This window comes from Pseudomonas sp. MB-090624 (genome assembly GCF_003205245.1).
Taxonomy (GTDB): Bacteria; Pseudomonadota; Gammaproteobacteria; order Pseudomonadales; family Pseudomonadaceae; genus Aquipseudomonas; species Aquipseudomonas juntendi.
Genome location: NZ_QJRK01000010.1, coordinates 1 through 56,137, shown reverse-complemented (window position 1 = coordinate 56,137; position 56,137 = coordinate 1). Strand labels below are relative to the sequence as shown.

At 59.2% G+C, this 56,137-nt stretch carries 60 protein-coding genes, 5 tRNA genes and 1 rRNA gene (1 of these 66 cut by a window edge); 5 read left to right on the top strand and 61 right to left on the bottom strand.

Annotation, left to right across the window (positions count from 1 at the left end; all coding sequences use genetic code 11):
* Positions 1–376 carry the 3' end of a TSUP family transporter gene (locus DMX12_RS07525; protein ID WP_110676887.1) on the top strand. It extends 401 nt beyond the left edge of the window, so the window shows 376 of its 777 coding nt (coding positions 402–777); its start codon lies beyond the left edge, outside the window; the stop codon is at positions 374–376.
* An 82-nt stretch (positions 377–458) separates the two neighbouring features.
* On the opposite strand, the gene DMX12_RS07520 is transcribed toward DMX12_RS07525, so the two are convergent.
* Positions 459–1,268 carry a helix-turn-helix transcriptional regulator gene (locus DMX12_RS07520; protein ID WP_029885046.1) on the bottom strand — a complete coding sequence of 270 codons (810 nt, stop codon included), beginning with the start codon at positions 1,266–1,268 and terminating at the stop codon, positions 459–461.
* A gap of 178 nt (positions 1,269–1,446) precedes the next feature.
* Here DMX12_RS07520 and DMX12_RS07515 point away from each other — a divergent pair, with 178 nt between their 5' ends.
* Together DMX12_RS07515 and DMX12_RS07510 are read left to right on the top strand one after the other, a co-directional pair.
* Positions 1,447–2,889 (top strand): sodium:alanine symporter family protein, encoded by a 1,443-nt coding sequence (locus DMX12_RS07515; RefSeq protein ID WP_110676885.1) that lies wholly within the window; start codon positions 1,447–1,449, stop codon positions 2,887–2,889.
* 71 nt (positions 2,890–2,960) lie between these two features.
* The gene (locus tag DMX12_RS07510) at positions 2,961–3,947 is read left to right on the top strand and encodes an asparaginase (protein ID WP_054904984.1); all 987 of its coding nucleotides are present in this window, start codon (positions 2,961–2,963) and stop codon (positions 3,945–3,947) included.
* A 36-nt stretch (positions 3,948–3,983) separates the two neighbouring features.
* Here DMX12_RS07510 and DMX12_RS07505 read toward each other — a convergent pair.
* The 7 genes from DMX12_RS07505 to fdnG form a co-directional block, all read right to left on the bottom strand.
* Positions 3,984–4,079: transfer RNA gene (locus DMX12_RS07505), tRNA-Sec, on the bottom strand.
* Between the two features lie 6 nt (positions 4,080–4,085).
* On the bottom strand, positions 4,086–6,008 hold the full coding sequence (gene selB, locus DMX12_RS07500; protein ID WP_110676962.1) for a selenocysteine-specific translation elongation factor: 1,923 nt from the start codon (positions 6,006–6,008) through the stop codon (positions 4,086–4,088).
* Complete coding sequence (selA, locus tag DMX12_RS07495; RefSeq protein ID WP_009685690.1) at positions 6,005–7,432, bottom strand: L-seryl-tRNA(Sec) selenium transferase; 1,428 nt, start codon at positions 7,430–7,432, stop codon at positions 6,005–6,007. The genes selB and selA overlap by 4 nt, the downstream gene beginning before the upstream one ends.
* Before the next feature lie 162 nt (positions 7,433–7,594).
* Complete coding sequence (gene fdhE, locus DMX12_RS07490; RefSeq protein WP_110676883.1) at positions 7,595–8,515, bottom strand: formate dehydrogenase accessory protein FdhE; 921 nt, start codon at positions 8,513–8,515, stop codon at positions 7,595–7,597.
* A 4-nt stretch (positions 8,516–8,519) separates the two neighbouring features.
* Complete coding sequence (locus tag DMX12_RS07485; RefSeq protein WP_009685688.1) at positions 8,520–9,176, bottom strand: formate dehydrogenase subunit gamma; 657 nt, start codon at positions 9,174–9,176, stop codon at positions 8,520–8,522.
* Complete coding sequence (gene fdxH, locus DMX12_RS07480) at positions 9,173–10,123, bottom strand: formate dehydrogenase subunit beta (RefSeq protein WP_009685687.1); 951 nt, start codon at positions 10,121–10,123, stop codon at positions 9,173–9,175. Before fdxH ends, DMX12_RS07485 begins: the two co-directional genes overlap by 4 nt.
* The gene (gene fdnG, locus DMX12_RS07475) at positions 10,123–13,191 is read right to left on the bottom strand and encodes a formate dehydrogenase-N subunit alpha (protein WP_146226816.1); all 3,069 of its coding nucleotides are present in this window, start codon (positions 13,189–13,191) and stop codon (positions 10,123–10,125) included. The genes fdxH and fdnG overlap by 1 nt, the downstream gene beginning before the upstream one ends.
* Positions 13,192–13,435: 244 nt before the next feature.
* On the opposite strand from fdnG, the gene DMX12_RS07465 reads away from it, so the two are divergent.
* Complete coding sequence (locus DMX12_RS07465; RefSeq protein WP_110676879.1) at positions 13,436–13,936, top strand: heme-binding protein; 501 nt, start codon at positions 13,436–13,438, stop codon at positions 13,934–13,936.
* A gap of 86 nt (positions 13,937–14,022) precedes the next feature.
* Here the strand turns inward: DMX12_RS07465 and DMX12_RS07460 are convergent, their stop codons facing one another.
* Complete coding sequence (locus tag DMX12_RS07460; protein WP_009681967.1) at positions 14,023–14,571, bottom strand: single-stranded DNA-binding protein; 549 nt, start codon at positions 14,569–14,571, stop codon at positions 14,023–14,025.
* 9 nt (positions 14,572–14,580) lie between these two features.
* Positions 14,581–15,975 (bottom strand): MFS transporter, encoded by a 1,395-nt coding sequence (locus tag DMX12_RS07455; protein ID WP_009681966.1) that lies wholly within the window; start codon positions 15,973–15,975, stop codon positions 14,581–14,583.
* 129 nt (positions 15,976–16,104) lie between these two features.
* Here DMX12_RS07455 and uvrA point away from each other — a divergent pair, with 129 nt between their 5' ends.
* Positions 16,105–18,939: an excinuclease ABC subunit UvrA gene (gene uvrA, locus DMX12_RS07450; RefSeq protein WP_009681965.1), complete on the top strand. Its 2,835-nt coding sequence runs from the start codon at positions 16,105–16,107 to the stop codon at positions 18,937–18,939.
* Positions 18,940–19,074: 135 nt separating this feature from the next.
* On the opposite strand, the gene bfr is transcribed toward uvrA, so the two are convergent.
* The 51 genes from bfr to rrf all read right to left on the bottom strand — a co-directional run bounded on the left by bfr (position 19,075) and on the right by rrf (position 55,943).
* On the bottom strand, positions 19,075–19,539 hold the full coding sequence (bfr, locus tag DMX12_RS07445; RefSeq protein WP_009681979.1) for a bacterioferritin: 465 nt from the start codon (positions 19,537–19,539) through the stop codon (positions 19,075–19,077).
* 162 nt (positions 19,540–19,701) lie between these two features.
* Positions 19,702–21,141: a catalase gene (locus DMX12_RS07440; protein WP_110676877.1), complete on the bottom strand. Its 1,440-nt coding sequence runs from the start codon at positions 21,139–21,141 to the stop codon at positions 19,702–19,704.
* A 172-nt stretch (positions 21,142–21,313) separates the two neighbouring features.
* Positions 21,314–21,700, bottom strand: a complete 387-nt coding sequence (gene rplQ / locus DMX12_RS07435; RefSeq protein WP_003255451.1) for a 50S ribosomal protein L17 — start codon at positions 21,698–21,700, stop codon at positions 21,314–21,316.
* 42 nt (positions 21,701–21,742) lie between these two features.
* Positions 21,743–22,744, bottom strand: a complete 1,002-nt coding sequence (rpoA, locus tag DMX12_RS07430) for a DNA-directed RNA polymerase subunit alpha (RefSeq protein WP_003255452.1) — start codon at positions 22,742–22,744, stop codon at positions 21,743–21,745.
* Positions 22,745–22,766: 22 nt separating this feature from the next.
* On the bottom strand, positions 22,767–23,387 hold the full coding sequence (rpsD, locus tag DMX12_RS07425; RefSeq protein ID WP_009681977.1) for a 30S ribosomal protein S4: 621 nt from the start codon (positions 23,385–23,387) through the stop codon (positions 22,767–22,769).
* Between the two features lie 15 nt (positions 23,388–23,402).
* A complete protein-coding gene (gene rpsK / locus DMX12_RS07420) occupies positions 23,403–23,792 on the bottom strand; it encodes a 30S ribosomal protein S11 (protein ID WP_003255454.1) in 390 nt (129 codons plus the stop codon).
* 18 nt (positions 23,793–23,810) lie between these two features.
* Positions 23,811–24,167: a 30S ribosomal protein S13 gene (rpsM, locus tag DMX12_RS07415; RefSeq protein ID WP_009681976.1), complete on the bottom strand. Its 357-nt coding sequence runs from the start codon at positions 24,165–24,167 to the stop codon at positions 23,811–23,813.
* A 131-nt stretch (positions 24,168–24,298) separates the two neighbouring features.
* Complete coding sequence (gene rpmJ, locus DMX12_RS07410; RefSeq protein WP_002555468.1) at positions 24,299–24,415, bottom strand: 50S ribosomal protein L36; 117 nt, start codon at positions 24,413–24,415, stop codon at positions 24,299–24,301.
* A 28-nt stretch (positions 24,416–24,443) separates the two neighbouring features.
* The gene (gene secY, locus DMX12_RS07405) at positions 24,444–25,775 is read right to left on the bottom strand and encodes a preprotein translocase subunit SecY (RefSeq protein ID WP_110676875.1); all 1,332 of its coding nucleotides are present in this window, start codon (positions 25,773–25,775) and stop codon (positions 24,444–24,446) included.
* The gene (gene rplO, locus DMX12_RS07400) at positions 25,776–26,210 is read right to left on the bottom strand and encodes a 50S ribosomal protein L15 (RefSeq protein WP_003255461.1); all 435 of its coding nucleotides are present in this window, start codon (positions 26,208–26,210) and stop codon (positions 25,776–25,778) included.
* A 3-nt stretch (positions 26,211–26,213) separates the two neighbouring features.
* Positions 26,214–26,390: a 50S ribosomal protein L30 gene (rpmD, locus tag DMX12_RS07395; protein ID WP_003255463.1), complete on the bottom strand. Its 177-nt coding sequence runs from the start codon at positions 26,388–26,390 to the stop codon at positions 26,214–26,216.
* Between the two features lie 2 nt (positions 26,391–26,392).
* Positions 26,393–26,893: a 30S ribosomal protein S5 gene (gene rpsE / locus DMX12_RS07390; protein WP_003255465.1), complete on the bottom strand. Its 501-nt coding sequence runs from the start codon at positions 26,891–26,893 to the stop codon at positions 26,393–26,395.
* A 3-nt stretch (positions 26,894–26,896) separates the two neighbouring features.
* Positions 26,897–27,247, bottom strand: coding sequence for a 50S ribosomal protein L18 (gene rplR / locus DMX12_RS07385; RefSeq protein WP_009681973.1), 351 nt, complete (start codon positions 27,245–27,247; stop codon positions 26,897–26,899).
* 10 nt (positions 27,248–27,257) lie between these two features.
* The gene (gene rplF, locus DMX12_RS07380) at positions 27,258–27,791 is read right to left on the bottom strand and encodes a 50S ribosomal protein L6 (protein ID WP_009681972.1); all 534 of its coding nucleotides are present in this window, start codon (positions 27,789–27,791) and stop codon (positions 27,258–27,260) included.
* Between the two features lie 12 nt (positions 27,792–27,803).
* A complete protein-coding gene (gene rpsH / locus DMX12_RS07375; protein WP_009681971.1) occupies positions 27,804–28,196 on the bottom strand; it encodes a 30S ribosomal protein S8 in 393 nt (130 codons plus the stop codon).
* 208 nt (positions 28,197–28,404) lie between these two features.
* Positions 28,405–28,710 carry a 30S ribosomal protein S14 gene (rpsN, locus tag DMX12_RS07370; protein ID WP_009681970.1) on the bottom strand — a complete coding sequence of 102 codons (306 nt, stop codon included), beginning with the start codon at positions 28,708–28,710 and terminating at the stop codon, positions 28,405–28,407.
* 13 nt (positions 28,711–28,723) lie between these two features.
* On the bottom strand, positions 28,724–29,263 hold the full coding sequence (gene rplE / locus DMX12_RS07365; RefSeq protein WP_003255474.1) for a 50S ribosomal protein L5: 540 nt from the start codon (positions 29,261–29,263) through the stop codon (positions 28,724–28,726).
* A gap of 20 nt (positions 29,264–29,283) precedes the next feature.
* Complete coding sequence (gene rplX / locus DMX12_RS07360) at positions 29,284–29,598, bottom strand: 50S ribosomal protein L24 (RefSeq protein WP_003255476.1); 315 nt, start codon at positions 29,596–29,598, stop codon at positions 29,284–29,286.
* 11 nt (positions 29,599–29,609) lie between these two features.
* A complete protein-coding gene (gene rplN, locus DMX12_RS07355) occupies positions 29,610–29,978 on the bottom strand; it encodes a 50S ribosomal protein L14 (protein WP_008089810.1) in 369 nt (122 codons plus the stop codon).
* Positions 29,979–30,001: 23 nt separating this feature from the next.
* Positions 30,002–30,268 (bottom strand): 30S ribosomal protein S17, encoded by a 267-nt coding sequence (gene rpsQ / locus DMX12_RS07350; protein ID WP_023534981.1) that lies wholly within the window; start codon positions 30,266–30,268, stop codon positions 30,002–30,004.
* A 2-nt stretch (positions 30,269–30,270) separates the two neighbouring features.
* A complete protein-coding gene (gene rpmC / locus DMX12_RS07345; protein ID WP_002555481.1) occupies positions 30,271–30,462 on the bottom strand; it encodes a 50S ribosomal protein L29 in 192 nt (63 codons plus the stop codon).
* Positions 30,462–30,875, bottom strand: a complete 414-nt coding sequence (gene rplP, locus DMX12_RS07340; protein WP_003255479.1) for a 50S ribosomal protein L16 — start codon at positions 30,873–30,875, stop codon at positions 30,462–30,464. Before rplP ends, rpmC begins: the two co-directional genes overlap by 1 nt.
* 12 nt (positions 30,876–30,887) lie before the next feature.
* Positions 30,888–31,574, bottom strand: coding sequence for a 30S ribosomal protein S3 (gene rpsC, locus DMX12_RS07335; protein ID WP_003255481.1), 687 nt, complete (start codon positions 31,572–31,574; stop codon positions 30,888–30,890).
* Positions 31,575–31,587: 13 nt separating this feature from the next.
* Positions 31,588–31,920: a 50S ribosomal protein L22 gene (gene rplV / locus DMX12_RS07330; RefSeq protein WP_003103908.1), complete on the bottom strand. Its 333-nt coding sequence runs from the start codon at positions 31,918–31,920 to the stop codon at positions 31,588–31,590.
* Positions 31,921–31,931: 11 nt separating this feature from the next.
* Entirely contained in the window at positions 31,932–32,207 is a 276-nt protein-coding gene (rpsS, locus tag DMX12_RS07325) for a 30S ribosomal protein S19 (protein ID WP_003255482.1), read from the bottom strand.
* Positions 32,208–32,223: 16 nt separating this feature from the next.
* Positions 32,224–33,048: a 50S ribosomal protein L2 gene (rplB, locus tag DMX12_RS07320; RefSeq protein WP_003255483.1), complete on the bottom strand. Its 825-nt coding sequence runs from the start codon at positions 33,046–33,048 to the stop codon at positions 32,224–32,226.
* A gap of 14 nt (positions 33,049–33,062) precedes the next feature.
* Positions 33,063–33,362 (bottom strand): 50S ribosomal protein L23, encoded by a 300-nt coding sequence (gene rplW, locus DMX12_RS07315; protein ID WP_003255484.1) that lies wholly within the window; start codon positions 33,360–33,362, stop codon positions 33,063–33,065.
* Entirely contained in the window at positions 33,359–33,961 is a 603-nt protein-coding gene (rplD, locus tag DMX12_RS07310; RefSeq protein ID WP_003255485.1) for a 50S ribosomal protein L4, read from the bottom strand. Before rplD ends, rplW begins: the two co-directional genes overlap by 4 nt.
* A 12-nt stretch (positions 33,962–33,973) precedes the next feature.
* Entirely contained in the window at positions 33,974–34,609 is a 636-nt protein-coding gene (rplC, locus tag DMX12_RS07305; protein ID WP_003255486.1) for a 50S ribosomal protein L3, read from the bottom strand.
* A gap of 80 nt (positions 34,610–34,689) precedes the next feature.
* A complete protein-coding gene (gene rpsJ, locus DMX12_RS07300) occupies positions 34,690–35,001 on the bottom strand; it encodes a 30S ribosomal protein S10 (RefSeq protein ID WP_003186070.1) in 312 nt (103 codons plus the stop codon).
* Positions 35,002–35,142: 141 nt separating this feature from the next.
* A complete protein-coding gene (gene tuf, locus DMX12_RS07295) occupies positions 35,143–36,336 on the bottom strand; it encodes an elongation factor Tu (protein ID WP_010951775.1) in 1,194 nt (397 codons plus the stop codon).
* Positions 36,337–36,363: 27 nt separating this feature from the next.
* Positions 36,364–38,511: an elongation factor G gene (gene fusA, locus DMX12_RS07290; protein WP_054913551.1), complete on the bottom strand. Its 2,148-nt coding sequence runs from the start codon at positions 38,509–38,511 to the stop codon at positions 36,364–36,366.
* A 30-nt stretch (positions 38,512–38,541) separates the two neighbouring features.
* Positions 38,542–39,012, bottom strand: a complete 471-nt coding sequence (gene rpsG / locus DMX12_RS07285; protein WP_003246741.1) for a 30S ribosomal protein S7 — start codon at positions 39,010–39,012, stop codon at positions 38,542–38,544.
* Positions 39,013–39,118: 106 nt separating this feature from the next.
* Complete coding sequence (gene rpsL / locus DMX12_RS07280) at positions 39,119–39,490, bottom strand: 30S ribosomal protein S12 (protein WP_003255492.1); 372 nt, start codon at positions 39,488–39,490, stop codon at positions 39,119–39,121.
* A 211-nt stretch (positions 39,491–39,701) separates the two neighbouring features.
* Positions 39,702–43,901, bottom strand: a complete 4,200-nt coding sequence (gene rpoC, locus DMX12_RS07275) for a DNA-directed RNA polymerase subunit beta' (protein WP_009681247.1) — start codon at positions 43,899–43,901, stop codon at positions 39,702–39,704.
* A 64-nt stretch (positions 43,902–43,965) separates the two neighbouring features.
* On the bottom strand, positions 43,966–48,039 hold the full coding sequence (gene rpoB / locus DMX12_RS07270) for a DNA-directed RNA polymerase subunit beta (RefSeq protein ID WP_009681246.1): 4,074 nt from the start codon (positions 48,037–48,039) through the stop codon (positions 43,966–43,968).
* A 220-nt stretch (positions 48,040–48,259) separates the two neighbouring features.
* Positions 48,260–48,625 (bottom strand): 50S ribosomal protein L7/L12, encoded by a 366-nt coding sequence (gene rplL, locus DMX12_RS07265; protein WP_003255496.1) that lies wholly within the window; start codon positions 48,623–48,625, stop codon positions 48,260–48,262.
* A 77-nt stretch (positions 48,626–48,702) separates the two neighbouring features.
* Positions 48,703–49,203, bottom strand: a complete 501-nt coding sequence (gene rplJ, locus DMX12_RS07260) for a 50S ribosomal protein L10 (RefSeq protein WP_009681245.1) — start codon at positions 49,201–49,203, stop codon at positions 48,703–48,705.
* Positions 49,204–49,400: 197 nt separating this feature from the next.
* A complete protein-coding gene (rplA, locus tag DMX12_RS07255) occupies positions 49,401–50,096 on the bottom strand; it encodes a 50S ribosomal protein L1 (RefSeq protein ID WP_009681244.1) in 696 nt (231 codons plus the stop codon).
* Positions 50,096–50,527 (bottom strand): 50S ribosomal protein L11, encoded by a 432-nt coding sequence (gene rplK, locus DMX12_RS07250; RefSeq protein WP_003255500.1) that lies wholly within the window; start codon positions 50,525–50,527, stop codon positions 50,096–50,098. Before rplK ends, rplA begins: the two co-directional genes overlap by 1 nt.
* A 119-nt stretch (positions 50,528–50,646) precedes the next feature.
* Positions 50,647–51,180, bottom strand: a complete 534-nt coding sequence (nusG, locus tag DMX12_RS07245; RefSeq protein WP_003255501.1) for a transcription termination/antitermination protein NusG — start codon at positions 51,178–51,180, stop codon at positions 50,647–50,649.
* Positions 51,181–51,189: 9 nt separating this feature from the next.
* Complete coding sequence (secE, locus tag DMX12_RS07240; protein ID WP_009681243.1) at positions 51,190–51,558, bottom strand: preprotein translocase subunit SecE; 369 nt, start codon at positions 51,556–51,558, stop codon at positions 51,190–51,192.
* A gap of 44 nt (positions 51,559–51,602) precedes the next feature.
* Positions 51,603–51,678, bottom strand: a tRNA-Trp gene (locus tag DMX12_RS07235).
* Between the two features lie 54 nt (positions 51,679–51,732).
* Entirely contained in the window at positions 51,733–52,926 is a 1,194-nt protein-coding gene (gene tuf, locus DMX12_RS07230; protein WP_010951775.1) for an elongation factor Tu, read from the bottom strand.
* A 76-nt stretch (positions 52,927–53,002) separates the two neighbouring features.
* A tRNA-Thr gene (locus DMX12_RS07225) sits at positions 53,003–53,078 on the bottom strand.
* 29 nt (positions 53,079–53,107) lie between these two features.
* Positions 53,108–53,181: transfer RNA gene (locus tag DMX12_RS07220), tRNA-Gly, on the bottom strand.
* Between the two features lie 24 nt (positions 53,182–53,205).
* Positions 53,206–53,289 (bottom strand) — tRNA-Tyr (locus tag DMX12_RS07215).
* Positions 53,290–53,441: 152 nt separating this feature from the next.
* The gene (locus DMX12_RS07210) at positions 53,442–53,867 is read right to left on the bottom strand and encodes a hypothetical protein (protein WP_054914204.1); all 426 of its coding nucleotides are present in this window, start codon (positions 53,865–53,867) and stop codon (positions 53,442–53,444) included.
* 7 nt (positions 53,868–53,874) lie between these two features.
* The gene (locus DMX12_RS07205; RefSeq protein WP_110676873.1) at positions 53,875–54,624 is read right to left on the bottom strand and encodes a pantothenate kinase; all 750 of its coding nucleotides are present in this window, start codon (positions 54,622–54,624) and stop codon (positions 53,875–53,877) included.
* Positions 54,614–55,573, bottom strand: a complete 960-nt coding sequence (gene birA / locus DMX12_RS07200) for a bifunctional biotin--[acetyl-CoA-carboxylase] ligase/biotin operon repressor BirA (protein WP_110676871.1) — start codon at positions 55,571–55,573, stop codon at positions 54,614–54,616. The genes DMX12_RS07205 and birA overlap by 11 nt, the downstream gene beginning before the upstream one ends.
* Before the next feature lie 254 nt (positions 55,574–55,827).
* Positions 55,828–55,943, bottom strand: a 5S ribosomal RNA gene (gene rrf / locus DMX12_RS07195).
* Positions 55,944–56,137 lie beyond the last annotated feature (194 nt).

Sequence of the window (56,137 nt, the reverse complement as noted above, 5' to 3'; positions counted from 1 at the left end):
CACACTGGCGGTAGTGCCAGCCATCGGCTTCTATGACGGTATTTTCGGGCCAGGTACCGGTTCATTTTTCATGGTCGCATGCACCCTGCTGCTGGGACAGCCGCTCATGCAAGCAATTTGCAGAAGCAAACTCCTGAATGCTTGCTGCAACCTGGGAGCCCTGACCGTGTTTGCATGCAGTGGGGCGATCGTCTGGCCTTTGGCATTGATAATGGCCGTGTCCGCCATCATTGGTGCGCAGCTGGGCGCGCGGTGTGCGCTCCACTTCGGGCCGCGGCTGGTGAAACCGCTGCTGATCGCCGTGTGCTGCCTGATGGCAACCAAGTTGATGCTCAGTACTGGTCATCCGGTGGCGCAATGGTTGCACCGCCTATGAGTACTCAGCGGGCCTGAATTCAATTCCAGTCATCGGTCAAACCGATAGAGCGGCAGTGGCATGCCGAGTACAGCCATCCTGTCTATTCAATCTCAAACAAACTGTTGCGCAACGGCCCCACGCTCAGCCGTTCCCTGACGTCATCATCTATACGCGGATCATCCGGGCGGTACAGTTTGACCTGTCGGTAGGCATTGATGCGATTGATCTCCTCACCCAGGTACTCCCACACCACCCGTGTGCAGGCCGGGTTGCGCCGGTCGCCGCTGGAAACCCCGGCCTTCAGGCCGTTCAGGCGGGTGATCCGGCTTTTGAAGCTGGGAATCAGGATGGTCTGGCTCATTTCGTTGAAGGTCAGCGACTCGTAGTCGATGAGGAATACCCGGTCCTGCAACTGAAACGCCGCGCCCAGATAGCGACAACGGACTTCAGCATGCAGGTCCGTGGCGCTGGAGCGCTCCTGCCGCTCCTGGCGCTCGAACAGAAAACGCCCCCGCTCTTCCCACAGGTGCACCAGCGACACCAGGATCGTGCCAGGCACCGACATGCAGTTCGAATACTCGAAGTAATAACCGCAATAACGCGACAGGTTGCCGGCGTGCTCATGCAGCGGGCGGAACAGTTCACTGATCGGGTCGCTGGGTTGTTCGGCCAGGGTCGAGACGCGGGCACCGATCAGGCGGGCGAACTGCTCGGCAGGCAGGTTCAGCTCGTAATCCTCGACGCCAAAGAAATCACCGATGCGTTTCAGGTTGAAAGCCGTCGGACGGCTCTGCCCGCTGAGGTACTTGTTGAACTGCGCTCGGTTGATCGAGAGCTGGCGGCAAACTTCGGAAATAGAGCGGTAGTGGCTGCAAGCCAGTTTGAGGTTGGTAGCGAAATGCTCACTCATGTACGGAATCCAGGTGACGCGAATGACGCCATTGTAGCATCAAGTCGCATCAAGTCAGAGCAACCCGCGAAATTGTAACGACTCTTGTCATGGCCAACCATGCGCCCCAACGAATAGCGGTGCGCCTGCCGTCCGCTGATCAATCCACACGAAGAATAAGAATCGAGGTCATTTTCCAATGCTCGAAGCACTCAACGATTTCCTCTCGGGGAAACTCCTCATCGTGCTGATCGTCGGTCTCGGCGGTTACTTCACCATCCGTTCGCGGTTCGTACAGTTCCGCCATTTCGGCCACATGTTCGCCGTGTTCAAGGAATCGCTGCGTGGCCAGGCAGGCCAGTTGAGCTCCTTCCAGGCCCTGATGCTGAGCCTGGCTGGCCGCGTGGGCGCCGGTAACATCGCCGGGGTCGGCATTGCCGTGACCCTGGGCGGCCCTGGCGCGGTGTTCTGGATGTGGGTCACTGCCCTGGTCGGCATGGCCAGCAGTTTCTTCGAATGTACCCTGGCCCAGGTGTACAAGCGCGCCGATGGCGACGGCTTGTACCGTGGCGGCCCGGCCTACTACATCCAGCATGGCCTGAAGCTGAAAAGCATGGCCATCGTGTTCTCGATCCTGCTGCTGGTGACCTACGGCTTCGCCTTCATCGGCCTGCAGTCGTACACCGTTACCCATTCGCTGCAAAATGCCTTCGACTTCAAGCCAAGCCACACCGGGCTGGTGCTGGCCGTGCTGTTGGCCATCACCTTCATCGGTGGCATCAAGCGCATCGCGGCGGTCTCGGACCTGCTGGTGCCGGTCAAGACCCTGGCCTACATCGGCGTGACCCTGTACGTGATCGGCACCCAGATCGACCACGTACCCGCCATGCTGGAAACCATCTTCAAGAGCGCTTTCGGCCTTGACCCTGCGTTTGGCGGCCTGCTCGGCAGCGCCATCGTCATGGGCGTGAAGCGGGGCGTGTTCGCCAACGAAGCAGGCTTGGGCAGTGCACCGAACGTTGCGGCCGTGGCGGCAGTGAAACACCCGGGCGCGCAGGGCGTGGTCCAGGCCTTCAGCGTGTTCCTCGACACCTTCGTGATCTGCACCTGCACCGCACTGCTGATCCTGCTGTCGGGCTTCTACACCCCAGGCTTCGAGGGCGACGGCATTGTCCTGACCCAGAACTCGCTGGCCGCGGTGGTGGGTGACTGGGGCCGCGTGTTCGTCAGCGTTGCGCTGTCGCTGTTCGTGTTCACCTGCATTCTCTACAACTACTACCTGGGCGAGAACAGCCTGCAGTTCCTCAGCCGCAACCGCGTGGTACTGATGGTGTTCCGTGGCCTGGTACTGGCGCTGGTGGTGTGGGGTTCGATGCAAGACCTGTCGACCGTGTTCGCCTTCGCCGACATCACCATGACCTGCCTGGCCTTCGTCAACCTGATCGCCCTGGCCCTGTTGTTCAAGATTGGCCTGCGGGTGATGCGCGACTACGACGACCAGCGCAAGGCCGGTATCAAGCAGCCAGTGTTCGATTCGACCAAGTTCGCCGACCTGGACCTGGACCGCAACGCCTGGCCAGCCAACCCTCAGCTGGAAACAGCCGCTGACAAAGCAGCCGTCCAGGCCCAGCCACAGCGCTGATATCCTGCCCTGCCCAAGCCGCCCCGTCCGTGGGCGGCTTTTTTCTCCGCTCACCGCCACGGATGCTTTCCATGCGTGCAGTCAAGAATCTTCTCGTTCTCTATACCGGTGGCACCATTGGCATGCTCGAAACCCCGGAGGGCCTGGCACCGGCCGGCGGTTTCGACGGGCGGATGCGTGAACACTTCGCGCAACTGTCCGATGCCCCCCAGCTGCAGTGGACCCTGCAAGAGCTGAACCCGCTGCTGGACAGCGCCAACATGCAACAGCACAACTGGCTGGCCATGCGTGACGCCATCGTCACGGCGGTGGACGCTGGCCATGATGGGGTGCTGGTGCTGCACGGCACCGATAGCCTGGCCTATAGCGCGGCTGCCTTGTCGTTCCTGCTGCTGGGCTTGCCCGTGCCGGTACTGCTGACCGGTTCGATGCTGCCGGCCGGCGCCCCCGACAGCGACGCCTGGCCCAACCTGTGTGGCGCGCTGCGCCTGTTCGAACAAGGGCTGGAAGACGGCGTGCAGCTGTACTTCCATGGGCAGCTGGTGCACGGTTGCCGGGCTACCAAGTTGCGCAGTGAAGCGTTCGATGCGTTCGTTGCCCTGCCGCGGCATCGCGACAGCCAGCGTGCGGCAGCCATCCCGGCCGAGCTGGATTACCGCCAGCCGCGCCAGCCGGTCAACCTGGCGGTAGTGCCCGTGTTCCCGGGGCTGCAGGCCAGCCATCTGCAGGCCTTGTTGGGCAGCGGCGTGCAGGGCTTGCTGCTGGAGTGCTATGGCAGTGGTACCGGGCCGTCGGATGACCTGGCGTTGCTCGAGGTACTGCGTGCAGCGCGCCAGCGCGGGGTGCTGCTGGCGGCAATCAGCCAATGCCCTGAAGGCTCGGTGGTATTCGATACCTATGCGGCAGGCAACCGACTGCGTAGCGCGGGCCTGGTCAGTGGCGGCGGCATGACCCGCGAGGCAGCGCTGGGCAAGATGGTTGCGCTGCTGGGTGCAGGGTTGGATGTGGAATCAGCAGAACGCTGGTTTGCCCTGGACCTGTGTGGGGAGCGGGCGTAGGCGCTGCCCGCAACTCGCCCGGGCAAGAAAAGAAGATGGCGGAAGGCAGCGGGAGTCGAACCTGCCCGGGAACGGCTGCCGTCCCCAACCGGGTTTGAAGCCCGGCCGCGCCACCGGGCGCGATTGCCTTCCTTGAACTCAGTGCCTGGCGTACTGTTGGGCCAGGGCGCTGTCAGCGCGAATGTGACGCTGCTCGGCCACCCTGCGGGTCAGGCCGATGCGGTCGAAGTATTCCAGAATCTGCACACTGCGCTTGCGACCGATGCCCAACATATCGCGAAATGCAGCAACCTGCACTACTGAAGTGCCAGCCGCCTGCCCCAGCAGCAGCTCTGCCATGCGCTGTAGCGTCGCTGCAGGGTAGAACAGGTCGCGCACCACCTGGTGCACCACGCCCAAACGCGCCAGCTTGCGCAACAACAAACGAACGTCGGCTTCAAGGCAGTTCTCTTCTGCCGCCAATGTCCTGACCCAGGGCGGGTCGAACTGCCCCGCCAGCAACCTGGGCTGCAGGCGCGCCCACAGTGCCTCGTCGGCTTCACTCAACTGGACCTTGTGATCCGGCAAATGCAGCCAGGGCCCACTGGCGGCAATCGCCCCTTCCTCTAGCAGTTCCTCAAGCAGGCTGACAAACGCAGGCCGCTCCAACGGCAGTGCTGTAAAGCGTCGCAGGCGGTCACGGTCGGGGCCCAGCTGATCGGGTTCTTGCTCGTGGAAGCGGGCAAGTTGCGCCAGCACCTGCCGTTTCAGCGCCTGCCACTGGGCGCTGGCGAACAGCAGCTGGCCCTGTCGCGTGGCCACCACCAACACGTTCGCCGGTAGCTGCCAGGTTTCGCGCAGGCGATTGAACTGCCGCTCCAGGCGCTGTGGGTCGATACCACCGGGCGCACTGGCCAGCAGTGCCGGCAGCGCCTGTTCCAGGCCCTGGGCATTCCGCAGCGCCTGCAGCTGGCGTAGACGCTCGGGGCTGCGGCGCTGGCGGCTGGGGGCAAACGGATCGAGTACCCTGCCGCCGCCCAAGGTGCGCTGAGCACGCTGGTCGCGCAGCACCAGGCGGTCGCCATGCACGGCCTGCAACGGCGCATTGAGCAGTAATTGGGCAAACATGCGCTGGCCGGCGGCCAGGGTTTCACCTTCCAGCAACGCAACACGGGCCGTCACGTCCTGGGTGCCGAGGTGCACATGCACGGCACTGAAGTGCTCGAACGCCCGCAGCTCGCCCGGCAGCAGGTTCAACTCGATATCCACCCGAACACTGGGCGCGTGCAGCCACTGCGGCAGCAGCCAGTCGCCACGGTGAACTTGCTCCGCGCTCAGGCGTTCGGCTGCGATATTGAGCGCTACTCGCTGGCCGGCCTGCGCTACCAACGCGGCCTGGTTTTGTGCATGCAGGCCCCGCACCCGCACCGCCTTGCCGGCCTTGCCCAGGACCAGGGTATCGCCGGCAATCACCCGGCCGGCCAGCGCCGTGCCAGTCACCACCACCCCCGCACCGGTAACGGCGAAGGCGCGGTCGATAGCCAGGCGAAAACCGCCTTGCGTACTGCGTTGCCGCACAGCGGTTTGCGCCTGCAGCAAGGCTTGGCGCAACGCGTCGATGCCCTCCCCGCCAAGGCTCGACACCGGGAACTGCCGCGCCCCGGCATAGGGCCCTGGCGCCAGCAGCTCATTGACCTGCGCCTGCACCTGGGCCAGGCGCGCCGGCTCGACGCGGTCGCACTTGCTGATCGCCACCAGTGCCTGGGGGATACCCAACAGCTCGATGATTGCCAGGTGCTCACGTGTCTGCGGCATGACGCCATCGTCTGCCGCCACCACCAGCAGCACCACGTCTATGCCATGGGCCCCCGCCAGCATGTTGTGGATAAACCGCTCGTGGCCCGGCACATCGATGAAGCCCGTCAGCGGCGCACCTTCGGCCAGCGCCGCGTAGCGGTAACCCAGGTCGATGGTCATGCCCCGTTCACGCTCTTCCTGGCGCAGGTCACCGGCCTGGCCGGTCAGTGCCTTCAGCAGTGCGGTCTTGCCATGGTCGATGTGGCCGGCGGTACCAACGATCACTGCACCGGCCCCAACTGCAACGCCGGCAATTGCGCCAGCCATTGGGCTTCGTCGTCCAGCTGGCGCAGGTCCAGCCATAGCGCGTCGTCGTCGATGCGACCAAGCACCGGCACTGGCAGGCCCCGCAGGGCCCGCTCCAGCACATGCAGGCTGCGCCCGCGCAACTTCTTCGACACCTGCGGGCGCAGGCACAGCGCGGCACTGGGCAGGCGCGCAACCGGCTGGCTGCCACTGCCTATCATGCCCAGCGCAGGTTCTACGCTGACGACCCATTGCGCACCAAGGCGGGCCTGGAGGTCTGGCAGCAGGCGTTCGGCCTGGGCCTGGATATCGGCCTGGCCGCGGGTCAACAAGCGCAAACTGGGCAGACGCTCGGCCAACCGGTCCGGGTTGCGGTACAGCGCCAGCACCGCTTCGAGTGCGGCCAGGGTGATCTTGTCGACCCGCAGCGCACGCTTGAGCGGGTTTTTCTTGATCCTGGCGATCAATGCCTTGCGCCCGACGATGATCCCGGCCTGCGGGCCGCCCAGCAGCTTGTCGCCACTGAACGTCACCAGATCGGCGCCATCAGCCAGAGCCTGGCGCACCGTGGGCTCGGCCGGCAGGCCCCAGCGGGTGAGATCGAGCAAACTACCGCTGCCGAGGTCTTCGAGCAGTGGCAGGTCATGCTGGTGGGCGATTCGCGCCAGCTCGGCGGTGGGCACCTGGGTGGTGAAACCTTGAATGCTGTAGTTGCTGCAGTGCACGCGCATCAGTAACCCGGTTCGCGGGCCAATGGCAGCCTCGTAGTCGCGGGCATGGGTGCGGTTGGTAGTGCCGATCTCGTGCAGCTTCACCCCGGCGCGGGCCATGATGTCCGGGATGCGGAAGGCGCCACCGATCTCGATCAGTTCGCCGCGCGAGATAATGCCCTCCTTGCGCGCACCCAGGCTGTTGAGCGCCAGCAGTACCGCCGCGGCATTGTTGTTGACCACGGTAACCGCCTCGGCGCCGGTCAGCTCGCGGATAAGGCCCTCGATCAGGTCGTCGCGGTCACCACGCTTGCCGCTGGCCAGGTCGAACTCCAGGTTGAGCGGGTAGCGGGCGGCGGTCTGCATCGCCTCGATGGCTTCTTCCGGCAGCAGGGCACGGCCGAGGTTGGTATGCAGCACGGTGCCGGTGAGGTTGAACACTCGGCGTACCTGGCTGCGTTGCTGGGCGGCCAGACGTTCGCCGGCGCGGCCCAGAAGGATCTCGAGAGACAGCTCGGCGGCACTGAGCTGGCCGCTGCGCGCGGGCTCCCGCAGGTCGTCCAGCAATTGGCGCAGGGCGCTCAAGACCGCATCGCGGCCGTGGCGGTCGATCAGTGGGAGGCAGGCCGGATGGCGCAGGAGGGTGTCGATGGACGGCAAGCGTGGGGTGTCGCTGGCGAGGCTGTTGGACATGCGGTACTACCTAGGATTGATCCGTCGTCGGTACTGGCCTGTTCGCGGGTGAGCCCGCCCCCACAAAAGCCTGCGCAGGTGTCTGATCCTGTACCAAGTCTTGTGGGAAGGGGTTTACCCGCGAAGCAGGCGACTCGGTTTTTCAGTGTAGACACTCACCCACTAACCGGGCGCAAGCATCAGGTTGGGCGCCAGGCGATGAAAACCTTCCTCGTCCAGGCGCATGTCCAGCGCAAGGCTGGCCAGGTCGTCGGCCAAGGGCTCGGCCGCTGCGTCGTTTTCGAGGTAGTTCTGCTTGAGGTAGCTTTCACACCCCGGGCAGCACTCGGCCCGCAGGGGCGCCTTGCCGGGTAAGTGGCGGTCATTCTCAAGGCTGGTATAGCGCAAGTCCTTGCTCGACTCGCAGTACACGCACTTGACCCGCACCACATGCCATTCACAGGCACACAACGAGCACACCAGATAGCGCAGGCCGTTGTGCTTGCCACGGTTGCGTACCACCCCGGCCATCGCCGGCGAGCCGCAGGCCGGGCACTGGGCCAGGCTGCCAGCGGGTTTGAGTTCAGGCGCCGGCAATGCCAGCAGCCAACTGGACCACGCCGCCTGCAACGCAGCCCCGAGCAATGGCACCAGTGCGGCCGGCACCGCGTCATACTGCCCTGCCAGCAACGCGAACCCCCAGCCTTTGCGCTGGTTGTCATCACTGCCACGCAGCACCTGCAAGGCCTCCGCCAACGGACCCTGGGGTTCGTCGCCAAAGTGACCGAGCAAGGCCTGCAACCAGACCAGCCAAGCGCCGTCACGTACCAGGCTGTCTGCCGCCAGCGGCGGCAAACCATGGCTTATGCACAGGCGCTGGCGCGCCTCAGCCACCGGCAGGGCGCCAGGGGGGTTATCCACAAGCTGCTGCTGCACACGGCACAACCGCGCAACCAGCCTCAGGTAGTCGCCCAGGGCATTGCCCTGGGCCAGCGTGTCCAAACGCGCAGCCCGCACTTCAAACAGGTTGGCCGGCGGCAGGTGCAGAAACGGCGGCATCACCGCCGACGCTTCGATCTGCCCAGGTTCGAGTATCGTGCTCAAGCGCTCATCCTTCTTTTCGTCCGTGATGACTCGGCGGCTTGTCGCCAGTCACTTCGCGGTACCACAGTTCATGGTGCTTGCGTGCCCAGGCGCGGCTTACCCAGCCGTGCAGCATGGCGCCAATCGAGCCTTTGATCCAGATACCGGCGTAGATGTGCACGATAATGCTGAGGATCAGCACGAAGGCCGCCAGTGCATGCAGCAACGCCGACAGGCGAATTACCTCGATGCCGAACCAGTGGCTGAAATACGCTCGCCAGATCACCACACCACTGACCAGCAAGACCAGCATGCACACCAGCAGGGTCCAGAACAGCAGCTTCTGCCCGGCGTTGTACTTGCCGATTGGCGGTACGCCCTCCTCCTGGTTACGCATTACCCGGTCAACCCGCCGCAGCCAGAGGCGATCATTCGCGGTGATGAAGTTGGCCCGCCAGAAGCGCACCACCAGGCCAACGAAGAACACGAACATCGCCACCCCCAGAAACGGGTGCAGGATGCGCGTCCACGGCCCACCGCCAAACAGGTTGCTGAGCCAGAACAGTGCCGGGTGAAACAGCGCCAACCCCGACAGCCCGGCGAGAAAAAACAGGATCGCCACCAGCCAGTGGTTGCTGCGCTCGTTGGCGTTGTAGCGCAAGATGGGTTTGTTGTCGTTCATGGCCGCTGCTCCCCTTGCCCACCGGGCTTGCTCGGATCATAGACATGCACTGCAGGGTCCACTGTCTGCACGCTCGGGTCGGCTGCGGCCGGGTGTTCGTCCTCCTCCACCCGCTGTGGCCCGACCCGCACATAGTGGAAGAACCCAGCCAGCACCGCTGCGCCCATCGCCAACAACGCCAGGGGCTTGGTAAAGCCCTTCCACAACCCTACCAGCGGGCTGATCACCGGCTGGTCCGGCAGGCCGGCATACAGCTTGGGGGTATCGGCATGGTGCAACACGTACATCACGTGGGTACCGCCGACGCCATCCGGGTCATACAACCCGGCGTTGTCGTAGCCACGCGATTTCAGGTCGACGATGCGCTCGGCGGCATGCACCTTCATCTCGTCCTTGGTGCCGAACACAATTGCCCCGGTCGGGCAGGTTTTCACACAGGCCGGCTCCAGGCCCACGGTCACGCGGTCGGAGCACAGGGTGCACTTGTACGCCTTGTGGTCTTTCTGCGAGATCCGCGGAATGTTGAACGGGCAGCCGGTGATGCAATAGCCACAGCCAATACAGTGGTCCTGGTTGAAGTCGACGATACCGTTGGCATGCTTGATGATCGCCCCTGGGCTTGGGCACGCCTTGAGGCAGCCTGGCTCGGCACAATGCATGCAGCCGTCCTTGCGGATCAGCCATTCCAGGTTGCCGTCGTCGCGCTCGTGCTCGGTAAAGCGCATCAGCGTCCAGGTCTCGGCAGTGAGGTCCTGGGGGTTGTCGTAGGTGCCGTGGTTGTGGCCGACCTCGTCACGCAGTTCGTTCCACTCCGAACACGCCACCTGGCAAGCCTTGCAGCCGATGCACTTGGTGGTGTCGATCAGCTTGGCGACTTCCTGCTGCTGGCGTACCGAGGGCGGCACGGTGGTGGTGGCCGAGCGGGCGATGATGTCTTGGCTGGCCATCAGAGTTTCTCCACTTTGACGAGGAACGACTTGGACTCTGGCGTCTGCGTGTTGCCGTCACCCAGGAATGGCACCAGGGTGTTGGTCAGGTAGCCATGCCGGGTTGCGCCGGTGAAGCCCCAGTGCAGCGGAATGCCGATCTGGTGCACGGTCTGGTTGTTGACCTGCAGCGGGCGAATCCGCTTGGTCACGACCGCCACCGCGTCGATATGGCCACGCTTGCTCGACACCCGTACCCGGTCGCCAGCCTTGATGCCTTTTTCATTGGCCAGCACCTCGCCGATCTCGACGAACTGCTCGGGCTGGGCGATGGCGTTGAGCCGGCAATGCTTGCTCCAGAAGTGGAAGTGCTCGGTCAGCCGGTAGGTGGTCGCCGCGTACGGGAATTCATCGTGCTTGCCGAGGGTGTCCCATACCGAGTCGAAGATGCGCCCGGCCGGGTTGCTGATCGCCTTCTTGTTCTGCGGGTGCAGCGGGTTGATGCCAATCGGCGTTTCGAACGGCTCGTAGTGCTCGGGGAACGGGCCTTCGGCCATCTTGTCGATGGCGAAGAACCGCGCCACGCCCTCGGGGTTCATGATGAACGGGTTCATCCCCGCCTCGGGTGGCGAGTCGACCTTGAAGTCGGGCACGTCGGTCCCGGTCCAGGTCTTGCCGTTCCACCACACCAGGCGTTTCTTTTCCGGATCCCAAGGCTGGCCTTGCGGGTCGCTGGAGGCACGGTTGTAGAGGATGCGGCGGTTGGCCGGCCAAGCCCAGGCCCAGTTCTGCACCTGGTGCATGCCGTACGGGTCGCTGTTGTCGCGGCGAGCCATCTGGTTGCCCTGCTCGGTCCAGCAGCCGGCAAAGATCCAGCAACCCGATGCCGTGCTGCCATCGTCCTTGAGTTGACCGAAGCCCGACAATTGCTGGCCAGCCTTGAGGGCTGCACCGGCAGCATCGGTGAGGTCGGTGACCGCCCAGCCGTTCATTTCCTTGGCCAGTTCCTCGGGGGATGGCTCATCAGCAATCTTGTACGGCCAGCTGATGTTCATGATCGCATCAGGGTAGGTACCGCCCTCGGTCTGGTAACGCTGACGCAGGCGCAGGAACAGCTCGCTCATGATCTGCACGTCGGTGCGGGTTTCGCCCGGCCCGTCGGCACCTTTCCAGTGCCACTGCAGCCAGCGGCTGCTGTTGACCAGCGAGCCATCTTCCTCAGCGAAGCAGGTGGTGGGCAGGCGGATCACTTCGGTCTGGATATTGGCCGTGTCCACGTCGTTGAACGGCCCCATGTTGCGCCAGAACTCCGAGGTTTCGGTGGCGAGCGGGTCCATGACCACCAGCCACTTGAGCTTGGCCAAAGCCGCGGTGACGCGGTTCTTGTCCGGCAGCGCGGCGATGGGGTTGAAGCCTTGGCACATGTAGCCGTTGACCTTGCCCTGGCCCATCATCTCGAACATGCGCAGCACATCGTAAGCCGGCACATCGAGCTTGGGCAGCCAGTCATAGCCCCAGTTGTTTTCAGCCGTGGCGTTGGCACCGTACCAGGCCTTCATCAGGCTGACATGGAACTTGCCGTAGTTCTGCCAGTAAGACAGCTGCCCCGGGCGCAGCGGTTTGGAGGCGCGCTTGTCGATATAGGCTGCGTAATCCTGTTCGGCATCGCCGGCCAGCGTCAGGTAGCCCGGCAGCGAATTGGACAGCAGGCCAAGGTCGGTGAGGCCCTGGATGTTGGAGTGGCCGCGCAACGCGTTGACCCCACCACCGGGCATGCCCACGTTACCCAGCAGCAACTGCACCATGGCGGCACTGCGGATGATTTGCGCACCGATCGAGTGTTGCGTCCAACCCAGGGCGTAGAGAATCGTCATGGTCTTGCCCGGTACCGAGCAGCTGGCGATCTCTTCCCAGACTTTCATCATGGCGTCCTGCGGCATGCCACAGGTCATGCTCGCCAACGCCGGGGTATAGCGGCTGTAGTGCTGCTTCATCAGCTGGAACACGCAGCGCGGGTGCTGCAGTGTGGGGTCGACCTTGGCGTAGCCATCCTCACCCAGCTCATAACCCCATCCGGACTTGTCGGCGTACACGCGCTTGGCCTCGTCGTAGCCGCTGAACAGCCCGTCTTCGAAGCCATAGTTCTCTTTGACGATGAACGACACGTCGGTGTAATTGCGCACGTATTCGTGCTGGATCTTGTCGTTGCTCAGCAGGTAGTTGATCAGCCCACCCATGAAGGCGATGTCGGTACCGGTACGGATTGGCGCGTAGTAGTCGGCCACCGAAGCCGTTCGGGTAAATCGCGGGTCGACCACGATAAGCCGCGCCTTGTTGTGCGCTTTGGCCTCGGTCACCCATTTGAAGCCGCACGGATGCGCTTCTGCTGCGTTGCCACCCATCACCAGGACCAGATTCGCGTTGGCGATATCTGACCAGTGGTTGGTCATGGCGCCACGGCCGTACGTCGGGGCAAGACTTGCCACCGTCGGGCCATGTCAGACACGTGCTTGGTTATCGAACCCCAGCATGCCTGTTGCGCGGATGACCTTGTGGGTCAGGTAGCCCGCCTCGCTGGAGGCGGCGGAAGCAGCGAGAAAACCGGTGGTGAGCCAGCGGTTGACGGTTTGCCCCTGGGCGTTCTTCTCGATGAAGTTGGCGTCACGGTCCTGCTTCATCAGGTCGGCAACGCGGTCCAGGGCCTCGTCCCAGCTGACCCGCACCCATTCCTGGCTGCCAGGCTTGCGCACCTCTGGGTACTGCAGGCGGCTCGGGCTGTGGATAAAGTCCAACAGGCCGGCACCTTTCGGACAGAGGGTGCCGCGGTTGACCGGGTGGTCGGCGTCACCTTCGATATGAATGATGTTCTGTTTGACGTTCTTGCCCGCATCGCCCTGGCTGTACAGGATCAGGCCGCAGCCGACCGAACAGTACGGGCAGGTATTTCGGGTCTCTTTGGTGTGCGCCAGCTTGAAGTGGCGCACCTGCTCGGCAAAGGCTGGCGTGGGGGCCATGCCCAACGCCGCCAGGCTCGAGCCTCCAAGGCCGATAGCGGCGACCTTGAAGAATTGCCGACGGTTCAGGTCCATCGTGCACTCCTGATCAGGTTTGGACGCACGAAACATTGCCGGCGCCTCTTGGTAGTCACGGTGGCGGGCCAAATTCTGCTCGCCAATGGATAAGACTAGTCAAGAATCGAGAAGGTGCGATGACATGTGTCAGGTAGAGAGCACTATGCCGGGTTACTGGGCTCATCACTTTCGGAAATGGACTACATAACTCCGCTCAGAAAGTTACTAGATTGAGGAAAATTCCGACAAAGGACCTGTCCCCATGAACACCAAGCCTCTGCTGCTGAGCCTGCTGATCGCCGGTACTGCCATCCTCGCACCCGCTTCTGCAGCCACTTCGGACGAAGCAGCTTCGCCGCTCACCTCGCAACAAGCGCGAAACATGGCGGCAGCCGCCGAACTGGCGGCCATGGCCCAAGGCCATGCGATCGTCATCAGCATCATCGACAACCACGGTAAGCCCAAGTATTTCCACCGTATGGACGGCGCAGACAAAGCCAGTATCAAGCTGGCGCAACTCAAGGCTGAGACTTCTGCCCGCTTCCCCTTGGCCTCGCCCACCTCTGGCGAACACGGCCCTGCACACCCGGCTAAACCCTATGCATCGTTGCCGGGGCTCACCTTGCTGGAAGGAGGCCTGCCAATCATGGATAAGAACGGCATGCACATTGGCGGCATCGGCATCAGCGGCGCAACGCCGGAGCTGGATGCGCAGTTCACCCGGGTGGCGCTTGAAGAACTGGGTGGTGAAAGCACCCTCTGAGGTTTTTTTATGGCCTGCTGCACCCATAAAAAAACCCAGGGCCAAGGCCCTGGGTTTCTGGTTTCGCTAGCCGCCTGATGTTCTGATCAGAACGGAATATCGTCATCGAAACTGTCGAAGTCAGCAGCCGGCTGAGGCGCTGGCTGCTGTGGCGCCGGGCGCTGAGGGGCCTGTTGCGGGCGCTGGGCCTGCTGGCGCGGCGGGGCCTGGTTGTACTGCTGTTGACCACCACCCTGGTTGTAGTTGCCGCCACCCTGGTTGTACGGATCACCGCCTTGCTGCTGGCCCTGCGGGCGCCCGCCGAGCAGCTGCATGGTGCCGTTGATGTCGACGATGATCTCGGTGGTGTAACGCTTGATGCCGTCTTTTTCCCACTCGCGGGTCTGCAGCTTGCCTTCGATGTAGCACTGCGAACCTTTACGCAGGTACTCACCGGCAATTTCGGCAACCTTGCCGAACAGCGACACACGGTGCCACTCGGTACGCTCGACCTTCTGGCCCGACTGCTTGTCAGTCCACTGCTCGCTGGTAGCCAGGCTCAGGTTGGTCACGGCATTACCGTTGGGCAGGTAGCGGACTTCGGGATCCTGGCCACAAGTGCCGACCAGAATGACTTTGTTAACCCCACGGGCCATAACGTTCTCCTAGGCTTCGCACGCCGAAGAGGCTGGATTCACCAGTCGCTCGAGGGTCGCACGGTCCAAAATTTTCGTATCCAGTTTGATATAGATGGCCGCTTCTTCAGCAACCACCACAGCGTCGGTCACACCCGGCACGGCCATCAGTCGCTCGGTCAGGCCGGCTTCCCGGGCTGCCTCTGGCGTCAGCGGCATGCGCAAGCTGGTCACATACGGCGGCTCGTTCATGGACAACGCGACGATCAGCCAGATTGCACACAACACCGCACAGCCGAGGAATACCGTGTCCAACCCACCGTGCTGGAACAGCCAGCCACCCAGAATTCCACCCAGTGCCGCACCAAGGAACTGGCTGGTGGAATAAACCCCCATTGCCGTGCCCTTGCCACCGGCAGGCGACACCTTGCTCACCAGCGAAGGCAGCGAGGCCTCCAGCAGGTTGAATGCGGTAAAGAATACCACGGTGCCAATCACCAGTCCGCGCAAACCGTCAGCCCACTCCCAGAAGTATATCTCTGTCAGCAGCAAGACACTGACTGCACCGGCCAACACACGCTTCATCTTGCGCTTTTTTTCGCCGTAGATGATGAACGGCACCATTGCAAAAAATGAGATGAACAGTGCGGTCAGGTAGACCCACCAGTGCTGCTCTTTTGGCAGCCCGCCACGCTCGACGAAGGCCAGGGGCAGCGCGACGAAGCTGGCCATGAGGACGGCATGCAGCACGAAGATGCTCACGTCCAGGCGCAAAAGGTCCGGATGACGCAGGGTCGGGCCGAGTGCCTTGCGCGCCACACCCGACTCGCGGTGCTGCAGAAGGCTGTGGGTACTGGGCACGACGAAGGCGATCAGCAGGATGCCGACCAGGGCAAGCCCGGCAGTGGCAAGGAACAATCCTGACAAACCAAAGGCACTTGTCAGCAGTGGCCCGACGACCATGGCCACGGCAAACGACAGGCCGATGCTCATGCCGATCATGGCCATGGCCTTGGTCCGGTGTTGTTCACGGGTCAGGTCCGAGAGCAGCGCCATGACGGCAGCCGAAATTGCCCCGGCACCTTGCAGGATGCGCCCCGCGATCACCCCCCAGATAGAGTCGGCCTGGGCCGCCAGGACACTGCCCAGGGCAAAGATCACCAACCCCAGGTAGATGATCGGGCGCCGCCCGATGCGGTCGGAAATCATCCCGAACGGAATCTGCAATACCGCCTGGGTCAGGCCATAGGCCCCGATGGCCAGGCCAATCAGCGCAGGTGTGGCACCGGCCAGGTCCATGCCGTAGGTGGCCAGTACCGGCAAGACCATGAACATGCCCAGCATACGAAAGGCAAAGACCAGGGCCAGGCCACCAGCAGCGCGGGTTTCGCTGCTGCTCATGCGCTCGTTGTGGGTGTCATGCATGGCGTAACCTCGTGTGAACCGGCGGCGATTCTATCAGTCCGACAGCTTGACGGCATCTACGCGACGCTTTGCCGCGTACTGGCAGGGGGCCGTATAATTCTTTGTTTATGCCCGCCAAGCGAGGCCGCAGTGGACAAGATCCTGATTCGTGGGGCACGTACCCACAACCTGAAGAACATCGACCTGACCTTGCCCCGGGACAAGCTGATCGTGATCACCGGCCTGTCCGGTTCCGGCAAGTCTTCGCTGGCATTCGATACCCTGTACGCCGAAGGCCAGCGCCGCTACGTGGAATCGTTGTCGGCCTACGCCCGGCAATTCCTGTCGATGATGGAAAAGCCCGACGTCGACACCATCGAAGGTCTGTCCCCGGCAATCTCCATCGAACAGAAATCGACGTCGCATAACCCGCGCTCGACGGTCGGCACCATCACCGAGATCTACGACTACCTGCGCCTGCTGTACGCTCGCGTCGGTACCCCACGCTGCCCGGACCACGACATTCCGCTGGAGGCGCAAACCGTCAGCCAGATGGTCGACCTGGTGCTGGAGCGCCCCGAAGGCAGCAAGCTGATGCTTCTGGCGCCGGTAGTGCGCGAGCGCAAGGGCGAGCACCTGGCAGTGTTCGATGAAATGCGCGCGCAGGGTTTCGTGCGCGCCCGGGTCAACGGCAAGCTCTATGAGCTTGATGAGTTGCCCAAGCTGGACAAGCAGAAGAAGCACAGCATCGATGTGGTAGTGGACCGCTTCAAGGTGCGCGCCGACCTGCAGCAGCGCCTGGCCGAATCGTTCGAAACTGCGCTGAAACTGGCCGACGGGATTGCCCTGGTGGCACCGATGGACGACGAGCAAGGCGAAGAGACGATCTTCTCCGCCCGTTTCGCCTGCCCGGTGTGCGGCCACGCGATCAGCGAGCTGGAGCCCAAGCTGTTTTCCTTCAACAACCCGGCGGGTGCCTGCCCGACTTGCGACGGCCTGGGTGTGAAGCAGTTCTTCGACACCAAGCGCCTGGTCAATGCCGAGCTTACCTTGGCCGAGGGTGCCATCCGCGGCTGGGACCGCCGCAACGTGTACTACTTCCAGATGCTCGGCTCACTGGCGGCGCACTATGGCTTCAGCCTGGAAGAGCCGTTTGGCGAACTGTCTGCCGAACACCAGAAGGTGATCCTGCAAGGCAGCGGCAAGCACAGTGTCGACTTCAAGTACCTCAACGACCGCGGCGATATCGTCAAGCGCTCGCACCCGTTCGAAGGCATTGTGCCGAACCTGGAGCGCCGCTACCGCGAGACCGAATCGGCCACTGTGCGTGAAGAACTGGCCAAGTTCCTCGGCACCCAGCCCTGCCCGGACTGCCGCGGCACCCGCCTGCGTCGCGAAGCGCGCCACGTGTGGGTTGGCGAGAAAACCCTGCCGGCGGTCACCAACCTGCCCATTGGCGATGCCAGCAGCTATTTTGCCGAACTGACCCTGACCGGCCGCCGCGGCGAAATTGCCTCGAAAATCCTCAAGGAAATCTGCGAACGCCTGCAGTTCCTGGTCAACGTAGGCCTCGACTACCTCACCCTGGACCGCAGTGCCGACACCTTGTCGGGGGGCGAGGCCCAGCGTATCCGCCTGGCCAGCCAGATCGGCGCAGGCCTGGTGGGGGTGATGTACATTCTCGACGAACCGTCGATCGGCCTTCATCAACGCGACAACGACCGCCTGCTGGCGACGCTCAATCACCTGCGCGACCTGGGTAACACGGTCATTGTGGTTGAGCATGATGAAGACGCCATCCGCCTGGCGGACTACGTAGTGGACATCGGCCCAGGTGCGGGCGTACATGGCGGGCAGATCGTTGCCGAGGGGTCGCCGCAGGAGGTCATGGACCATCCTGACTCGCTGACGGGCAAATACCTGTCGGGGCGCAAGAAGATCGTCGTGCCCGCCAAGCGCACGCCGCGCAACAAGAAGCTGCAACTCAAGCTGAAGGGGGCACGCGGCAACAACCTGCAGAATGTTGACCTCGAGGTGCCGATTGGCTTGTTGACGTGCGTGACCGGGGTATCTGGCTCGGGCAAGTCGACGCTGATCAACAACACCCTGTACCCGCTGGCAGCGTCCGCTCTGAATGGCGCGAGCAGCATCGAGGCGGCGCCCCACAGCAGCATGGACGGCCTGCAGCACCTGGACAAGGTCGTGGATATCGACCAGAGCCCGATTGGCCGTACCCCGCGCTCGAACCCGGCTACCTACACCGGCATTTTTACTCCGATCCGTGAGCTGTTCTCCGGCGTGCCCGAGTCGCGCTCCCGCGGTTATGGCCCTGGGCGCTTCTCGTTCAACGTCAAGGGCGGCCGCTGCGAGGCCTGCCAGGGCGATGGCTTGATCAAGGTGGAAATGCACTTCCTGCCGGACATCTACGTACCCTGCGACGTGTGCAAGAGCAAGCGCTACAACCGCGAGACCCTGGAGATCAAGTACAAGGGCAAGAACATCCACGAGGTGCTGGAGATGACCATCGAGGATGCCCGCGAGTTCTTCGATGCGGTGCCGGCGTTGGCGCGCAAGCTGCAAACACTGATGGACGTGGGTTTGTCCTACATCAAGCTGGGGCAGTCGGCGACCACGCTGTCCGGTGGTGAGGCGCAACGGGTCAAGCTGTCCCGCGAGCTGTCCAAGCGTGACACCGGCAAGACCCTGTATATCCTCGATGAGCCGACCACTGGCCTGCACTTTGCCGATATTCAGCAGTTGCTGGACGTGCTGCACCGCCTGCGCGACCACGGCAACACCGTGGTGGTGATCGAGCACAACCTGGATGTGATCAAGACGGCCGACTGGCTGGTGGACCTGGGGCCAGAGGGTGGCTCCAAGGGTGGGCAGATCATTGCCTGCGGTACGCCGGAAGAACTGAGCGAGATGAAACAGTCGTATACCGGGCATTACTTGAAACCGCTGCTGGAGCGGGATCGGGCCTAAGGCATTTGGGGGCGCTTTGCGCCCCATCGCGACACAAGGCCGCCCCTACAGGCGATCGCATGAACCTTTGGGTTGCGCGATCGCCTGTAGGGGCGGCCTTGTGTCGCGATGGGCTGCAAAGCAGCCCCCCGGCTATTACATCTGCGATTGCAGGTAGTTCTCCAGGCCAATGGCCTTGATCAGCCCCTGCTGCTTTTCCAGCCAGTAGGTATGATCTTCTTCAGTGTCGGCCAACTGCGCACGCAGAATGTCGCGGCTGACATAGTCCTTGTGCAATTCGCACAACTCGATGCCTTTGCACAACGCAGCGCGCACTTTGTATTCAAGCTTGAGGTCGGCTTCGATCATTTCCGGCACGGTGCTGCCGACTTCCAGGTCGTCTGCGCGCATGTCAGGCGTACCTTCCAGCATGAGGATACGACGCATCAGCGCATCAGCGTGTTGCGCCTCTTCTTCCATCTCGTGGTTGATACGCTCGTAGAGTTTGGACAGGCCCCAGTCTTCGTACATGCGCGAATGAATGAAGTACTGGTCGCGTGCCGCCAGTTCGCCCTTCAGCAGCGTGACGAGGTAGTTGATTACGTCCGGATGGCCTTGCATCGCCCTGTTTCTCCATGTGGAAGCTTCTATGCCGCATAGTGTGAACCAGCTTTTGCCGAAGGTCACTGAAAAAGGCGCAATCCGGGCAAAAAATCGGCTAAACAGTAGTGATATTCATTGAAAAACCGCCCAAATGAGGGCGGTTCTTCTTATCACTTCGAGTTAAGCGAGATTCACGCCCAACGCCTTGGCGATACCTTCGCCATAGGCCGGGTCAGCCATGAAGAAATACTGCAACTGGCGCTGGATGACATCGTCACTGACCCCTGCCATCGCCCCGGCGATGTTGCTGATCAGCAGCGCCTTCTGCTCGTTGCTCATCAAGCGGAACAGCGCGCCGGCGTGGCTGTAGTAGTCGTTGTCCTCACGGTGATCATGGCGGTCGGCTGCACCAGTGAGCGCCAGTGCAGGTTCAGCGTGATGCGGTGACTGCTTGGGTGCGTCGGCGTAGCTGTTAGGCTCGTAATTCGGCGCCGCACCATAACTGCCGGTCGCCATGGAGCCGTCGCGCTGGTAGCTGTTCACAGCGCAGCGCGGTGCATTCACCGGCAGTTGCTGGTGGTTGGTACCGACACGGTAGCGGTGGGCGTCAGCGTAGGCGAATACGCGGCCCTGCAGCATGCGGTCGGGTGACAGACCAACGCCAGGCACCATGTTGCTAGGCCCAAACGCTGCTTGCTCGACTTCAGCGAAATAGTTGAGCGGGTTCCGGTTAAGCTCCAGCACCCCCACCTCGATCAGCGGGTAGTCCTTCTGCGACCAGGTTTTGGTGACGTCGAACGGGTTTTCCTCACGGCTCGCCGCCTCCGCTTCGCTCATGACCTGCATGCACACGGTCCAACGTGGGTAGTCACCACGTTCGATGGCTTCAAACAAGTCGCGCTGAGCATAGTCCGGATCGGTACCGGCCAGGCGCGCCGCTTCTGCGGGGGCGAGGTTCTTGATGCCTTGGAGGGTCTTGAAGTGCCACTTCACCCAGGTGCGCTCGCCTTTCTGGTTGATCAGGCTGTAGGTGTGGCTGCCAAAGCCGTGCATGTGGCGATAGCCATCCGGGATGCCTCTATCCGAGAACAGAATGGTCACCTGATGCAGCGCTTCAGGCGAATGCGACCAGAAGTCCCACATCATCTGGGCGTTCTTGAGGTTGGTCTGTGGGTGGCGCTTCTGGGTGTGGATAAAGTCCGGGAACTTCAACGGGTCGCGAATGAAGAACACGGGGGTGTTGTTGCCCACAATGTCCCAGTTGCCTTCTTCGGTGTAAAACTTTACAGCGAAGCCGCGCGGGTCACGCTCGGTATCGGCTGAACCACGCTCGCCACCAACGGTGGAAAAACGCAGGAAGGTTTCGGTTTGCTTGCCGATTTCGCCGAAAAGCTTGGCGCTGGTGTAAGCCGTTATATCGCGGGTGACGGTGAAGGTGCCGTACGCACCCGAACCCTTGGCGTGTACGCGGCGCTCCGGAATGTTCTCGCGATTGAAATGGGCGAGCTTCTCGATGAGGTGGAAGTCGTCGAGCAACAATGGGCCACGTGGGCCGGCGGAGCGGGAGTTCTGGTTGTCGGCTACTGGTGCACCGCTGGCGGTGGTAAGAGTCTTGCTCATGGGCTCTCCTTATCGGTCTTCGAACGCCGGCTGATCGGCTATGGGGAGAGTATCGATGAGCCGGACTAGGAGAACAAATTCATTAGATGACTTGTATCAATAGAAATAAACAATAGTTGCACACACAAAAAACCGGGCACTAGGCCCGGTTCTTTGTAGCAGACAGAACGTCTTACTCAGCAGCTTCTACAGCACCGCCGACAGGACGATCAACCAGCTCGACGTACGCCATAGGCGCGTTGTCGCCAGCGCGGAAACCGCACTTCAGGATGCGCAGGTAGCCGCCCTGACGGGTGGCGTAACGCTTGCCCAGGTCGTTGAACAGTTTGCCAACAGCGGACTTCGAACGGGTACGGTCGAAGGCCAGACGACGGTTAGCAACGCTGTCTTCCTTGGCCAGGGTGATCAGCGGCTCGGCAACGCGGCGCAGTTCCTTGGCTTTCGGCAGGGTGGTTTTGATCAGCTCGTGCTCGATCAACGACACTGCCATGTTCTGGAACATAGCCTTGCGGTGAGAGCTGGTACGGCTCAGGTGACGTCCACTTTTACGATGACGCATGATTCATTCCTTACCAAACACTACGTTCGGTGATTACGACGATCAGGCGGTCGCCTTGTCGTCTTTCTTAAGACTTGCAGGCGGCCAGTTGTCGAGGCGCATGCCGAGAGACAGACCACGAGAGGCCAGGACGTCCTTGATTTCAGTCAGGGACTTCTTGCCGAGGTTAGGAGTTTTCAACAGCTCTACTTCGGTACGCTGAATCAGGTCGCCGATGTAGTAGATGTTCTCCGCCTTCAGGCAGTTGGCCGAACGTACAGTCAGTTCCAGGTCGTCAACCGGACGCAGCAGGATCGGATCGATCTCGTCTTCCTGCTCGACTACGACAGGCTCGCTGTCACCTTTGAGGTCGACGAACGCGGCCAGCTGCTGTTGCAGGATGGTCGCAGCGCGGCGGATAGCCTCTTCAGGGTCCAGGGTGCCGTTGGTTTCCAGATCAATGACCAGTTTGTCCAGGTTGGTACGCTGTTCAACACGGGCGTTCTCGACCACATAGGCGATACGACGCACCGGGCTGAACGAAGCGTCCAACTGCAGACGGCCAATGCTACGGCTTTCGTCTTCGTCGGTTTGACGGGAGTCGGCCGGCTCGTAACCACGACCACGAGCTACAGTGAGCTTCATGTTCAGGGCGCCGTTCGACGCCAGGTTCGCGATTACGTGATCGGGGTTGACGATCTCGACATCGTGATCCAGCTGAATATCGGCAGCGGTAACCACCCCCGAACCCTTTTTCGACAAGGTCAGCGTAACTTCGTCACGACCGTGCAGTTTGATAGCCAGGCCTTTCAGGTTCAACAGGATTTCAATGACGTCTTCCTGAACACCTTCGATCGCGGAGTACTCATGGAGTACGCCATCGATCTCGGCCTCGACTACTGCACAGCCAGGCATGGAGGACAACAGGATGCGGCGCAGCGCGTTGCCCAGGGTATGGCCGAAACCACGCTCGAGAGGCTCGAGCGTAATCTTGGCGCGGGTCGGACTGACTACCTGCACATCAATATGGCGGGGAGTCAGGAACTCATTTACCGAAATCTGCATGGATGCACCTATTTTCTAGCCCTTACTTGGAGTAGAGCTCGACAATCAGGTTCTCGTTGATGTCGGCAGACAGGTCGCTGCGAGCAGGAACGTTCTTGAAAACGCCCGACTTTTTGGCAGCATCCACGTCAACCCACTCAACGCGGCCACGCTGGGCGCAGAGTTCAAGGGCTTGAACAATGCGCAGCTGGCTCAGCGACTTCTCGCGAACCGCGACCACGTCACCCGGACGAACTTGGTAGGATGGAATGTTTACAGTTTTACCGTTGACGCTGATCGCTTTGTGCGAAACCAGCTGACGGGACTCGGAACGAGTCGAGCCGAAGCCCATACGGTAAACGACGTTATCCAGACGGCACTCGAGCAGTTGCAGCAGGTTCTCACCGGTTGCGCCTTTTTTCGAGGCAGCAGCTTGGTAGTAACCGCGGAACTGACGCTCCAGAACACCGTAGATACGACGAACTTTTTGTTTCTCACGCAGCTGGGTGCCGTAGTCGGACTGACGGCCACGGCGCTGGCCGTGGATACCTGGGGCTGCTTCGATGTTGCACTTCGATTCCAGAGCGCGAACGCCGCTCTTCAGGAACAGGTCAGTGCCTTCACGACGAGACAGTTTGCATTTTGGACCAATGTAACGTGCCATTCTTCTGTCTCCTGATTACACGCGACGCTTCTTCGGCGGACGGCACCCGTTGTGCGGGATAGGCGTCACGTCGGTGATGCTGGCGATCTTGTAGCCGCAGCTGTTCAATGCACGAACGGCGGACTCACGACCTGGACCTGGACCCTTGACGTTTACGTCGAGGTTTTTCAGACCGTATTCCAGCGCAGCTTGACCAGCACGCTCAGCAGCAATCTGAGCTGCGAACGGGGTGGATTTGCGCGAACCACGGAAACCCGAACCACCGGAGGTCGCCCAGGACAAAGCATTGCCCTGACGGTCGGTGATGGTCACGATGGTGTTGTTGAAAGATGCATGGATGTGGGCGATGCCATCAACCACTGTCTTTTTAACTTTTTTACGAGGACGAGCAGCAGGTTTTGCCATGTCTATATTCCTGGGCGATTACTTGCGGATCGGCTTACGCGGGCCCTTACGGGTGCGTGCGTTGGTCTTGGTGCGCTGACCGCGAACCGGCAGACCTTTACGATGACGCAGGCCGCGGTAGCAACCCAGGTCCATCAAGCGCTTGATCTTCATGTTGACGTCACGACGCAGGTCACCTTCAGTGGTGAACTTCGCGACTTCGCCACGCAGGGTTTCGATTTGCTCGTCGCTCAGATCCTTGATCTTTGCGGCTGGGTTTACACCAGCGTCTACACAGATCTTCTGTGCAGTTGTGCGACCGACACCATAGATGTAGGTCAGCGAGATAACAGTATGCTTGTTATCTGGAATGTTGACGCCTGCAATACGGGCCATTCAGTGGGACTCCAATTGACAGCTACCTACGCCCCGGAAGCCAAGAAATAGGGCGCGAGATAATATCGCTGTAGAAACGAATAATCAACCCAGCAGCACACTAGCTGCTGGGTTTGAAGCGCAGATCACACTCAGCCTTGGCGCTGTTTGTGACGCGGTTCCGCGCTGCAGATCACTCGTACGACGCCTTCGCGACGGATGATCTTGCAGTTACGGCACAGCTTTTTCACCGATGCACGAACTTTCATTACCGACTCCTCGAACCTTAGGGGCGTATCAGCGCAGCAGGCCGCTGCCACCGTAGCCTTTCAGGTTGGCTTTCTTCATCAGGGATTCGTACTGGTGCGAAACGAGGTGCGATTGTACTTGGGACATGAAGTCCATCACAACCACTACCACAATCAGCAACGAGGTCCCGCCAAGGTAGAACGGCACATTTGCTGCCACCACCAGGAACTGGGGCAGAAGGCAGACGGCCATCATGTAAAGAGCACCGAACATGGTCAAACGGGTCAGTACGCCATCAATGTAGCGCGCCGACTGCTCACCAGGACGGATACCCGGAATAAAGGCACCGGACTTCTTCAGGTTTTCCGCTACGTCTTTCGGGTTGAACATCAACGCTGTGTAGAAGAAGCAGAAGAAAATGATCCCTGCACTAAACAGCAGAATGTTCAACGGCTGACCAGGAGCGATCGACTGCGAGATGTCCTGCAGCCAGCCCATACCTTCGGACTGACCGAACCAGGCACCCAGCGAAGCCGGGAACAGCAAAATGCTGCTCGCGAAAATGGCCGGGATAACCCCCGCCATGTTCACCTTCAACGGCAAGTGGCTGGTCTGCGCAGCGAAGACCTTGCGGCCCTGCTGACGCTTGGCGTAGTGAACGGCGATACGACGCTGACCACGCTCAATGAACACCACGAAACCGATAATCGCTACTGCCAGCAAACCGATTGCGACCAGGGCGAAAATGTTGATATCGCCTGTGCGTGCAGACTCGAAAGACTGCCCGATTGCTCTCGGAAGACCGGCAACGATACCCGCGAAGATCAACATCGAGATACCGTTGCCCACACCGCGCTCGGTGATCTGCTCGCCCAGCCACATCATGAACATCGCGCCCGCCACGAAGGTGGAGACGGCGACGACATGGAAGCCCAGGCCTACAGAAAACGCCACGCCCTGGTTGGCCAGGCCAATGGACATGCCAATGGCTTGAACCAGTGCCAGGATAACGGTGCCGTAGCGGGTGTACTGGCTGATCTTGCGACGGCCAGCTTCACCTTCCTTCTTCAACTGCTCCAGTTGCGGGCTGAGCGCAGTCATCAGCTGCATGATGATCGATGCCGAGATGTACGGCATGATCCCCAGTGCAAAGATGCTCATGCGCTCGAGCGCGCCACCGGAAAACATGTTGAACAAGCTAAGAATGGTCCCCTCATTCTGCCGAAACAGATCCGCCAGACGGTCCGGATTGATGCCAGGCACCGGGATATGTGCGCCTATCCGATAGACGATGATCGCCATGAACAGAAAGCGCAGACGAGCCCAGAGTTCCGACATCCCGCCCTTACCGAGCGAAGAGAGAGCACCTTGCTTAGCCATTTATTCCTCGAATTTGCCGCCAGCTGCTTCGATAGCCGCACGCGCACCCTTGGTGGCTGCGATACCCTTGATGGTGACTGCGCGAGTAACTTCGCCAGACAGCATGATTTTCACACGCTGAATGTGCTGGTTGATCACGTTGGCATCCTTCAGGGATTGCACGGAGATCACGTCGCCTTCCACTTTGGCCAGCTCGGACAGACGCACTTCAGCGCGGTCCATGGCTTTCAGGGAAACGAAGCCGAACTTCGGCAGACGACGGTGCAGCGGCTGTTGACCGCCTTCGAAGCCAGGAGCGATCGAACCACCCGAACGGGAAGTCTGACCTTTGTGGCCACGGCCGCCGGTCTTACCCAGACCGCTACCGATACCACGACCTGGACGATGCTTCTCGCGACGGGAACCCGGCGCTGGACTCAGATCATTGAGTTTCATCGATTAGCCCTCGACCTTCAGCATGTAGTAAGCCTTGTTGATCATCCCGCGGTTCTCGGGAGTATCCTGGACTTCTACAGTGTGACCGATGCGACGCAGACCCAGGCCTTTAACACACAGTTTGTGGTTAGGCAGACGGCCCGAGACGCTCTTGATCAGCGTTACTTTTACGGTTGCCATGATCAGAAGATCTCCTCGACGCTCTTGCCGCGCTTGGCAGCAATGGATTCAGGAGATTGCATGGCTTTCAGACCCTTGAAGGTGGCGTAAACCACGTTCACTGGGTTGGTCGAACCGTAGCACTTGGCCAGAACGTTCTGAACACCAGCAACTTCCAGGACAGCACGCATTGCGCCACCGGCGATGATACCGGTACCTTCCGAAGCAGGCTGCATGTAAACCTTCGAGGCGCCGTGGGCAGCCTTGGTGGCGTACTGCAGGGTAGTGCCCTTCAGGTCAACCTGGATCATGTTGCGACGGGCAGCTTCCATGGCTTTCTGGATCGCGGCTGGTACTTCGCGCGATTTGCCACGGCCGAAGCCGACACGACCTTTACCATCACCTACCACGGTCAGCGCGGTGAAGGTGAAGATACGGCCGCCTTTTACGGTTTTGGCAACGCGGTTAACTTGAACCAGCTTCTCGATGTAGCCTTCGTCGCGCTTTTGATCGTTATTTGCCATAACTTAGAACTCCAGCCCGCCTTCACGAGCAGCATCAGCCAGCGCTTTGACGCGGCCATGGTACTTGAAGCCGGAACGGTCAAAGGCAACTTGAGATACACCGGCGGCTTTCGCACGCTCAGCTACCAGCTTGCCAACCTTAGTGGCCGCGTCGATGTTGCCAGTGGCGCCATCACGCAGTTCTTTGTCCAAGGTCGAGGCGCTTGCCAGAACCTTGCTGCCGTCGGCCGAAATGACCTGGGCGTAGATGTGCTGCGAGGAGCGGAACACGCACAGGCGCACGACTTCGAGTTCGTGCATCTTGAGACGTGCTTTGCGAGCGCGACGCAGTCGAATAACTTTTTTGTCGGTCATTTACTAGGCCCTACTTCTTCTTGGCTTCTTTACGACGGACTACTTCGTCCGCGTAACGCACACCTTTACCTTTGTAAGGCTCTGGCGGACGGAAGTCGCGGATTTCAGCGGCCACCTGACCCACCAGCTGCTTGTCGATACCCTTGATCAGGATGTCGGTCTGGCTTGGGGTTTCAGCGGTGATACCGGCTGGCAGTTCGTAGTCCACTGGGTGCGAGAAGCCCAGAGCCAGGTTCAGGACGGTGCCTTTAGCCTGTGCCTTGTAACCAACACCGACCAGCTGGAGCTTGCGCTCGAAGCCTTGGCTTACGCCTTGGACCATGTTGTTCACCAGAGCGCGGGTGGTACCGGCCATGGCGCGAGCTTGCTGGTCACCGTTGCGAGCGACGAAACGCAGCTCGCCAGATTCTTCGGTAACTTCAACAGACGAGTGAACGTTCAGTTCGAGAGTGCCTTTGGCACCCTTCACCGAAAGCTGCTGGCCGGCGAATTTGACTTCGACGCCTGCTGGCAGCTTAACGGGGTTCTTAGCGACGCGAGACATGCCTATCTCCCCTTAGAACACTGTGCACAGAACTTCGCCGCCGACACCGGCAGCGCGCGCAGCGCGATCAGTCATCACACCTTTGTTGGTGGAGACGATAGACACGCCCAGACCGCCACGTACTTTCGGCAGCTCTGCGACGGACTTGTACTGGCGCAGGCCTGGACGGCTGGAGCGCTTCAGTTCTTCGATGACCGGACGGCCTTCGAAATACTTCAGTTCGATCGACAGGGAAGGCTTGGCCTCACCAGTTACCTGGTAGCCAGCGATGTAACCTTCGTCTTTCAGAACTTTGGCAACCGCGACCTTCAGGGTGGAGGAAGGCATGCTTACGACGGACTTTTCAGCCATCTGGGCATTACGGATGCGAGTTAGCATGTCCGCTAACGGGTCCTGCATACTCATGGGCTAGATGCTCCTGATACAAGAATTATTAGCCTTGCGGCTATCACAACCACCCGAACAGGCAGGGGAAAACCCCAGGCTCAGGTGAGCCGGTCATTCTAGACACAAGGTAGAAACGAAACAAGCCCCATGTAGGGGCTTGTTTGATGGCAAGGTCACCGGCGGTCGGAAGATTGCTCCCCTTGCGCCGGGATCTTGCCTGCAGCGATTACCAGGAGGCCTTGACCAGACCTGGTACGTCACCGCGCATTGCAGCTTGACGCAGCATGTTACGGCCCAGGCCGAACTTACGGTATACACCGTGAGGACGACCGGTCAGGCGGCAACGGTTGCGCAGGCGCGAAGCGCTAGCGTCGCGTGGCTGCTTCTGCAGAGCGACTACGGCAGCGAAACGCTCTTCAGGAGAGGCGTTGACGTTGACGATGGTCGCTTTCAGTTCAGCACGCTTCTTAGCGAACTTGGCTACCGTGAGCTGACGCTTCAGCTCGCGGTTTTTCATGCTCTTCTTGGCCATTTTCCTACTCCAATCAGTTGCGGAACGGGAACTTGAAAGCACGCAGCAGAGCGCGGCCTTCGTCGTCCGAACGAGCAGTGGTGGTCAGGGTGATGTCCAAACCGCGCAGAGCATCGATCTTGTCGTAGTCGATTTCCGGGAAGATGATCTGCTCTTTCACGCCCATGCTGTAGTTGCCACGGCCATCGAAGGACTTGGCATTCAGGCCGCGGAAGTCGCGGACCCGAGGCAGGGAGATCGCCAGCAGGCGGTCCAGGAATTCGTACATCTTGTCGCTACGCAGGGTCACCTTGACGCCGATCGGCCAGCCTTCGCGGACTTTGAAGCCAGCGATGGACTTGCGAGCGAAAGTCACAACCGGCTTTTGACCGGTGATCTTTTCCAGGTCGGCAACAGCGTGCTCGATGACTTTCTTGTCGCCGATCGCTTCGCCCAGACCCATGTTCAGGGTGATCTTGGTAACGCGCGGAACTTCCATCACGTTCGACAGCTTAAGTTCTTCCTTAAGCTTAGGAGCGATTTCGTTCCGGTAAATCTCTTTCAGTCGTGCCATGGTCTTCTACCTAGCAGTGTTCAAGCATCAACCGCTTTTTGGGTCGACTTGAAGACACGAATTTTTTTACCGTCTTCTACTTTGAAGCCAACGCGATCAGCCTTGTTGGTTTCACCGTTGAAGATGGCAACGTTGGAAGCGTGCAGAGGCGCTTCTTTCTCGACGATACCGCCCTGTACGCCCGCCATCGGGTTAGGCTTGGTATGACGCTTGACCAGGTTCACGCCACCGATAACCAGACGGTCATCAGCCAGAACCTTCAGCACCTTACCGCGCTTACCTTTGTCTTTGCCGGCGATCACGATGATCTCGTCGTCACGACGAATCTTTTGCATGTCGGATCTCCTTACAGCACTTCAGGGGCGAGCGAGACGATCTTCATGAACTTCTCAGTACGAAGTTCACGGGTCACTGGCCCGAAGATGCGAGTGCCGATCGGCTCTTGCTTGGTGTTCAGCAGAACAGCAGCGTTGCCGTCGAAACGAATGATGGAACCGTCAGCGCGACGTACACCGTGACGGGTACGGACGACAACAGCAGTCATCACCTGGCCTTTTTTGACCTTACCGCGCGGAATTGCTTCCTTGACGGTTACTTTGATGATGTCACCGATGCCGGCGTAACGGCGGTGCGAGCCGCCGAGCACCTTGATGCACATGACGCGACGAGCGCCGCTGTTATCGGCCACATCGAGCATGGATTGAGTCTGAATCATAAAATTTCTCCGACCCCTAGCCCTTAGACTTCAACAGCGCGTTCGAGGACTTCAACCAGTGCCCAGGACTTGGTCTTGGCCAGCGGACGGGTTTCGGTAATGGAAACCTTGTCGCCGATTTTGCACTGGTTGGTTTCGTCGTGCGCGTGCAGCTTAGTCGAACGCTTAACGTATTTACCGTAGATCGGGTGCTTGACGCGACGCTCGATCAGAACGGTGATGGTCTTGTCCATTTTGTCGCTGACGACACGGCCAGTCAGCGTACGGACGGTTTTTTCAGCTTCAGCCATGATCACTTACCTGCCTGCTGGTTGAGCACAGTTTTCACGCGAGCGATGTCACGCTTAACTTGCGAGAGCAGGTGCGACTGCCCCAACTGGCCAGTTGCTTTCTGCATACGCAGATTGAACTGGTCGCGCAGCAAGCCGAGCAGTTGCTCGTTCAGTTGCTGTGCCGATTTTTCACGAAGTTCATTCGCTTTCATCACATCACCGTCCGCTTAACAAAGGAGGTGGCGAGAGGCAGCTTTGCAGCAGCCAGGGCGAAAGCTTCGCGCGCCAGCTCTTCAGAAACACCCTCGATCTCGTACAGGACTTTGCCTGGCTGGATCTGGGCAACCCAGTACTCCACGGAACCCTTACCTTTACCCATACGAACCTCGAGAGGCTTCTTGGAGATCGGCTTGTCCGGGAACACACGGATCCAGATCTTGCCGCCACGCTTAACGTGACGGGTCAGCGCACGACGTGCGGACTCGATCTGGCGAGCGGTGAGGCGACCGCGAGCAACAGCTTTCAGGGCGAATTCGCCGAAGCTGACTTTGCTACCGCGCAGTGCCAGACCACGGTTGTGGCCAGTCATCTGCTTGCGGAATTTTGTACGCTTTGGTTGCAACATTTGGCGTACCCCTTACTTAGCAGCTTTTTTACGAGGCGCTGGTGCTTGTGGTTTCAGTTCTTCTTGGCGACCACCAATAACTTCGCCTTTGAAGATCCAAACCTTCACACCGATCACACCGTAAGTGGTGTGAGCTTCGTAGGTGTTGTAGTCGATATCGGCACGCAGGGTGTGCAGTGGCACACGACCTTCGCGATACCACTCGGTACGAGCAATCTCAGCACCGCCGAGACGACCGCTCACCTGGATCTTGATGCCCTTGGCACCAATACGCATGGCGTTCTGTACGGCGCGCTTCATGGCGCGACGGAACATTACGCGGCGCTCCAGCTGCTGAGCTACGCTCTGCGCAACCAGCATAGCGTCGAGTTCCGGCTTGCGGATCTCTTCGATGTTGATGTGCACAGGCACACCCATCTGCTTGGTCAGGTCCTGACGCAGCTTCTCGACATCTTCACCTTTCTTCCCGATAACGATACCTGGACGAGCGGTGTGGATGGTGATGCGTGCAGTTTGAGCCGGACGATGAATATCGATACGGCTTACGGACGCGCTTTTTAGTTTGTCTTGGAGGTACTCACGCGTTTTCAGATCCTTCAACAGGTAATCTGCGTAAGTAGCACCGTCTGCGTACCAGACGGAGGTGTGCTCCTTGACGATTCCCAGGCGAATGCCAGTGGGATGTACTTTCTGACCCATCTGATCGACTCCGTTACTTGTCCGCAACCTTGACAGTGATATGGCAAGACCGCTTGACGATGCGATCAGCACGGCCTTTGGCACGTGGCATGATGCGCTTCAGCGAACGCCCTTCGTTGACGAAGACGGTGGAGACCTTCAGGTCATCAACGTCTGCGCCTTCGTTGTGTTCGGCGTTGGCTACGGCCGACTCGAGGACTTTCTTCATGATTTCAGCAGCTTTTTTGCTGCTGAAGGCCAACAGGTTGAGCGCTTCGCCCACCTTCTTCCCGCGGATCTGGTCGGCGACCAAGCGGGCTTTCTGGGCGGAGATTCGAGCGCCCGACAACTTAGCGGCTACTTCCATTTCCTTACCCCTTAACGCTTGGCTTTCTTGTCAGCCACGTGCCCGCGATAGGTGCGGGTACCGGCGAACTCGCCCAGTTTGTGGCCGACCATGTCTTCGTTCACCAGAACTGGGACATGTTGACGACCGTTGTGTACCGCGATGGTCAGACCGACCATTTGTGGCAGGATCATCGAACGACGCGACCAGGTTTTAACTGGCTTGCGATCATTCTTCTCCACCGCCACTTCGACCTTCTTCAGCAGGTGAAGATCGATAAAAGGACCTTTTTTCAGAGAACGTGGCACTGTCGTATCCCTCTAGTTACTTGCGACGACGGACGATCATGTTGTCGGTACGCTTATTACCACGGGTTTTAGCACCCTTGGTTGGGAAGCCCCATGGCGATACCGGATGACGACCACCGGAGGTACGACCTTCACCACCACCGTGTGGGTGGTCAACCGGGTTCATGGCAACACCACGAACGGTTGGGCGAACGCCGCGCCAGCGTTTGGCACCAGCTTTACCCAGCGAACGCAGGCTGTGCTCGGAGTTCGAGACTTCGCCCAGGGTCGCACGGCACTCAGCCAGGACTTTACGCATTTCACCAGAGCGCAGACGCAGGGTCACGTAGACACCTTCGCGAGCGATCAGCTGAGCCGAAGCACCAGCGGAACGAGCGATCTGTGCACCTTTACCCGGCTTCAGTTCGATGCCGTGGATGGTGCTACCTACTGGAATGTTGCGCAGCTGCAGGGAGTTACCGGCCTTGATTGGGGCCAGTGCACCTGCGATCAGCTGGTCGCCAGCGCTCACGCCTTTAGGGGCGATGATGTAGCGACGCTCACCGTCTGCGTAGCACAGCAGGGCGATGTGAGCAGTACGGTTCGGGTCGTATTCGATACGCTCGACAGTGGCTGGGATGCCATCTTTGTCGTTGCGACGGAAGTCAACCAGACGGTAATGCTGCTTATGACCACCACCAACGTGACGAGTGGTAATGCGGCCATTGTTGTTACGACCACCAGACTTCGATTTTTTCTCGATCAGCGGTGCGTGAGGAGCGCCTTTGTGCAGCTCCTTGTTGACCACCTTGACCACGAAACGGCGGCCAGGGGAAGTCGGTTTGCATTTAACGATTGCCATGATGCACCCCTTCCTTACTCAGCACTGCTGCTGAAATCGAGATCTTGGCCTGGCTGAAGGGAGACGATCGCCTTCTTCCAGTCATTACGCTTGCCCAGACCACGTGCGGTACGCTTGGTTTTACCCAGAACGTTAACAGTCGACACGTTTTCAACTTTTACGTTGAACAGGCCTTCGACAGCTTTCTTGATTTCCAGCTTGGTTGCATCGGTAGCAACCTTGAATACGAACTGGCCTTTTTTCTCAGCCAGAACGGTAGCCTTCTCGGAAACGTGCGGGCCAAGGAGGACTTTGAATACGCGTTCCTGGTTCATCCCAGCAGCTCCTCGAATTTCTTCACGGCCGAGACAGTGATCAACACTTTCTCGTATGCGATCAGACTGACCGGGTCGGAACCTTGTACGTCACGTACATCGACGTGCGGCAGGTTACGAGCAGCCAGGTACAGGTTCTGATCAACAGCGTCGGAAACGATCAAAACATCGCTCAGACCCATGCCGTTCAGCTTGTTCAGCAGATCTTTGGTTTTTGGCGCTTCAACAGCGAAGTCCTGAACCACGACCAGACGGTCGCTACGCACCAGCTCAGCGAGGATGGAGCGCAGTGCTGCGCGGTACATCTTCTTGTTGAGCTTCTGCGAGTGATCTTGAGGGCGAGCTGCGAAGGTTACACCACCGCCACGCCAGATCGGACCACGAGTGGTACCAGCACGAGCACGGCCAGTACCCTTCTGACGCCATGGGCGCTTACCGCCACCAGCCACGTCGGAACGGGTCTTCTGCTGCTTGGTACCCTGACGGCCGCCAGCCATGTAGGCCACGACTGCTTGGTGAACCAGCGTCTCGTTGAATTCGCCACCGAAAGTCAGTTCGGAAACTTCGATCGCCTGAGCGTCATTTACATTAAGTTGCATGTCAGTTTCCCCTTAACCGCGAGCCTTGACAGCTGGACGTACAACCACGTCGCCACCAGTAGCGCCAGGTACGGCACCTTTGATCAGCAGCAGGTTGCGTTCAGCGTCTACGCGAACTACTTCCAGGGACTGAACAGTCACGCGCTCGGCGCCCATGTGACCGGACATTTTCTTGCCCTTGAACACACGACCAGGAGTCTGGCACTGGCCGATGGAACCAGGAACACGGTGCGACACGGAGTTACCGTGGGTGTTGTCCTGACCACGGAAGTTCCAGCGCTTGATGGTACCGGCAAAGCCTTTACCTTTGGACTGACCAGTAACGTCAACCAGCTGGCCTGCAGTGAAGAGTTCAGCTTTGATCAGATCGCCAGCCTGGAAATCGCCTTCTTCAAGACGGAACTCCCAAACACCGCGACCAGCGGCAACGTTGGCCTTGGCGAAGTGGCCTGCCTGAGCGGCAGTCACACGCGAAGCACGACGCTCGCCGACAGTGACTTGCACTGCACGGTAGCCATCGGTTTCTTCAGTTTTGAACTGGGTGACGCGATTCGGCTCGATCTCAATGACCGTGACCGGAATGGAGACACCTTCTTCGGTGAAAATGCGGGTCATACCGCACTTGCGACCGATTACACCAATAGTCATGTTGTAAACCTCATGAGTGTACGGGGCTTTCACCCGCTATGGCCGCCCATTTCAGAGCGTTACACGACTAGACCGAAGTCTTAGCCGAGGCTGATCTGTACTTCCACACCTGCCGCCAGATCAAGCTTCATCAGCGCATCAACGGTTTTATCCGTTGGCTGGACGATGTCCAGAACACGCTTATGAGTGCGGATCTCGTACTGGTCACGCGCGTCTTTGTTGACGTGCGGGGAAACCAGAACGGTGAAACGCTCTTTGCGGGTAGGCAGTGGAATTGGACCACGCACTTGTGCACCAGTACGTTTCGCGGTTTCCACGATTTCCTGGGTGGATTGGTCGATCAGGCGATGGTCGAAAGCCTTCAACCTGATACGGATTTGCTGATTTTGCATTGGATTTCAGACTCCAGGCTGTTCCCAACGGACGCACTACGCCCGCTAAAAGGAGGCGTGATTCTATAGACGCCCCCATTTAGTGTCAACCCAATAAAAAAAACCCCCGCTGAGCGGGGGTTTTTTCAATCGGTCGAGAGATTACTCGATGATTTTGGCTACGACGCCGGCGCCGACGGTACGACCGCCTTCACGGATAGCGAAGCGCAGACCGTCTTCCATTGCGATGGTCTTGATCAGGGTAACAGTCATCTGAATGTTGTCACCTGGCATTACCATTTCAACGCCTTCCGGCAGTTCGCAGTTACCGGTCACGTCAGTGGTACGGAAGTAGAACTGAGGACGGTAGCCTTTGAAGAACGGAGTGTGACGGCCGCCTTCTTCCTTCGAGAGAACGTAGACTTCTGCGGTGAACTTGGTGTGCGGCTTGACCGAACCTGGCTTGACCAGAACCTGACCACGCTCAACGTCGTCACGCTTGGTACCACGCAGCAGAACGCCGCAGTTCTCGCCAGCACGGCCTTCGTCCAGCAGCTTGCGGAACATCTCAACACCGGTGCAGGTGGTGGTGGTGGTGTCACGCAGACCAACGATTTCCAGCGGATCCTGAACGCGGACGATACCACGCTCGATACGGCCGGTAACAACGGTACCACGACCCGAGATCGAGAATACGTCTTCGATTGGCATCAGGAATGGCTGGTCGATGGCACGAACTGGCTCAGGGATGTAGGCATCCAGAGTTTCTACCAGCTTCTTGACAGCGGTAGTGCCCATTTCGTTGTCGTCTTTGCCTTCCAGCGCCATACGAGCCGAACCGATGATGATCGGGGTGTCGTCGCCTGGGAAGTCGTAGGTGGACAGCAGGTCGCGAACTTCCATCTCGACCAGTTCCAGCAGCTCAGCGTCGTCTACCAGGTCAGCCTTGTTCAGGAAGACCACGATGTACGGAACGCCAACCTGACGGGACAGCAGGATGTGCTCACGGGTTTGCGGCATCGGACCATCGGCGGCCGAGCAAACCAGGATCGCGCCGTCCATCTGGGCAGCACCGGTGATCATGTTCTTCACGTAGTCAGCGTGACCTGGGCAGTCAACGTGAGCGTAGTGACGAATGTTCGAGTTGTACTCGACGTGAGCGGTGTTGATGGTAATACCGCGCGCTTTTTCTTCCGGAGCCGAGTCGATCTTGTCGAACTCAACGACTGCCGAACCGAAAACTTCGGAGCAGACGCGAGTCAGAGCTGCGGTCAGAGTGGTCTTACCGTGGTCAACGTGGCCGATGGTGCCGACGTTAACGTGGGGAAGGGAACGATCAAATTTTTCTTTAGCCACGACAGTGAACCTCTTGCCTAAAGGGGATTAGCCTTGTTTTTTAACGAGTGCTTCGACGATGTTCGACGGAGCTTCGGCGTATTTGGAGAATTCCATGGAGTAGCTTGCGCGACCCTGAGACATGGAACGAACGTCGGTTGCGTAACCGAACATTTCTCCGAGTGGTACCTCAGCAGTGATTACCTTGCCGGACACCGAGTCTTCATTACCCTGGATCATCCCACGACGACGGCTCAGGTCACCCATCACGTCACCCAGGTAATCTTCCGGGGTTACAACTTCGACCTTCATGATCGGCTCAAGCACCACGCCACCGCCCTTCTGGGCCAGTTGCTTGGTCGCCATCGAAGCGGCGATCTTGAACGCCATTTCGTTGGAGTCGACGTCGTGGTACGAACCGTCGAACACTGTAGCCTTCAGGCCGAGCAGCGGATAGCCGGCAACAACGCCGTTTTTCATCTGCTCTTCGATACCCTTCTGGATCGGGGCGATGAATTCCTTCGGAATCACACCACCAACGACTTCGTTGGTGAAGACCAGACCTTCGGTGATGTTGCCCTTCTCGTCGACGTCTGGCTCCGAGAAACGGATCCAGCAGTGACCGAACTGACCACGACCACCCGACTGACGAACGAACTTGCCTTCGATCTCGACGTTGGACTTGGTGATCTTCTCGCGGTACGAAACCTGCGGCTTGCCGACGTTGCACTCGACGTTGAATTCGCGCTTCATGCGGTCAACGAGGATGTCCAGGTGCAGCTCACCCATACCGGAGATGATGGTCTGGCCGGTTTCTTCGTCGGTCTTGACGCGGAACGACGGGTCTTCCTGGGCCAGCTTGCCCAGTGCGATACCCATCTTCTCCTGGTCAGCCTTGGTTTTCGGCTCTACGGAGAGCGAAATTACCGGCTCAGGGAAGTCCATACGCTCAAGGATGATCGGCTTGTCGAGGTTGCACAGGGTATCACCGGTGGTGACGTCCTTCATCCCGATCAGAGCAGCGATGTCACCTGCACGTACTTCCTTGATCTCTTCACGCTGGTTGGCGTGCATCTGCACCATACGGCCAACGCGCTCTTTCTTGCCCTTGACCGAGTTGATGACGGAGTCACCAGAGGTCAGGAAGCCCGAGTAAACGCGGACGAAGGTCAGGGTGCCCACGAACGGGTCGGTAGCGATCTTGAACGCCAGAGCCGAGAACGGCTCGTTGTCGTCAGCAGGACGCTCGTCGTACTGTTCTGGCTTGACTTCATCCTTCGGCACGTCGATCAGATCAGGGTGGATACCCTTGATCGCAGGGATCTCGGTTGGCGCAGGCAGGTAGTCAATGACGGCATCGAGAACCAGGGGAACGCCCTTGTTCTTGAACGAAGAACCGCAGACAGCAGGAACGATCTCGCTCGCCAGGGTACGGGCGCGCAGACCAGCCTTGATGTCTTCGACGGACAGGTCACCTTCTTCAAGGTACTTGTTCATCAGCTCTTCGTTGGCCTCGGCAGCAGCCTCGACCATGTTGCTGCGCCATTCGTTGGCCAGGTCCACCAGCTCGGCAGGAATTTCTTCCTCGCGGTAGGTGGTGCCTTTGTCGTCGTCGTTCCAGTAGATGGCCTTCATCTTGATCAGGTCAACCTGACCCTGGAAGTCATCTTCTGCACCGATGGCCAGCTGGACCGGAACCGGGGTGTGACCCAGACGGTTCTTGATCTGACCTACAACGCGCAGGAAGTTGGCACCGGCACGGTCCATCTTGTTCACGTATACGACACGTGGAACGCCGTACTTGTTGGCCTGACGCCATACGGTTTCGGACTGCGGCTCAACGCCGGAGGTACCGCAGAACACAACGACCGCGCCGTCGAGTACGCGCAGCGAACGCTCTACTTCAATGGTGAAGTCAACGTGGCCGGGGGTATCGATGACGTTTACGCGGTAGTTGTCGTACTGACCACGGGAACCTTTCCAGAAGGTGGTAACGGCAGCGGAGGTAATGGTGATACCGCGCTCCTGCTCCTGCACCATCCAGTCGGTGGTCGCGGCGCCGTCATGCACCTCGCCCATCTTGTGGCTCAGACCTGTGTAGAACAGGATCCGCTCGGTAGTGGTAGTCTTGCCCGCGTCAACGTGGGCACAGATACCGATGTTACGGTAGCGGTTAATTGCTGTAGTACGAGCCATAAAGCCCTCGCAAAATGATTGATGCTTGAATTAGAAGCGGTAGTGCGAGAACGCTTTGTTGGCTTCAGCCATACGGTGCACGTCTTCACGCTTCTTGACTGCAGCACCCTTGCCTTCAGCAGCATCCAGCAGTTCGCCGGCCAGACGCAGAGCCATCGACTTCTCGCCGCGCTTGCGGGCGTAGTCTACGAGCCAGCGCATTGCCAGAGCGTTACGACGGGATGGACGAACTTCAACCGGAACCTGGTAAGTAGCACCGCCTACACGACGGGACTTGACTTCGACCAGCGGAGCGATGGCGTCGAGAGCTTTCTCGAAGATTTCCAGGGGGTCGCTGTTCTTGCGTGCTTTGACGGTATCCAGGGCACCGTAAACGATGCGCTCGGCTACGGCCTTCTTGCCGCTTTCCATCACGTGGTTCATGAACTTGGCGAGGATCTGGGATCCGTACTTCGGATCGTCAAGGATCTCACGTTTTGCTGCTACACGACGTCTTGGCATGATAAGCCCTCAAACGGTCTTCAGGTTAGCCCGGGACGCGGGTCTTCGACCCCTGCCCGACCTTACTCTTATCGACTCAAAAAAATGGATGTCTGCAAACGGCCGATTACTTCGGACGCTTGGTACCGTATTTCGAACGACCCTGGTTACGGCCTTTGACGCCCGAAGTATCCAGAGAGCCGCGAACGGTGTGGTAACGAACACCTGGCAAGTCTTTTACACGGCCGCCACGGATCAGGACGACGCTGTGCTCTTGCAGGTTGTGGCCTTCACCACCGATGTACGAGGAAACCTCGAAACCGTTGGTCAGACGCACACGGCATACTTTACGCAGTGCCGAGTTAGGTTTTTTCGGCGTGGTGGTGTACACACGGGTGCACACGCCACGACGTTGCGGGCAGTTCTGCAGCGCAGGAACGTCGGACTTCTCGACCGAACGCTTACGCGGCTGACGTACCAGCTGGTTGATAGTTGCCATCTACTAGCTCCACTGATTGTCTTGCGACTCTATTGTCTTGCAAGAAAGCCAAAAATTGGCGAGACGGAGCCTCACCAAATTTAAGGGTACAAAAGTCTAAAGAGGATCTTGCACCCAGTCAAGACAAGGCCCCGGCCCTCCTCGCCCGATCATCGGCAACATTTCATGTCGCCGATGCCCGTTCGAGGGTAGCCGGGGCCCCGCCCTGGACTTAGTTACCGCTGGAATTCAGCGCTTCGGTCAGTGCGGCTTCCACCTCACTGGCGCTGACACGCAACGGTTTGTCGGCATCACGGCGACGCTTGCGCTCGCTGTGGTAAGCCAGACCAGTACCGGCTGGGATCAAACGACCCACAACCACGTTCTCCTTCAGGCCGCGCAGGTAGTCGCGCTTGCCGGTTACCGCCGCTTCGGTCAGTACGCGGGTGGTTTCCTGGAAGGAAGCCGCGGAGATGAACGACTCGGTCGACAGCGAGGCCTTGGTGATACCCAGCAGCACACGGGTGAACTTGGAGATGAACTTGTCCTCGCTGGCGAGACGCTCGTTCTCTACCAGTACCTGGGTCAGTTCCATCTGGTCGCCCTTGATGAAGCTGGAATCGCCCGACTCGGAGATCTCGACCTTGCGCAGCATCTGACGCAGGATGGTCTCGATGTGCTTGTCGTTGATCTTCACGCCTTGCAGACGGTAAACGTCCTGGATCTCGTTGACGATGTACTTCGCCAGCGCGCTGACACCCAGCAGACGCAGGATGTCGTGCGGATCGCTCGGGCCGTCGGAGATAACTTCACCGCGGTTTACCTGCTCACCTTCGAACACGTTCAGGTGGCGCCACTTCGGAATCAGCTCTTCGTACGGATCGCTACCGTCGGTCGGAGTGATCACCAGGCGACGCTTGCCCTTGGTCTCTTTACCGAATGCGATGGTGCCGCTGACTTCAGCCAGAATCGAGGCTTCTTTCGGACGACGCGCTTCGAACAGGTCGGCAACGCGCGGCAGACCACCGGTGATGTCACGGGTCTTCGACGTTTCTTGCGGGATACGCGCAATAACGTCACCAACACCGATCTGGGCACCGTCAGCCACACCCACGAGGGCGTTGGCCGGCAGGAAGTACTGGGCAGGTACGTCGGTACCTGGCAGGTACAGATCCTTGCCAGCGGCATCGACCATCTTGATTGCCGGACGGATTTCCTTGCCTGCGGCAGGGCGATCCTTCACGTCCAGTACTTCAATGTTGGTCAAGCCGGTCAGTTCATCGGTCTGACGCTTGATGGTGATGTTTTCTTCCATGCCCACGAAGGTCACGGTACCTTTCAGCTCGGTCACGATCGGGTGGGTGTGCGGGTCCCACTTGGCGACGATGGCGCCAGCTTCGACCTTTTCACCTTCCTTGACCGAAATCACTGCACCGTAAGGCAGCTTGTAGCGCTCACGCTCACGGCCGAATTCGTCGGCAATGGCCAACTCACCGGAACGCGATACGGCAACCAGGTTGCCGTCGGCACGCTCGACCTGCTTCAGGTTGTGCAGACGCACCATACCGCCGTTCTTCACCTGGACGCTGTCGGCAGCCGAAGTACGGCTTGCAGCACCACCGATGTGGAACGTACGCATGGTCAGCTGGGTACCCGGCTCACCGATCGACTGTGCAGCGATAACGCCGACAGCTTCACCGATGTTCACCTGGTGACCGCGAGCCAGGTCACGACCGTAGCACTTGGCGCAGATGCCGTAGCGGGTTTCGCAGCTGATCGGCGAACGCACGATCACTTCGTCGATGCTGTTCAGCTCGATGAACTCGACCCACTGCTCGTCGACCAGGGTACCGGCCGGAACGATCACGTCCTCGGTGCCTGGCTTGAACACGTCGCGGGCGATGACACGACCCAGTACACGCTCACCCAGCGGCTCTACAACGTCGCCGCCTTCGATGTGCGGAGTCATCAGCAGGCCTTGGTCGGTGCCGCAGTCGATCTCGGTAACCACCAGATCCTGGGCAACGTCCACCAGACGACGCGTCAGGTAACCCGAGTTCGCAGTCTTCAAGGCGGTATCCGCCAGACCCTTACGAGCACCGTGGGTCGAGATGAAGTACTGGAGTACGCTCAGACCTTCACGGAAGTTCGCGGTGATCGGCGTCTCGATGATCGAGCCGTCCGGCTTGGCCATCAGGCCACGCATACCAGCCAGCTGACGGATCTGTGCTGCGGAACCCCGCGCACCCGAGTCAGCCATCATGTACATCGAGTTGAAGGACTCTTGCTCGACTTCCTTGCCCTCGCGGTCGATGACCTTCTCTTTCGAGAGGTTGGCCATCATCGCCTTGGACACTTCGTCGTTCGCCTTGGACCACAAGTCGATGACCTTGTTGTACTTCTCGCCCTGGGTTACCAGGCCGGAGGCGTACTGGCTCTCGATTTCCTTCACTTCATCGGTAGCGTTACCGATGATGCGGGCTTTCTCGTCCGGGATAACGAAGTCGTTAACACCGATGGAAACACCGGAAATGGTCGAGTAGGCGAAACCGGTGTACATCAACTGGTCAGCGAAGATGACGGTCTCTTTCAGACCAACCACGCGGTAGCACTGGTTGATCAGCTTGGAGATCGCCTTTTTCTTCATTGGCTGGTTGACCACATCGTACGGCAGGCCTGCCGGTACAACCTGGAACAGCAGCGCACGGCCGACGGTGGTGTCGACGATACGGGTGTTCTTGACCACCGAGCCATCACGCTCTTTCACGGTTTCGTTGATACGAACCTTGATTTTCGCGTGCAGGGCAGCTTCGCCGGCGCGGAATACGCGGTCGACTTCCTGCAGGTCGGCGAATACGCGACCTTCGCCCTTGGCATTGATCGCCTCACGGGTCATGTAGTACAGACCCAGTACAACGTCCTGCGACGGAACGATGATTGGCTCACCGTTGGCTGGCGACAGAATGTTGTTGGTCGACATCATCAGCGCGCGCGCTTCGAGCTGGGCTTCCAGCGTCAGCGGCACGTGAACGGCCATCTGGTCACCGTCGAAGTCGGCGTTGTACGCGGCGCAGACCAGCGGGTGCAGCTGGATGGCTTTACCTTCGATCAGAACCGGTTCAAAGGCCTGGATACCCAGACGGTGCAGGGTTGGCGCACGGTTGAGCAGTACGGGGTGTTCGCGGATCACCTCGGCGAGAACGTCCCATACCTCTGGCAGCTCGCGCTCGACCATCTTCTTGGCAGCCTTGATTGTGGTCGCCAGACCACGCATTTCCAGCTTGCCGAAAATGAACGGCTTGAACAGCTCGAGGGCCATCTTCTTCGGCAGACCGCACTGGTGCAGACGCAGGGTCGGGCCTACGGTAATTACCGAACGGCCGGAGTAGTCCACACGCTTACCGAGCAAGTTCTGACGGAAGCGACCTTGCTTACCTTTGATCATGTCGGCCAGGGACTTCAGCGGACGCTTGTTCGAGCCAGTGATGGCGCGACCGCGACGGCCGTTGTCCAGCAGGGCGTCGACCGCCTCCTGCAGCATGCGCTTTTCGTTGCGCACGATGATGTCCGGCGCCGACAGATCCAGCAGGCGCTTCAGACGGTTGTTACGGTTGATCACCCGACGATACAGGTCGTTCAGGTCGGAGGTCGCGAAGCGGCCACCATCCAGCGGTACCAGCGGACGCAGGTCCGGCGGCAGTACTGGCAGAACGGTCAGCACCATCCACTCAGGCAGGTTGCCCGAGCCCTGGAAAGCTTCCATCAGCTTCAGGCGCTTGGACAGCTTCTTGATCTTGGTTTCCGAGTTGGTCTGCGGAATTTCTTCACGCAGGCGGCCGATCTCGTGCTCCAGGTCGATAGCGTGCAGCAGTTCGCGGACAGCCTCGGCACCCATGCGGGCATCGAAGTCGTCACCGAACTCTTCCAGCGCTTCGAAGTACTGCTCGTCGTTCAGCAGCTGGCCCTTTTCCAGGGTGGTCATGCCCGGGTCGATAACGACGTAGCTCTCGAAGTAGAGCACGCGCTCGATGTCACGCAGGGTCATGTCCATCAGCAGGCCGATACGGGACGGCAGCGACTTCAGGAACCAGATGTGGGCGACCGGCGAGGCCAGCTCGATGTGCGCCATGCGCTCACGACGCACTTTGGCCAGGGCAACTTCAACGCCGCACTTCTCGCAGATTACGCCACGGTGCTTGAGGCGCTTGTACTTGCCGCACAGGCACTCGTAGTCCTTGACTGGGCCAAAGATCTTGGCGCAGAACAGGCCGTCACGCTCAGGCTTGAACGTACGGTAGTTGATGGTTTCCGGCTTCTTAACTTCACCGAACGACCACGAACGGATCATTTCAGGCGACGCCAGACCGATGCGGATGGCGTCGAACTCTTCGACTTGACCCTGGTTTTTCAGCAAATTCAGTAGGTCTTTCAAGGCCTTTCCTCCTGGCGGAGCAGGGAGCGGGCATTACCTGCCCCACTCCCCTTCGCGTCACGTGTTATTCGGTTTCCAGATCGATATCGATACCGAGGGAACGGATCTCTTTGATCAACACGTTGAAGGACTCGGGCATGCCCGGCTCCATACGGTGATCGCCATCCACGATGTTCTTGTACATCTTGGTACGGCCGTTCACGTCGTCCGACTTCACTGTGAGCATTTCTTGCAGGGTGTATGCCGCGCCGTATGCTTCCAGCGCCCACACTTCCATCTCCCCGAAACGCTGACCACCGAACTGCGCCTTACCACCCAGCGGCTGCTGGGTAACCAGGCTGTAGGAACCAGTGGAACGCGCGTGCATCTTGTCGTCCACCAAGTGGTTCAGCTTGAGCATGTACATGTAACCAACGGTCACCGGACGCTCGAACTTGTTGCCGGTACGGCCATCGAACAGCACCATCTGGCCGCTTTCTGGCAGGTCTGCCAGTTTCAGCATGGCCTTGATCTCGCGCTCCTTGGCACCATCGAAGACCGGAGTAGCCATAGGCACACCTTTCTTCAGGTTGTGCGCCAGGGCCAGGATCTCGGCGTCGGAGAACTCGTCGAGGTTTTCCTGACGACCACCGATCTCGTTGTAGACCTCGGTCAGGAATACACGCAGCTCAGCGGCTTTGCGCTGCTCTTCCAGCATGCGGTCGATCTTCTCGCCCAGGCCTTTGGCCGCAAGGCCCAGGTGGGTTTCGAGGATCTGACCAACGTTCATACGCGAAGGTACGCCCAGCGGGTTCAGTACGACGTCGACCGGAGTACCGTTGGCGTCGTGCGGCATGTCTTCAACCGGCATGATAACCGAGACAACACCTTTGTTACCGTGACGGCCGGCCATCTTGTCACCCGGCTGGATGCGACGGCGGATTGCCAGGTAAACCTTGACGATCTTCAGTACGCCTGGCGCCAGGTCATCGCCCTGCTGCAGCTTGCGCTTCTTGTCTTCGAACTTGTCGTCCAGCAGACGGCGACGGTCAACGATGTACTGCTGAGCCTTTTCCAGCTGCTCGTTCAGTGCATCTTCAGCCATGCGCAGCTTGAACCACTGGCCGTGCTCCAGACCGTCCAGTACTTCGTCGGAGATCACGGTGCCTTTCTTCAGGCCCGCGCCACCGTCGACCACTTGGCCGTTCAGGGCAGAACGCAGACGCTCGAAGGTTGCGCCTTCGACGATGCGGAACTCTTCGTTGAGGTCCTTGCGGATCTCGTCCAGCTGCATCTTCTCGATGGCCAGGGCGCGGCTGTCGCGCTCCACGCCATCACGGGTGAAGACCTGTACGTCGATGACAGTACCCTTGGTGCCGGTCGGCACGCGCAGGGAAGTGTCCTTAACGTCGCTGGCTTTTTCGCCGAAGATGGCGCGCAGCAGTTTTTCTTCCGGAGTCAGCTGGGTTTCGCCTTTTGGCGTAACTTTACCGACCAGGATGTCACCCGCGCCGACTTCCGCACCCACGTAGACGATACCGGCTTCGTCCAGCTTGTTCAGTGCGGCTTCACCCACGTTCGGGATGTCCGCAGTGATTTCCTCTGGGCCAAGCTTGGTATCACGCGCCACACAGGTCAGTTCCTGAATGTGGATCGTGGTGAAGCGGTCTTCCTGCACCACACGTTCGGACAGGCAGATGGAGTCTTCGAAGTTGAAGCCGTTCCACGCCATGAAGGCGATACGCATGTTCTGACCCAGTGCCAGCTCACCCATGTCGGTGGACGGGCCGTCGGCCATGATGTCGCTGCGCTGAACCTTGTCACCCTTGCTGACCAGCGGACGCTGGTTGATGCAGGTGTTCTGGTTGGAACGGGTGTACTTGGTCAGGTTGTAGATGTCCACACCGGCTTCACCGGTCTCGACTTCATCGTCATTGACGCGAACGACGATACGGCTGGCGTCGACCGAGTCGATCACGCCACCGCGGCGAGCAACCACGCAGACACCGGAGTCACGGGCAACGTTGCGCTCCATGCCGGTACCTACCAGCGGCTTGTCGGCACGCAGGGTCGGTACAGCCTGACGCTGCATGTTCGAACCCATCAGTGCACGGTTGGCGTCGTCGTGCTCGAGGAACGGGATCAGCGAGGCAGCGACGGAAACAACCTGCTTCGGCGACACGTCCATCAGGGTGACGTCTTCCGGCGCCTTGACGGTGAATTCGTTCAGGTGACGGACCGCTACCAGCTCATCGATCAGCTGCTTCTTGTCGTTCATCGCGGCCGAAGCCTGGGCGATAACGTGATCGGCTTCTTCAATGGCCGACAGGAACACGATGTCGTCGCTGACCACACCTTCTTTCACCACGCGGTACGGGCTTTCCAGGAAGCCGTACTGGTTGGTGCGGGCATAGGCTGCCAGGGAGTTGATCAGACCGATGTTCGGACCTTCAGGGGTCTCGATCGGGCACACACGGCCGTAGTGGGTCGGGTGCACGTCACGGACTTCAAAGCCAGCACGCTCACGGGTCAGACCGCCAGGGCCGAGTGCAGAGACGCGGCGCTTGTGGGTGATCTCGGAGAGCGGGTTGTTCTGGTCCATGAACTGGGACAGCTGGCTGGAACCGAAGAACTCTTTCACCGCCGCCGCAACCGGCTTGGCGTTGATCAGGTCTTGCGGCATCAGGCCTTCGCTTTCCGCCATCGACAGACGTTCCTTGACCGCGCGCTCTACACGCACCAGGCCAACGCGGAACTGGTTCTCGGCCATCTCGCCGACGCAACGAACGCGACGGTTACCCAGATGGTCGATGTCGTCGACAATGCCTTTGCCGTTACGGATATCGACCAGGGTCTTCAGGACCTCGACGATATCTTCCTTGCTCAGCACGCCCGAACCTTCGATCTCGGTACGACCGATACGACGGTTGAACTTCATGCGGCCAACGGCGGACAGGTCGTAACGCTCGGCGCTGAAGAACAGGTTGTTGAACAGGGTCTCGGCGGCATCCTTGGTCGGCGGCTCGCCTGGACGCATCATGCGGTAGATTTCGACCAGGGCTTCCAGCTGGTTGCTGGTGGTGTCGATCTTCAGCGTGTCGGAGATGAACGGACCGCAGTCGATGTCGTTGGTGTACAGGGTCTCGATACGGACAACCTGCGCCTTGGCGACCTTGATCAGCAGCTCGGTGGTCATCTCGGTGTTGCACTCGGCGAGGATCTCACCGGTAGCCGGATGCACGATAGCCTTGGCGGTGGTGCGGCCCAGGACGTATTCCATAGGAACGTCCAGCTGCTTGACGCCGGCTTTCTCGATCTGGTTGATGTGGCGCGCGGTAATACGGCGGCCTTGCTCGACGATGACTTTGCCGGTTTCGTCATGGATGTCCATGACAGCAACTTCACCACGCAGACGCTGTGGCACCAGTTCCAGGCTGAGTTTTTCGCCGGAAATGTGGAACACGTTGGTGGTGTAGAAGGTGTTCAGCACTTCTTCAGTGCTGTAGCCCAGGGCACGCAGCAGCACCGAGGCCGGCAGTTTGCGGCGACGGTCGATACGCACGAACACGCAGTCCTTCGGGTCGAACTCGAAGTCCAGCCAGGAGCCGCGGTAAGGGATGATGCGAGCGGAGTACAGCAGCTTGCCGGAGCTGTGGGTCTTGCCACGGTCGTGGTCGAAGAACACACCAGGCGAACGGTGCAGCTGGGAAACGATCACACGCTCGGTACCGTTGATTACGAAGGTACCGTTTTCAGTCATCAGGGGGATTTCACCCATGTAGACTTCTTGCTCTTTGATGTCCTTGATCGCTTTGTTCGACGATTCCTTGTCGAAGATGATCAGGCGCACCTTGACCCGCAGTGGTACCGCGAAGGTCACACCACGCAGGACACATTCCTTCACATCGAAGGCGGGTTCGCCCAGGCGATAGCCTACGTACTCCAGGGCAGCATTGCCGGAGTAGCTGATGATCGGGAATACCGATTTGAAGGCCGCGTGCAGGCCGACGTCGCGGAAGTTATCCTTGGATGCTCCCGCTTGCAGGAATTCGCGATACGAATCCAGCTGGATGGCCAGGAGGTAAGGCACATCCATGACGTCCGGCAACTTGCTAAAGTCCTTGCGGATACGTTTTTTCTCAGTGTATGAGTAAGCCATCAGCGTTCCCCAGCTTGGTCACCTGCTTGTTTGGCTTCTCCCGGCGGGAGCAGCCAGAAAATCGTGCAAACCCCTTGGTTTGCGCCACCCACATGGGTGTCTTGCAGCTTGTTATCGGGGCCGGCATGACCGGCCACCAATAACGGAAAAAGGCCGGTGGCATAAGCCACCAGCCATCAGCCTTTTGCTCAACGCTCAGGCTGGCATCGCAAGGTCGAGATTACTTCAGCTCGACTTTAGCGCCTGCTTCTTCCAGCTTCTTCTTAGCGTCTTCAGCGGCTTCTTTCGAAACGCCTTCAGCTACAACCTGAGGAGCGCCATCGACTTTCTCTTTGGCTTCTTTCAGGCCCAGACCGGTCAGCTCACGAACGGCTTTGATCACGTTCACTTTCTTGTCGCCGGCTTCAACCAGAACAACGTTGAACTCGGTCTGCTCTTCAACAACGGCAGCAGCAGCAGCTGGGCCAGCAGCGGCAACAGCAGCGGTAACGCCGAAGGTTTCTTCCATTGCTTTGATCAGCTCAACAACTTCCAGAACGGTTTTCTGGCCGATTGCTTCGATGATTTGTTCGTTAGTCAGGGACATGACTTAAATCCTGTATTGGGGTGACAGCCTACGCAGCCATCAAATTAAACGTATGATTTTGAAAGAATTCGCACGCCTTAGGCGGCGGTAGCTTCTTTCTGGTCGCGAATGGCTGCCAGAGTACGAGCCAGCTTGCTGGTGGCGCCTTGAATAACGCTCATCAGTTTCGCAATAGCTTCGTCGCGGGTCGGCAGGGTAGCCAACACGTCGATCTGGTTCGCTGCAATGAAATTGCCGTCAAACGCAGCTGCCTTGATCTCGAACTTGTCCTGACCCTTGGCGAACTCTTTGAACAGACGAGCAGCAGCGCCCGGGTGTTCGTTGGAGAAAGCAATCAGGGTCGGGCCTTTGAACGCGTCGTTGAGGATCGAAAATTCGGTGCCTTCAACAGCGCGCTTGAGCAGGGTGTTACGTACGACACGTACATAAACGCCAGCTTCGCGGGCCTCTTTACGGAGTCCGGTCATTGCGCCTACAGTCACACCACGGGCATCAGCCACGACAGCGGACAGAGCGACTTTGGCAGCCTCGTTGACTTCAGCGACGATGGCCTTCTTGTCTTCGAGTTTAATTGCCACGGGTTTACTCCTGGTTTTTACCGTTTCATCTGGCCGAAGCCTGATGTCGTTTTGGTGTCTGATTCGGTAACGAATCGGGAGCACCATCTGCGTGGGCTGGGTTTTTAAGGCTTGCGCCGCCTACGGTCTTGGATAGCCCCCGCCAGGCAGGGACCCCAATTTTTGCTGGTAGCGCGACATGTCGCACCACCATGTTCTTACACGTTCAGCGAGCTCTGATCGATGACCAGACCTGGGCCCATGGTGGTGCTCAGGGTAACGCGCTTAACGTAGATACCTTTCGAAGAAGCTGGCTTGATACGCTTCAGGTCAGCGATCAGGGCTTCAACGTTTTCCTTCAGCTTGCCAGCTTCAAAGCCGACCTTGCCAACGGAGGTGTGGATGATACCGTTCTTGTCGGTACGGTAGCGAACCTGACCAGCCTTGGCGTTTTTCACGGCAGTGGCTACGTCTGGAGTCACGGTACCAACTTTCGGGTTAGGCATCAGGCCGCGAGGACCCAGAACCTGACCCAGCTGACCTACAACGCGCATGGCATCAGGCGATGCGATGACGACGTCATAGTTCAGGTCGCCGCCTTTCATTTCGGCAGCCAGATCGTCCATACCTACGCGGTCAGCGCCTGCAGCCAGAGCAGCTTCAGCAGCTGGGCCCTGGGTGAAAACGGCAACGCGAACGGTCTTGCCAGTGCCGTGCGGCAGCACAGTAGCGCTACGTACGACCTGGTCAGATTTACGCGGGTCAACACCGAGGTTTACGGCGATGTCGTAGGACTCGACGAACTTGGCAGCAGGCAGCGAGGCCAGCAGAGTTGCCGCTTCTTCGAAGTTGTAGGCCTTGCCTGCTTCGATTTTCTCGGCGATTGCCTTTTGGCGTTTGGTCAGCTTAGCCATTACACACCCTCCACGTTCAGGCCCATGCTGCGGGCAGAGCCAGCGATGGTGCGTACAGCAGCGTCCAGGTCAGCGGCAGTCAGGTCAGCCTGTTTGGCTTTCGCGATGTCTTCCAGCTGAGCACGGGTAACGGTACCGACTTTAACGGTGTTCGGGCGAGCCGAACCACTGGTCAGGCCAGCAGCTTTCTTCAGCAGAACCGAGGCAGGGGTGCTCTTGGTCTCGAAGGTGAAGCTACGGTCGCTGTAGACAGTGATGATCACTGGAGTCGGCAGGCCGGCTTCTTGACCCTGGGTACGGGCGTTGAAGGCCTTGCAGAATTCCATGATGTTCACACCATGTTGACCCAGTGCTGGACCAACGGGTGGGCTTGGGTTGGCCTGGCCGGCCTTAACTTGCAGCTTGATGTAAGCCTGAATCTTCTTAGCCATGAGCTACTCCAAAATCGGGTACGAACGCCTGATGGCTCCCCGGATGACTTGCGTTTTATCCCAGTGACGACAAAACCCCGCAGCACACAGGGCTGCGGGGTATGGGATGCTTTGTCCGCCTAGACCTTTTCGACCTGGCTGAACTCGAGCTCCACCGGAGTAGAGCGACCGAAAATGAGCACTGCAACCTGCAGGCGGCTCTTTTCGTAGTTAACCTCTTCGACACTGCCATTGAAGTCAGCGAACGGACCGTCAATGACACGAACCACTTCACCTGGCTCGAACAGCGTCTTCGGCTTCGGCTTGTCGCTACCGTCGGCCACGCGACGCAGGATAGCCTCGGCTTCTTTATCAGTGATCGGCGCAGGCTTGTCTGCAGTACCACCAATAAAGCCCATCACACGAGGGGTGTCCTTGACCAAGTGCCAAGTCCCTTCGTTCATCTCCATCTGGACCAGTACATAGCCAGGGAAGAATTTGCGCTCACTTTTGCGCTTCTGGCCGTTACGCATTTCGACGACTTCTTCGGTCGGAACCAAGATCTCGCCGAAACCGTCTTCCATGCCAGCCAGCTTGACGCGCTCAATCAGGGAGCGCATTACATGCTTCTCGTAACCCGAGTAAGCATGCACAACATACCAACGCTTAGCCACGGGACACCTTTAGCCAACGATCAGGGAGACCGCCCAGCCGAGCAGGGAGTCGAGCCCCCACAGCAGCAGTGCCATAACCAGCACAACAGCCACGACAATCAGCGTGGTCTGGGTGGTTTCCTGGCGGGTCGGCCACACGACTTTACGAATCTCGGCACGAGCTTCCTTCGCCAACGTAAAGAACGACTTGCCCTTCGCAGTCTGCAGAGCTACAAAGCCCGCGACAGCAGCCAGGACGAGAAGTGCGAGAACGCGATACAGGATTGGGGAGGCGGAGTAATACTGGTTACCCACTACGCCAACAACCACCAAAGCCACTACAGCCAGCCACTTGAACAGATCAAAACGCGATTCTTGGGCTTCAGTTTTGGGGGTCATCGAGGAGGATCCTGTAAGAAGAAAGCCATCACACCGAGGTGAAATGGCAGGTCAGGAGGGAATCGAACCCCCAACCTACGGTTTTGGAGACCGTCGCTCTGCCAATTGAGCTACTGACCTGTAACGCTGTATCAGGCCGGCCATTATACCGGCCTGATCAAGTAAATCAACTACTTATTCAATAATTTTTGCTACGACGCCGGCGCCGACGGTACGACCGCCTTCACGGATAGCGAAGCGCAGACCGTCTTCCATTGCGATGGTCTTGATCAGGGTAACAGTCATCTGAATGTTGTCACCTGGCATTACCATTTCAACGCCTTCCGGCAGTTCGCAGTTACCGGTCACGTCAGTGGTACGGAAGTAGAACTGAGGACGGTAGCCTTTGAAGAACGGAGTGTGACGGCCGCCTTCTTCCTTCGAGAGAACGTAGACTTCTGCGGTGAACTTGGTGTGCGGCTTGACCGAACCTGGCTTGACCAGAACCTGACCACGCTCAACGTCGTCACGCTTGGTACCACGCAGCAGAACGCCGCAGTTCTCGCCAGCACGGCCTTCGTCCAGCAGCTTGCGGAACATCTCAACACCGGTGCAGGTGGTGGTGGTGGTGTCACGCAGACCAACGATTTCCAGCGGATCCTGAACGCGGACGATACCACGCTCGATACGGCCGGTAACAACGGTACCACGACCCGAGATCGAGAATACGTCTTCGATTGGCATCAGGAATGGCTGGTCGATGGCACGAACTGGCTCAGGGATGTAGGCATCCAGAGTTTCTACCAGCTTCTTGACAGCGGTAGTGCCCATTTCGTTGTCGTCTTTGCCTTCCAGCGCCATACGAGCCGAACCGATGATGATCGGGGTGTCGTCGCCTGGGAAGTCGTAGGTGGACAGCAGGTCGCGAACTTCCATCTCGACCAGTTCCAGCAGCTCAGCGTCGTCTACCAGGTCAGCCTTGTTCAGGAAGACCACGATGTACGGAACGCCAACCTGACGGGACAGCAGGATGTGCTCACGGGTTTGCGGCATCGGACCATCGGCGGCCGAGCAAACCAGGATCGCGCCGTCCATCTGGGCAGCACCGGTGATCATGTTCTTCACGTAGTCAGCGTGACCTGGGCAGTCAACGTGAGCGTAGTGACGAATGTTCGAGTTGTACTCGACGTGAGCGGTGTTGATGGTAATACCGCGCGCTTTTTCTTCCGGAGCCGAGTCGATCTTGTCGAACTCAACGACTGCCGAACCGAAAACTTCGGAGCAGACGCGAGTCAGAGCTGCGGTCAGAGTGGTCTTACCGTGGTCAACGTGGCCGATGGTGCCGACGTTAACGTGGGGAAGGGAACGATCAAACTTTTCCTTAGCCATCGATACAACCCTCGCAGAAGAATAGTCTTGCGCTGATAAAACAAAGGCAGATATTTTCATATCTGCCTTGTTTGTATGGAGCTCTTGAGCGGATTTGAACCGCTGACCTCACCCTTACCAAGGGTGTGCTCTACCAACTGAGCTACAAGAGCGAAACACTTTGTGCAAAATCCAGCAAACTTGGAGCGGGTAGCGGGAATCGAACCCGCATCATCAGCTTGGAAGGCTGAGGTTCTACCACTAAACTATACCCGCGGAGCTTGCGGCTCTCGCTAAAACTGGTGGAGGGAGAAGGATTCGAACCTTCGAAGCTCTCGCAACGGATTTACAGTCCGTCCCCTTTGACCGCTCGGGAATCCCTCCAGATGTGGCCGGCATTCTATTTGTCTGCCGTCCTAGTGTCAAGCGTTTTTTCAAATTTTTTCAATCAAATCTGAAACTTAGCTGCTTTGACACCGCTTCCAGCTCTACCACCTAAGTGGTGTTCCCTGTGAAGCGGGCGCCATTCTATCAAGCTATTCGTCAGTTGCAATACCCTGGCAGAAAATAATTTTATGTTTTAAGTCTTTGAAATCATTGGAAAGAGATGAGAGCACCGTTTCATCCAGCAATCGCTCGCTTTCCGGGGCTACCTTGAGCCAACGACCATCGGCACCAGGCAACTGCCCTACCACCGGCAACGTCGCAATATCGAGGCTAAGCAGACGCTGGCGCAGGGCTTCGAGCTGCGCCTGCACCATTACCCCACCTATTACCAGGCATTCATCCCGGCGCTTTGGGGGTGTTGATACACCCGTTTCACGCAAAAGCCGGATTTCTTGCTGACTCCCCTTGTACAGTGACAAGGGGGCGACTTCCTTGACCTTCAGCGGGGCTTCCTGCTGATGCCACACGTAGTAGAAGACGTTGAGCACCAGTAACAGCAGAAACAACCAACGCATAGGCACCTCAATCCAATGGACAAGCCATGGCCAGCCCCACGAACACCAGGTCGGGCACGACACGCGCCTGGGGCACGGCCTCCCTCACTAGCGGCGCATCGCCCCCAGTGAGGAATACGGTGAAATCTTCACCCCACAGGGCGCGTGCCTGCTCGAGCTGCGTGCGGGCAAAACCCTGCAGCATCAGAACACAACCGCGCTCGACTGCCTCGACGGTTGAGCGCCCTGGTAGCAGGCTGGTCAACGCGCGCTCGGCGGAGGCATCGTCATAACGAATGCGCCGGGTGTGGGTGCGCAACTGACTGCGCATCAATGGCATGCCCGGGCAGATATACCCGCCCAGGTGCTCGCCATCCGCAGCCACGAAGTCGGCTTTTGCAGCAGTCCCCAAATCGATGACCAGGCAAGCCCCTTTGGCAACATGAAATGCACCTAATGCGGCCAGCCAGCGATCCATCCCCAAACGCTGGTAATCCTCATAACCGTTGCGCACGCCTGCCATTTCCCGGGCGGGGTGCGCTACCCGGGCCTGAACGGCAAAGGCCTGGGCGATAACCGCGCAAAGCGCATCGGTCTCTTCCTCGCTACGCACACTCACAATGCGACAGCCCGTAAGACGCACCGAGACGAGTGCAGCCACTTCGGCCACCAATGCCTGATCGGAGTCGACAATCCCGCCGCCCTCGATCACTGCATCGGCGACATGGATGACCCGCCATTTGATAAAGCTGTTTCCGCAATCGAGCTCAAGAATCATCACGCAACCTCAAACTGAGCTCACCACCGCTGAAGCTCTTCTCCACTCCATCCACCTCAAGGCGCAAGCCGCCCTGCCCGTCGACGCCAAGAACAACACCATCAATACGTGTGTTACCGGCAATCAGCGATACACTCCGGCCTTGCCAAAGGTGCGCCTGCTCCCATTCCTCCTGGAATGCAGCGAAACCATAGCGCCGATGACGCGCCAGTTCATGCTGCAAATGCTGGGTTAGCGACGCCACCAGGCGATTCCGGTCTATTGCCCCACCCAGCTCGCGTCGCATCGACGTCCACTGCTGGTCGACCTGCTCGTTCGCCTGCATGTTCACATTGATGCCGACACCCAGCACAACATGGCAGACATCGGCTGGATCTCCCACCAGTTCCAGCAGAATGCCGGTGATCTTCATCCCGCGTACCAGGACATCGTTAGGCCACTTCAGCCCTACGTCCTTTACACCAAAGCCCTGCAAGGTGCGCATTACTGCCAACCCTACCACCAAGCTCAAGCCTTCAAGCTGGCGCATGCCGCCGTCAACCCGCAGCACCAGGCTGTAGTACAGGTTCTCGGCAAACGGACTGACCCATTGCCGGCCACGTCGGCCACGGCCAGCGCTCTGGCGCTCGGCCAAAACCAAAAAGGGTGCTGCCTGGCCCTCACCCGCCATGCGCAGGCCTTCGGCGTTGGTCGAGTCGATCGTGTCGTGGATGAATACTGGCCACTGCTCGCCTTCGGCGAACCCGGCGATTGCTTGTGCCTCGAGCAACACCAGCGGCGCAGCCAATTGGTAACCACGCCCACGAACTTTGTGAATGGTGAGGTTCAGTTCACTCTCCAGGTGCTGCAGCTGCTTCCAAACGGCGCTACGACTCACCCCGAGGGCCGCCCCCAGAGCTTCTCCGGAATGGAACCGGCCGTCCTTGAGGAGATTCAACAACTTCAGCATGCCAGTCTCGACTTAGAATAAGGCAGGCATGATAGCTATGGGCTGGGGGATTGCATAGGAAAAGGGCCGAATGCCTCGGGCTGAAACGCTCAGCCTGACGATAATGGCGCCGAGGAGCAGGCGCTGTGATGGGTCCGGCTGCGCCGGTGTTCGCGGGCACGCCCGCTCCCACAGTGATGGTGCCGGGGATTATTTTTGGAGCACAAAGACAAAACCCCTACCTGCATGCGCAGATAGGGGTTTTGCGAAATGAATCTTGACGATGACCTACTCTCACATGGGGAAACCCCACACTACCATCGGCGATGCATCGTTTCACTGCTGAGTTCGGGATGGGATCAGGTGGTTCCAATGCTCTATGGTCGTCAAGAAATTCTGTAGCCAGAATGTCCAGATGGACAGCCCAGCGAATTCGGATATGTGATGTTTGTGATGCCTTGCGAACTTTCGGTTCATGTCATCTTCACCACCGCAATCTGCGCTAGCAAATTGCTTGGGTGTTATATGGTCAAGCCTCACGGGCAATTAGTATTGGTTAGCTCAACGCCTCACAGCGCTTACACA

Excerpts from the sequence above, each read along its gene's own strand:
- rpsD (WP_009681977.1), bottom strand. The coding sequence starts at position 23,387 with ATGGCACGTTACATTGGTCCAAAATGCAAACTGTCTCGTCGTGAAGGC.
- rplC (WP_003255486.1), bottom strand. The coding sequence starts at position 34,609 with ATGACTATTGGTGTAATCGGTCGCAAGTGCGGTATGACCCGCATTTTC.
- rpmC (WP_002555481.1), bottom strand. The coding sequence starts at position 30,462 with ATGAAAGCGAATGAACTTCGTGAAAAATCGGCACAGCAACTGAACGAG.
- birA (WP_110676871.1), bottom strand. The coding sequence starts at position 55,573 with ATGCTGAAGTTGTTGAATCTCCTCAAGGACGGCCGGTTCCATTCCGGA.
- secE (WP_009681243.1), bottom strand. The coding sequence starts at position 51,558 with ATGACCCCCAAAACTGAAGCCCAAGAATCGCGTTTTGATCTGTTCAAG.
- rpsQ (WP_023534981.1), bottom strand. The coding sequence starts at position 30,268 with ATGGCTGAAGCTGAAAAAACCGTCCGTACGCTGACTGGCCGTGTCGTC.
- DMX12_RS07205 (WP_110676873.1), bottom strand. The coding sequence starts at position 54,624 with ATGATTCTTGAGCTCGATTGCGGAAACAGCTTTATCAAATGGCGGGTC.
- rplV (WP_003103908.1), bottom strand. The coding sequence starts at position 31,920 with ATGGAAGTAGCCGCTAAGTTGTCGGGCGCTCGAATCTCCGCCCAGAAA.
- DMX12_RS07455 (WP_009681966.1), bottom strand. The coding sequence starts at position 15,975 with ATGCATGACACCCACAACGAGCGCATGAGCAGCAGCGAAACCCGCGCT.
- rpoB (WP_009681246.1), bottom strand. The coding sequence starts at position 48,039 with ATGGCTTACTCATACACTGAGAAAAAACGTATCCGCAAGGACTTTAGC.
- rpoA (WP_003255452.1), bottom strand. The coding sequence starts at position 22,744 with ATGCAGATTTCGGTAAATGAGTTCCTGACTCCCCGCCATATTGATGTG.
- DMX12_RS07440 (WP_110676877.1), bottom strand. The coding sequence starts at position 21,141 with ATGAGCAAGACTCTTACCACCGCCAGCGGTGCACCAGTAGCCGACAAC.
- rplE (WP_003255474.1), bottom strand. The coding sequence starts at position 29,263 with ATGGCACGACTGAAAGAGATTTACCGGAACGAAATCGCTCCTAAGCTT.
- rplN (WP_008089810.1), bottom strand. The coding sequence starts at position 29,978 with ATGATTCAGACTCAATCCATGCTCGATGTGGCCGATAACAGCGGCGCT.
- rplW (WP_003255484.1), bottom strand. The coding sequence starts at position 33,362 with ATGAACCAGGAACGCGTATTCAAAGTCCTCCTTGGCCCGCACGTTTCC.
- rplR (WP_009681973.1), bottom strand. The coding sequence starts at position 27,247 with ATGACCGACAAAAAAGTTATTCGACTGCGTCGCGCTCGCAAAGCACGT.
- rpmJ (WP_002555468.1), bottom strand. The coding sequence starts at position 24,415 with ATGAAAGTTCGTGCATCGGTGAAAAAGCTGTGCCGTAACTGCAAGATC.
- DMX12_RS07510 (WP_054904984.1), top strand. The coding sequence starts at position 2,961 with ATGCGTGCAGTCAAGAATCTTCTCGTTCTCTATACCGGTGGCACCATT.
- DMX12_RS07515 (WP_110676885.1), top strand. The coding sequence starts at position 1,447 with ATGCTCGAAGCACTCAACGATTTCCTCTCGGGGAAACTCCTCATCGTG.
- rplK (WP_003255500.1), bottom strand. The coding sequence starts at position 50,527 with ATGGCTAAGAAGATTCAGGCTTACATCAAGCTGCAAGTTAAGGCCGGC.
- rplL (WP_003255496.1), bottom strand. The coding sequence starts at position 48,625 with ATGTCCCTGACTAACGAACAAATCATCGAAGCAATCGGCCAGAAAACC.
- rplD (WP_003255485.1), bottom strand. The coding sequence starts at position 33,961 with ATGCAACTTAATGTAAATGACGCTCAGGCGATCGAAGTTTCCGAACTG.
- DMX12_RS07520 (WP_029885046.1), bottom strand. The coding sequence starts at position 1,268 with ATGAGTGAGCATTTCGCTACCAACCTCAAACTGGCTTGCAGCCACTAC.
- DMX12_RS07485 (WP_009685688.1), bottom strand. The coding sequence starts at position 9,176 with ATGAACGACAACAAACCCATCTTGCGCTACAACGCCAACGAGCGCAGC.
- rplF (WP_009681972.1), bottom strand. The coding sequence starts at position 27,791 with ATGTCTCGCGTCGCTAAGAACCCCGTTAAGCTGCCAGCAGGCGTCGAA.
- selA (WP_009685690.1), bottom strand. The coding sequence starts at position 7,432 with ATGTCCAACAGCCTCGCCAGCGACACCCCACGCTTGCCGTCCATCGAC.
- rpmD (WP_003255463.1), bottom strand. The coding sequence starts at position 26,390 with ATGGCAACCGTAAAAGTAACGCTGATCAAGAGCGTCTCGGGCCGTCTG.
- DMX12_RS07465 (WP_110676879.1), top strand. The coding sequence starts at position 13,436 with ATGAACACCAAGCCTCTGCTGCTGAGCCTGCTGATCGCCGGTACTGCC.
- DMX12_RS07460 (WP_009681967.1), bottom strand. The coding sequence starts at position 14,571 with ATGGCCCGTGGGGTTAACAAAGTCATTCTGGTCGGCACTTGTGGCCAG.
- rpsH (WP_009681971.1), bottom strand. The coding sequence starts at position 28,196 with ATGAGTATGCAGGACCCGTTAGCGGACATGCTAACTCGCATCCGTAAT.
- rpsG (WP_003246741.1), bottom strand. The coding sequence starts at position 39,012 with ATGCCAAGACGTCGTGTAGCAGCAAAACGTGAGATCCTTGACGATCCG.
- rpsL (WP_003255492.1), bottom strand. The coding sequence starts at position 39,490 with ATGGCAACTATCAACCAGCTGGTACGTCAGCCGCGTAAGCGTTCGGTC.
- rpsN (WP_009681970.1), bottom strand. The coding sequence starts at position 28,710 with ATGGCCAAGAAGAGCATGAAAAACCGCGAGCTGAAGCGTCAGCTCACG.
- rplB (WP_003255483.1), bottom strand. The coding sequence starts at position 33,048 with ATGGCAATCGTTAAATGCAAACCGACTTCCCCTGGCCGCCGTTTCGTG.
- rpsJ (WP_003186070.1), bottom strand. The coding sequence starts at position 35,001 with ATGCAAAATCAGCAAATCCGTATCAGGTTGAAGGCTTTCGACCATCGC.
- DMX12_RS07210 (WP_054914204.1), bottom strand. The coding sequence starts at position 53,867 with ATGCGTTGGTTGTTTCTGCTGTTACTGGTGCTCAACGTCTTCTACTAC.
- rplA (WP_009681244.1), bottom strand. The coding sequence starts at position 50,096 with ATGGCTAAGCTGACCAAACGCCAAAAGGCAATCGCCGAGAAAATCGAA.
- secY (WP_110676875.1), bottom strand. The coding sequence starts at position 25,775 with ATGGCTAAGCAAGGTGCTCTCTCTTCGCTCGGTAAGGGCGGGATGTCG.
- rpsE (WP_003255465.1), bottom strand. The coding sequence starts at position 26,893 with ATGGCAAATAACGATCAAAAGCGCGACGAAGGCTACATCGAGAAGCTG.
- rplP (WP_003255479.1), bottom strand. The coding sequence starts at position 30,875 with ATGTTGCAACCAAAGCGTACAAAATTCCGCAAGCAGATGACTGGCCAC.
- tuf (WP_010951775.1), bottom strand. The coding sequence starts at position 52,926 with ATGGCTAAGGAAAAGTTTGATCGTTCCCTTCCCCACGTTAACGTCGGC.
- rpsC (WP_003255481.1), bottom strand. The coding sequence starts at position 31,574 with ATGGGTCAGAAAGTACATCCCACTGGCATTCGCCTGGGAATCGTCAAG.
- fusA (WP_054913551.1), bottom strand. The coding sequence starts at position 38,511 with ATGGCTCGTACTACAGCAATTAACCGCTACCGTAACATCGGTATCTGT.
- rpsM (WP_009681976.1), bottom strand. The coding sequence starts at position 24,167 with ATGGCCCGTATTGCAGGCGTCAACATTCCAGATAACAAGCATACTGTT.
- bfr (WP_009681979.1), bottom strand. The coding sequence starts at position 19,539 with ATGCAAGGCCATCCGGACGTAATCAACTACCTCGTCACGCTGCTGAAG.
- rpsK (WP_003255454.1), bottom strand. The coding sequence starts at position 23,792 with ATGGCAAAACCTGCTGCTCGTCCTCGTAAAAAAGTTAAAAAGACAGTG.
- rplO (WP_003255461.1), bottom strand. The coding sequence starts at position 26,210 with ATGAAACTCAATGATCTGAGTCCAGCGCCGGGTTCCCGTCGCGAGAAG.
- fdxH (WP_009685687.1), bottom strand. The coding sequence starts at position 10,123 with ATGGCCAGCCAAGACATCATCGCCCGCTCGGCCACCACCACCGTGCCG.
- rplX (WP_003255476.1), bottom strand. The coding sequence starts at position 29,598 with ATGCAAAAGATTCGTCGTGACGACGAGATCATCGTGATCGCCGGCAAA.
- rplQ (WP_003255451.1), bottom strand. The coding sequence starts at position 21,700 with ATGCGTCATCGTAAAAGTGGACGTCACCTGAGCCGTACCAGCTCTCAC.